General features: G+C 60.5%; 49 protein-coding genes, 1 tRNA gene and 4 pseudogenes (2 of these 54 cut by a window edge). 30 read left to right on the top strand and 24 right to left on the bottom strand.

Annotated elements, in window-relative coordinates:
* Nucleotides 1-705 carry the 5' portion of a factor-independent urate hydroxylase gene (gene pucL / locus QN084_RS06890; protein WP_021473435.1) on the bottom strand. The gene continues 210 nt to the left of window position 1, outside the view, so 705 of the gene's 915 nt are visible here — the first part of the coding sequence; its start codon is at nt 703-705; its stop codon lies beyond the left edge, outside the window.
* 369 nt (nt 706-1074) lie between these two features.
* Here pucL and QN084_RS06885 point away from each other — a divergent pair, with 369 nt between their 5' ends.
* Nucleotides 1075-1251: a hypothetical protein gene (locus tag QN084_RS06885; RefSeq protein WP_164888665.1), complete on the top strand. Its 177-nt coding sequence runs from the start codon at nt 1075-1077 to the stop codon at nt 1249-1251.
* A 340-nt stretch (nt 1252-1591) separates the two neighbouring features.
* Nucleotides 1592-2527 (top strand): type IV toxin-antitoxin system AbiEi family antitoxin domain-containing protein, encoded by a 936-nt coding sequence (locus QN084_RS06880; RefSeq protein ID WP_069696112.1) that lies wholly within the window; start codon nt 1592-1594, stop codon nt 2525-2527.
* A 92-nt stretch (nt 2528-2619) separates the two neighbouring features.
* Here QN084_RS06880 and QN084_RS06875 read toward each other — a convergent pair whose 3' ends face one another.
* The gene (locus tag QN084_RS06875) at nt 2620-3960 is read right to left on the bottom strand and encodes an 8-oxoguanine deaminase (protein WP_069696111.1); all 1341 of its coding nucleotides are present in this window, start codon (nt 3958-3960) and stop codon (nt 2620-2622) included.
* Nucleotides 3961-4369: 409 nt separating this feature from the next.
* On the opposite strand from QN084_RS06875, the gene QN084_RS06870 reads away from it, so the two are divergent.
* From QN084_RS06870 to QN084_RS06850, 5 genes are all read left to right on the top strand, one after another.
* A complete protein-coding gene (locus QN084_RS06870) occupies nt 4370-4864 on the top strand; it encodes a nucleoside deaminase (protein ID WP_021473431.1) in 495 nt (164 codons plus the stop codon).
* A 6-nt stretch (nt 4865-4870) separates the two neighbouring features.
* A complete protein-coding gene (locus tag QN084_RS06865; protein ID WP_069696110.1) occupies nt 4871-6463 on the top strand; it encodes an NCS2 family permease in 1593 nt (530 codons plus the stop codon).
* Nucleotides 6464-6820: 357 nt separating this feature from the next.
* The gene (locus tag QN084_RS06860; RefSeq protein WP_021473429.1) at nt 6821-8068 is read left to right on the top strand and encodes an XdhC family protein; all 1248 of its coding nucleotides are present in this window, start codon (nt 6821-6823) and stop codon (nt 8066-8068) included.
* Entirely contained in the window at nt 8059-8994 is a 936-nt protein-coding gene (locus QN084_RS06855; protein ID WP_069696109.1) for an FAD binding domain-containing protein, read from the top strand. Before QN084_RS06860 ends, QN084_RS06855 begins: the two co-directional genes overlap by 10 nt.
* A complete protein-coding gene (locus QN084_RS06850) occupies nt 8984-11833 on the top strand; it encodes a molybdopterin-dependent oxidoreductase (RefSeq protein ID WP_069696843.1) in 2850 nt (949 codons plus the stop codon). The genes QN084_RS06855 and QN084_RS06850 overlap by 11 nt, the downstream gene beginning before the upstream one ends.
* A gap of 133 nt (nt 11834-11966) precedes the next feature.
* Here QN084_RS06850 and nboR read toward each other — a convergent pair whose 3' ends face one another.
* Nucleotides 11967-12578 carry a nicotine blue oxidoreductase gene (nboR, locus tag QN084_RS06845; RefSeq protein ID WP_021473426.1) on the bottom strand — a complete coding sequence of 204 codons (612 nt, stop codon included), beginning with the start codon at nt 12576-12578 and terminating at the stop codon, nt 11967-11969.
* A 187-nt stretch (nt 12579-12765) separates the two neighbouring features.
* Here nboR and QN084_RS06840 point away from each other — a divergent pair, with 187 nt between their 5' ends.
* Complete coding sequence (locus QN084_RS06840; RefSeq protein WP_021473425.1) at nt 12766-12957, top strand: YegP family protein; 192 nt, start codon at nt 12766-12768, stop codon at nt 12955-12957.
* A gap of 72 nt (nt 12958-13029) precedes the next feature.
* Here QN084_RS06840 and aceE read toward each other — a convergent pair whose 3' ends face one another.
* Complete coding sequence (gene aceE, locus QN084_RS06835) at nt 13030-15801, bottom strand: pyruvate dehydrogenase (acetyl-transferring), homodimeric type (protein WP_182263998.1); 2772 nt, start codon at nt 15799-15801, stop codon at nt 13030-13032.
* A gap of 290 nt (nt 15802-16091) precedes the next feature.
* Between aceE and QN084_RS06830 the strand changes: the two genes are divergently transcribed.
* The 4 genes and pseudogenes from QN084_RS06830 (at nt 16092) to QN084_RS06815 (ending at nt 20673) form a co-directional block, all read left to right on the top strand.
* Nucleotides 16092-17660 (top strand): NCS1 family nucleobase:cation symporter-1, encoded by a 1569-nt coding sequence (locus QN084_RS06830; RefSeq protein WP_021473770.1) that lies wholly within the window; start codon nt 16092-16094, stop codon nt 17658-17660.
* A 90-nt stretch (nt 17661-17750) separates the two neighbouring features.
* Nucleotides 17751-18494 carry an aspartate/glutamate racemase family protein gene (locus QN084_RS06825; protein ID WP_021473771.1) on the top strand — a complete coding sequence of 248 codons (744 nt, stop codon included), beginning with the start codon at nt 17751-17753 and terminating at the stop codon, nt 18492-18494.
* A gap of 23 nt (nt 18495-18517) precedes the next feature.
* Nucleotides 18518-19285: an SDR family oxidoreductase gene (locus QN084_RS06820; RefSeq protein ID WP_069696540.1), complete on the top strand. Its 768-nt coding sequence runs from the start codon at nt 18518-18520 to the stop codon at nt 19283-19285.
* Between the two features lie 267 nt (nt 19286-19552).
* Nucleotides 19553-20673 (top strand): annotated as a pseudogene (locus QN084_RS06815) (cation:dicarboxylate symporter family transporter).
* A gap of 77 nt (nt 20674-20750) precedes the next feature.
* Here QN084_RS06815 and QN084_RS06810 read toward each other — a convergent pair.
* Both QN084_RS06810 and QN084_RS06805 read right to left on the bottom strand, forming a co-directional pair.
* Nucleotides 20751-21149 carry a sterol carrier family protein gene (locus QN084_RS06810; RefSeq protein WP_021473775.1) on the bottom strand — a complete coding sequence of 133 codons (399 nt, stop codon included), beginning with the start codon at nt 21147-21149 and terminating at the stop codon, nt 20751-20753.
* A 28-nt stretch (nt 21150-21177) separates the two neighbouring features.
* Entirely contained in the window at nt 21178-22194 is a 1017-nt protein-coding gene (locus tag QN084_RS06805) for an asparaginase (RefSeq protein ID WP_021473776.1), read from the bottom strand.
* Between the two features lie 125 nt (nt 22195-22319).
* Here QN084_RS06805 and QN084_RS06800 point away from each other — a divergent pair, with 125 nt between their 5' ends.
* From QN084_RS06800 to QN084_RS06790, 3 genes are all read left to right on the top strand, one after another.
* A complete protein-coding gene (locus tag QN084_RS06800) occupies nt 22320-23321 on the top strand; it encodes an IS481 family transposase (RefSeq protein ID WP_069696677.1) in 1002 nt (333 codons plus the stop codon).
* A gap of 155 nt (nt 23322-23476) precedes the next feature.
* Nucleotides 23477-24787: a phosphoribosylamine--glycine ligase gene (purD, locus tag QN084_RS06795; RefSeq protein ID WP_069696413.1), complete on the top strand. Its 1311-nt coding sequence runs from the start codon at nt 23477-23479 to the stop codon at nt 24785-24787.
* 3 nt (nt 24788-24790) lie between these two features.
* Nucleotides 24791-25729 carry a phosphoribosylaminoimidazolesuccinocarboxamide synthase gene (locus QN084_RS06790; protein WP_069696412.1) on the top strand — a complete coding sequence of 313 codons (939 nt, stop codon included), beginning with the start codon at nt 24791-24793 and terminating at the stop codon, nt 25727-25729.
* 73 nt (nt 25730-25802) lie between these two features.
* Here QN084_RS06790 and QN084_RS06785 read toward each other — a convergent pair whose 3' ends face one another.
* Nucleotides 25803-27071, bottom strand: a complete 1269-nt coding sequence (locus QN084_RS06785; protein ID WP_069696414.1) for a helix-turn-helix domain-containing protein — start codon at nt 27069-27071, stop codon at nt 25803-25805.
* Between the two features lie 124 nt (nt 27072-27195).
* On the opposite strand from QN084_RS06785, the gene QN084_RS06780 reads away from it, so the two are divergent.
* Nucleotides 27196-27420 (top strand): hypothetical protein, encoded by a 225-nt coding sequence (locus tag QN084_RS06780; RefSeq protein WP_021473780.1) that lies wholly within the window; start codon nt 27196-27198, stop codon nt 27418-27420.
* Between the two features lie 182 nt (nt 27421-27602).
* Here the strand turns inward: QN084_RS06780 and QN084_RS06775 are convergent, their stop codons facing one another.
* From QN084_RS06775 to QN084_RS06755, 5 genes are all read right to left on the bottom strand, one after another.
* Nucleotides 27603-27869, bottom strand: a complete 267-nt coding sequence (locus QN084_RS06775) for a hypothetical protein (RefSeq protein WP_139126899.1) — start codon at nt 27867-27869, stop codon at nt 27603-27605.
* A 152-nt stretch (nt 27870-28021) separates the two neighbouring features.
* Nucleotides 28022-28471 carry a hypothetical protein gene (locus QN084_RS06770; RefSeq protein ID WP_139126898.1) on the bottom strand — a complete coding sequence of 150 codons (450 nt, stop codon included), beginning with the start codon at nt 28469-28471 and terminating at the stop codon, nt 28022-28024.
* A gap of 77 nt (nt 28472-28548) precedes the next feature.
* Nucleotides 28549-28908: an NAD(P)H-dependent oxidoreductase gene (locus QN084_RS24015; RefSeq protein WP_352231364.1), complete on the bottom strand. Its 360-nt coding sequence runs from the start codon at nt 28906-28908 to the stop codon at nt 28549-28551.
* A 57-nt stretch (nt 28909-28965) separates the two neighbouring features.
* A protein-coding gene (locus QN084_RS06760; protein WP_139126917.1) for an IS3 family transposase occupies nt 28966-30113 on the bottom strand; the annotation gives its coding sequence in 2 pieces (ribosomal slippage) (nt 28966-29840 and nt 29840-30113; 1149 coding nt in all).
* Between the two features lie 319 nt (nt 30114-30432).
* On the bottom strand, nt 30433-30900 hold the full coding sequence (locus tag QN084_RS06755; protein ID WP_069696526.1) for a MerR family transcriptional regulator: 468 nt from the start codon (nt 30898-30900) through the stop codon (nt 30433-30435).
* A 275-nt stretch (nt 30901-31175) separates the two neighbouring features.
* Between QN084_RS06755 and QN084_RS06750 the strand changes: the two genes are divergently transcribed.
* Nucleotides 31176-31622, top strand: a complete 447-nt coding sequence (locus QN084_RS06750; protein WP_069696527.1) for a helix-turn-helix domain-containing protein — start codon at nt 31176-31178, stop codon at nt 31620-31622.
* A gap of 56 nt (nt 31623-31678) precedes the next feature.
* On the opposite strand, the gene QN084_RS06745 is transcribed toward QN084_RS06750, so the two are convergent.
* The 9 genes and pseudogenes from QN084_RS06745 to QN084_RS06705 all read right to left on the bottom strand — a co-directional run bounded on the left by QN084_RS06745 (nt 31679) and on the right by QN084_RS06705 (nt 47029).
* Complete coding sequence (locus tag QN084_RS06745; RefSeq protein ID WP_084033137.1) at nt 31679-36082, bottom strand: NACHT domain-containing protein; 4404 nt, start codon at nt 36080-36082, stop codon at nt 31679-31681.
* A gap of 105 nt (nt 36083-36187) precedes the next feature.
* Nucleotides 36188-38815: a TrlF family AAA-like ATPase gene (locus tag QN084_RS06740; RefSeq protein ID WP_069696528.1), complete on the bottom strand. Its 2628-nt coding sequence runs from the start codon at nt 38813-38815 to the stop codon at nt 36188-36190.
* A gap of 68 nt (nt 38816-38883) precedes the next feature.
* Nucleotides 38884-41928: a type I restriction endonuclease subunit R gene (locus tag QN084_RS06735; protein WP_069696529.1), complete on the bottom strand. Its 3045-nt coding sequence runs from the start codon at nt 41926-41928 to the stop codon at nt 38884-38886.
* On the bottom strand, nt 41925-43172 hold the full coding sequence (locus tag QN084_RS06730; RefSeq protein ID WP_083261910.1) for a restriction endonuclease subunit S: 1248 nt from the start codon (nt 43170-43172) through the stop codon (nt 41925-41927). Before QN084_RS06730 ends, QN084_RS06735 begins: the two co-directional genes overlap by 4 nt.
* Nucleotides 43169-44296 (bottom strand): annotated as a pseudogene (locus tag QN084_RS06725) (type I restriction-modification system subunit M); the annotation flags it as partial. The gene QN084_RS06730 and the pseudogene QN084_RS06725, both read right to left, overlap by 4 nt.
* A gap of 41 nt (nt 44297-44337) precedes the next feature.
* Nucleotides 44338-45192, bottom strand: a pseudogene (locus tag QN084_RS06720) (IS3 family transposase); the annotation flags it as partial.
* A 35-nt stretch (nt 45193-45227) separates the two neighbouring features.
* Complete coding sequence (locus QN084_RS06715; RefSeq protein WP_062098648.1) at nt 45228-45518, bottom strand: transposase; 291 nt, start codon at nt 45516-45518, stop codon at nt 45228-45230.
* The gene (locus QN084_RS06710) at nt 45407-46012 is read right to left on the bottom strand and encodes a type I restriction-modification system subunit M N-terminal domain-containing protein (RefSeq protein WP_441339071.1); all 606 of its coding nucleotides are present in this window, start codon (nt 46010-46012) and stop codon (nt 45407-45409) included. Before QN084_RS06710 ends, QN084_RS06715 begins: the two co-directional genes overlap by 112 nt.
* 228 nt (nt 46013-46240) lie before the next feature.
* Nucleotides 46241-47029, bottom strand: coding sequence for a hypothetical protein (locus QN084_RS06705; RefSeq protein ID WP_069695950.1), 789 nt, complete (start codon nt 47027-47029; stop codon nt 46241-46243).
* A 146-nt stretch (nt 47030-47175) separates the two neighbouring features.
* Between QN084_RS06705 and QN084_RS06700 the strand changes: the two genes are divergently transcribed.
* The 13 genes and pseudogenes from QN084_RS06700 to QN084_RS24010 all read left to right on the top strand — a co-directional run.
* Nucleotides 47176-47484: a hypothetical protein gene (locus QN084_RS06700; protein WP_069695949.1), complete on the top strand. Its 309-nt coding sequence runs from the start codon at nt 47176-47178 to the stop codon at nt 47482-47484.
* A gap of 258 nt (nt 47485-47742) precedes the next feature.
* On the top strand, nt 47743-47946 hold the full coding sequence (locus QN084_RS06695; RefSeq protein WP_139126855.1) for a hypothetical protein: 204 nt from the start codon (nt 47743-47745) through the stop codon (nt 47944-47946).
* A gap of 62 nt (nt 47947-48008) precedes the next feature.
* The gene (locus QN084_RS06690; protein WP_069695947.1) at nt 48009-48536 is read left to right on the top strand and encodes a hypothetical protein; all 528 of its coding nucleotides are present in this window, start codon (nt 48009-48011) and stop codon (nt 48534-48536) included.
* Nucleotides 48533-48733: a hypothetical protein gene (locus QN084_RS06685; RefSeq protein ID WP_069695946.1), complete on the top strand. Its 201-nt coding sequence runs from the start codon at nt 48533-48535 to the stop codon at nt 48731-48733. Before QN084_RS06690 ends, QN084_RS06685 begins: the two co-directional genes overlap by 4 nt.
* Before the next feature lie 165 nt (nt 48734-48898).
* Complete coding sequence (locus QN084_RS06680; RefSeq protein ID WP_069695945.1) at nt 48899-49114, top strand: hypothetical protein; 216 nt, start codon at nt 48899-48901, stop codon at nt 49112-49114.
* Nucleotides 49107-51278 (top strand): type IV secretory system conjugative DNA transfer family protein, encoded by a 2172-nt coding sequence (locus QN084_RS06675; protein ID WP_069695944.1) that lies wholly within the window; start codon nt 49107-49109, stop codon nt 51276-51278. Before QN084_RS06680 ends, QN084_RS06675 begins: the two co-directional genes overlap by 8 nt.
* Nucleotides 51275-52249, top strand: coding sequence for a replication-relaxation family protein (locus QN084_RS06670; protein WP_069695943.1), 975 nt, complete (start codon nt 51275-51277; stop codon nt 52247-52249). The genes QN084_RS06675 and QN084_RS06670 overlap by 4 nt, the downstream gene beginning before the upstream one ends.
* Entirely contained in the window at nt 52242-53246 is a 1005-nt protein-coding gene (locus QN084_RS06665; RefSeq protein ID WP_069695942.1) for a DNA-methyltransferase, read from the top strand. Before QN084_RS06670 ends, QN084_RS06665 begins: the two co-directional genes overlap by 8 nt.
* An 87-nt stretch (nt 53247-53333) precedes the next feature.
* Nucleotides 53334-53648, top strand: coding sequence for a YlcI/YnfO family protein (locus QN084_RS06660; RefSeq protein WP_069695941.1), 315 nt, complete (start codon nt 53334-53336; stop codon nt 53646-53648).
* A gap of 169 nt (nt 53649-53817) precedes the next feature.
* Entirely contained in the window at nt 53818-54324 is a 507-nt protein-coding gene (locus tag QN084_RS06655) for an antirestriction protein ArdA (RefSeq protein ID WP_206599698.1), read from the top strand.
* A gap of 107 nt (nt 54325-54431) precedes the next feature.
* The gene (locus QN084_RS06650) at nt 54432-54830 is read left to right on the top strand and encodes a helix-turn-helix domain-containing protein (protein WP_206599697.1); all 399 of its coding nucleotides are present in this window, start codon (nt 54432-54434) and stop codon (nt 54828-54830) included.
* A gap of 28 nt (nt 54831-54858) precedes the next feature.
* Nucleotides 54859-55506 (top strand): ImmA/IrrE family metallo-endopeptidase, encoded by a 648-nt coding sequence (locus tag QN084_RS06645; protein ID WP_069695938.1) that lies wholly within the window; start codon nt 54859-54861, stop codon nt 55504-55506.
* Nucleotides 55461-56318, top strand: a pseudogene (locus tag QN084_RS24010) (recombinase family protein); the annotation flags it as partial. The gene QN084_RS06645 and the pseudogene QN084_RS24010, both read left to right, overlap by 46 nt.
* Nucleotides 56319-56669: 351 nt before the next feature.
* Here QN084_RS24010 and QN084_RS06635 read toward each other — a convergent pair.
* The 3 genes from QN084_RS06635 to QN084_RS06625 all read right to left on the bottom strand — a co-directional run.
* The gene (locus QN084_RS06635) at nt 56670-57125 is read right to left on the bottom strand and encodes a hypothetical protein (protein ID WP_139126854.1); all 456 of its coding nucleotides are present in this window, start codon (nt 57123-57125) and stop codon (nt 56670-56672) included.
* 139 nt (nt 57126-57264) lie between these two features.
* Nucleotides 57265-57341, bottom strand: a tRNA-Pro gene (locus QN084_RS06630).
* 108 nt (nt 57342-57449) lie between these two features.
* Nucleotides 57450-57671, bottom strand: partial view of an ABC transporter ATP-binding protein gene (locus QN084_RS06625; protein ID WP_285751386.1) — the 3' end only. Its footprint extends 1611 nt past the window's final position; only the last 222 of its 1833 coding nucleotides appear in the window; its start codon lies beyond the right edge, outside the window; it ends in the stop codon at nt 57450-57452.

The raw sequence follows: 57671 nt of genomic DNA, 5'->3' as shown, positions 1-57671 counted from the left end.
GACCTTCTTGCCCATGTCGAAGAGGGTCTGCTGCAGTGCGTGCGAGTAGTTCTCGGTGAAGCCTTCCAGGAGGAGGGCCTTGATGTCCTCGTAGCTCTTGTTGAAGTCGGTTGCTCCGGCGTCGAGGTTGGTGTTGTAGCGCCAGCGGGCCGATACATCCGTTGCGAGGATGCGGTCCGTGGTTTCGGGGAGGGTGGTGTACTTGTCGCGCGGGTAGCCGACGAAGCCGGACTGCGTGGTCTTCAGGACGGTCAGGTCCTTGAGGCCGGAAATAATGTGCGTGGTTGCGCCATCGCGGACGACGACGGCGGTACGCACCTCTTGTCCGTTGCGGACGAAGCTGTGGTCGTGTCCCTGGCCGTGGGCCTGGATGCGCTCCCATGCGTAGGACTCAGCTTCCCAGCGGCCACCCGTAACCCAGGAGAACTCGCCGGTGAAGTGGTCGGCAAGACGCAGCAGGAACGCTTCCGGAGAGCCGATGCCGTCACGGGCGAAGGCGTACACGGTGTTCTTCTGGGTGTCGGTTGCCACCACATGGCCGTTGTCGCCTTCGAGGTGGGCTGCCTGGAAATCACCGCGGAGCTGCGAGGTGACGTTCAGGTCTTCGATCTGGTGGCGGTCGGTATCCCGGGTGACCTTGACGACGCGGACTTCTGCTTTGCCGTACTGGTTTTCGCCGAGGACGATGTTGTTGCTCATGGTCATATCCCAACTTCTGTGAGGTGGAACGTACGTTCCATCAATGAAATTAAGTGAGTGTTTCCACTCCGTTTCCGGTGGAGCCGACCCAACAAAAAAGAGCCGGCATCCATGGATGCCAGCTCATTACGACCCTGCCTGCTGCTCTCAGGTTACGTGACCTACGCCACGAACTCATTCGAGAGTAGCCCATGGTCTGCCCGCTGTACATGGGTTCCGGGGGATCGTTGTGAATCTTCCGAATGTGACCGGAGCAACTTTCCGTGATCACTGGAGGGGTCTTGACGGGTGTTCTCCGGATTCCCTAGACTTTCCACATATCAATAAAAAGTTTCCAAAATACGGAAACCTTGGATGCTGAAAGAGGAGGATCAGATGGACTCGAAGGATACGGGCAAGGTCGTAGAATTTCCGGCACCGGGTCAGGAGCTGTACCTGCCCTTCGGCGCCACGGATCCGGATTTCTACATTCCGGCCGACTGTGACCGCAAGAGCGGCGGGTTCTCCCGTTGGCTCAGGGCGCTCCCTGTCTTCGGCCGGCAGCGTCCCTGATTTTCTCCGTCCTCAGCGACACGGTTACCTTTCCTCGCCAGCATGGACGGGGAGTCCTGCCGCTGCGGGATTGTCAGGGGTGGACTCTGCGCAACAGAGCCAACGGAGCGGGCGGTACCTGGGGAGGTGCCGCCCGCTTTGTCATGCCTGCCCCACCCCCGCCCGGGTTCCCTCCCGCTCGCCCCGCCCTCCTTCGCCCCCGCCCCTCGCCCGTTTCGACGACTCGCTGCGTATTAGACGACTCCTGCCGTCTAATACGCGGGTAGTCGTCGAAGCCGGGATTTCCACATAGGGCACGTTGAGCCTTCGCTGCTGGAGCGGACTCCAAGACGCTTGTGGAATGACTGGAAAGAAGCAGCGGGAGCTCCCTGCGGGCATGAACCTATGGCGGACCAATGAGCTGGAAGGTGCAGGGTTCAGCGCCCGAACTATTGCCGCCCTGGTCCGGTCCGGTGAGCTGGTCAGGCTCAGGCGCGGTTGCTATATCCGGGGAAGCACTTGGGTGGCGCAAAAGCCGGTTGTCAGAAGCCGTCAACTGATTGCTGCCCATGCCCATGGGACACTTTCGACGTCGGAGGGCAGGATGGTTTACAGCCACACCTCCGCTGCACGCCTGCATCGGCTCTTTCTCTGGAATGTTGACGATCGAGTGCACATCACCCAGGCCAAGACGCCGTCCCGGGTTTCACACGGCAGGGACGTTGTGCCGCACACTGGGAGCCTTAAGGCGGATGAGTTGGTCACCATTGATGGACTTCCCTGTACATCTCTGGAGCGCACGGTAGTGGATTGCTGCCTGACGTTGAGCTATGGGCAAGCCCTGATCATCATGGACCATGCTCTTCGCTTAGGCGCAAGCACGGGCAAACTGTGGGAGATGTGCCGCTCATTGGCAGGACGAAAGGGTGTGCTGACTCTGCGGCGGGTGCTTGAGAATGCTGACGCGAAATCTGAGTCGCCCGGCGAAACCTTGACCCGGGACATCCTGCAAAGGCTCGGCATCGAAACGCCTGAGCTGCAGGTTGCAGTGGCTACCTCCGAAGGGCTGCATCGGATAGACCTCGCGTGGAGAAAGAAGATGGTTGCCCTGGAATTCGACGGCAAGGTTAAGTACTTCGACTATGCGCCAACCGACGAGGTCATATATAGGGAGAGGCAACGGGAGAAGGCCCTGATGGAGCAAGGCTGGCTGTTCATCCGCATCCAGTGGAGGGACTTGTTCAACGAGCAGGCCCTGAAGATGCGGGTACTCAAGGCCCTTGGTATCACCAGTTAGACGACTCGCTGCGTGTTAGACGGTAGGAAGCGTCTAACACGCAGCGAGTCGTCGAAACGGGCGTCGGGCCCGCACGACACGCGCAGCCGGACCTACCCCGCGATCAGCTTCCGGGCTGCGGCCGAGTGCTCCGCGATCAGCCCGGCCACATCCAGATCGGGAATCGCGCCGTCAACAACCCGCCAGGACCCGCCCACCATCACCCGGTCGGCCCGGTCCGCGCCGCAAAGGAGCAGTGCTGCCACAGGATCGTGGCTCCCGGAGAAGCGCAGGGAATCGAGCTTGAACATGGCGAGGTCGGCCTGCATTCCCGGAGCCAACTGCCCGATGTCCGAGCGGCCAAGAACGGCGGCGGATCCTCGGGTCGCCCAGCCGAGCGCGCGGGACACGGGGACCGAGGCGCCGTATCGGAGCCGCTGCAGGTACAGGGCCTGGCGCGCCTCGAGGATCATGTTCGACGCATCGTTGGAGGCAGAACCGTCAACCGCCAGGCCCACTGGAACCCCGGCCGCCTCAAGTTCCAGCACCCGCGCGGTGCCGGACGCCAGCCGCATGTTCGACGTCGGGCAATGCGCGACGGCGGTTCCGGCGGCTCCCAGCCGGGCGATCTCCTCGTCGTTGAAATGGATGCCGTGTCCCAGCCAGGTCCGTGATCCGAGCCAACCGACGGATTCCAGGTAATCAACGGTCCGGAGGCCGAACATGGAGCGGCAGAAGTCCTCCTCGTCGATGGTTTCGGCGAGGTGTGTGTGCAGCCGGACATCGTACTGTTCGGCCATGACCGCGGACTCGGCCATGATTTCCTTGGTCACGGAGAAGGGCGAGCAAGGGGCTAGGGCGATCTGCACGGATGCCCCGGCGCCGGTCTGGTGATACTCACGGATGAGTCGTTCGCTGTCCGCGAGGATCGCCTCCGGTGACTGGACGGTGGTTTGGGGCGGCAGGCCGCCGTCGTCCTCTCCCAAGGTCATGGACCCGCGGGTCAGGGTGGCCCGCATGCCCATGGACCGCACTGCGGAGACTTCAATGTCAATCGCGCCTTCCATGCCGTCCGGGAAGAGGTAGTGGTGGTCGGCGGCGGTGGTGCAGCCGGACAACAGCAGTTCGGCAAGTGCTACCTGCACGGCGAGTTCCAGGCTGCGCGGGGTGAGCCGTGCCCAGACGGGGTAGAGGTTTTGCAGCCACGGGAAAAGGGGAGCGTTGGCCACTGGTCCCCAGGCGCGGGTGAGCGTTTGGTAGAAGTGGTGGTGCGTGTTGATCAGGCCCGGCAGGACGACGTGCGCGGAGGCGTCGAACTCGGTGCAGGGAACCGAAGGGCGGCCTCCGGCGGGCACTAGTTCCACGATGGTGCCGGAATCGGAAACCACCAATCCGTTGCCGGCGTCGAGGTCGTTGGCGGTGAAGATTCCGAGTGGGTTTTTGATCCACAGCATGAAGGGTTCCTTGTCTGGTCGGCGTTTCTGCGTTCCAGCTCAGTTAGGCCCTGTCTGCTGATCCAGGTTCCGGGCGTCACGTCAGCTCCGGTCCCGCCAGAGTAAGATTTCCGACGGCGGCAGTCAACGTCCGTGGGAGCGTCGCCGGTCATATCCGGCGTCAACCGCACTCCAAAGGCAAATTTCACAAGACGAAAAACTTTTTTCAAAAAACGTATGGCGCGGCTCACAGCGTGGGTGTTACGCTCTATCTGCCAAAGGCGGGCACCCGGATCCCGGGAAGCTATCTACCAGGCGCAACTTAACCTTCATCGCACATGCTGAAGCCTGGTAACCAAGCACTGGAGCTCTCTTTTCCGGCGCGCCCCCGACAGGTCACCCGGCTTCCCAGCACTAAGGAAGTCGCAACATGAGTACAACCGTCACGGCCGAACAATTCCTGGCCACATCCATTGAGCTGGCAACGGCCAATGTCCTCAACAGTGGAGGCCCTTTCGGCGCCGTCATTGTTACCGCGGACGGACAAGCCTTCCATGGCGTCAACCGCGTGACCGCCTCGAACGATCCCACCGCCCACGCAGAAGTAACGGCCATCCGCAACGCCTGCAGCGAACTGGGAACCTTCGACCTGAGCGGAGCAACCCTCTACACCAGCTGCGAGCCGTGCCCCATGTGCCTGGCATCCGCACTCTGGGCCCGCATTGACCGCGTGTTCTTCGCGGCCGACCGCCATGACGCCGCGTCCGTCGGCTTCGATGACGCGGTCTTCTACGAGTACTTCGAGAATGACAACCGGGACGAGCTGATGCCGGTATCCAAGTTGGAACTGGGCGACCCCCAGGCTCCGGCGGTCCTCCAGCCGTTCACCACATGGAACACCCTCGATTCCAGGATTGACTACTAGGGCCCGGTGGCTGACATGGAAATCCTGGATACCGCAGACATGCAAAATACCGCTGAAAAGCAGACCGCCGCTGAGAAGCAGGCTGCGCTCCTCCCCAACGGGGACAAGGGCGCAGGGCACGCAGCGGCACACGCAACCACCGCACCCGGAGCAGGCAACGGCAAGAAGCCGCCGAACTTCCTGGACAAGTTCTTCGAGATCTCCAAGCGCGGATCCACGCTCGCCCGGGAATTCCGCGGCGGCCTGGTCACCTTCTTCACCATGGCGTACATCGTCATCCTCAACCCCCTCATCCTGGGCGGCTTCACCGCCGACAACGCTCCCACGGATGTTGCCGGCGGCTGGCTGTCGGCAGCGCAAGTAGGTGCTGTCACGGGCCTCACGGCCGGCGTCATGACCATCGTCTTCGGCCTCGTAGCCAACCTGCCCTTCGGTCTCGCAGCGGGCCTTGGCATCAACTCCTTCCTGGCCGTCGCCGTCATCCAGGAGGTGACGTGGCCCGAAGCCATGGGCCTGGTGGTCATCAACGGCGTCCTGATTGTCCTCTTCGGCGCCACGGGCGCACGGACGGCGATCTTCAAGGCAGTACCCAAGGAACTCAAGGCCGCCATCACCGTTGGCATCGGCCTGTTCATCGCCTTCATCGGCTTCGTCGACTCCGGCTTTGTCCGTCCCACGAAGGGCGGCCCGCCGGTCCAGCTCGGCAACGATGGGTCCATCACGTCCATCCCCACCCTCGTTTTCATCGTCGGATTGCTGGTCATGGGTATCCTCGTGGCACGCAAGATCCAGGGCGGCCTGCTGATCGGCATCGTCGCAACAACCGTCCTCGCCGCTGTTGCCGAGGCCGTGTTCCGGATCGGTCCCGGCAGCGCTGACAACCCCGGCGGCTGGCACCTCAACACCCCGGTGCTCTCCGGCCAGCTGGTGTCAGTCCCGGACCTGAGCCTCGTGGGCCAGTTCGATCTCTTCGGTTCGTTCGCACGGATCGGCGGCCTGGCTGCCACCATGCTGGTCTTCACCCTGGTGTTCACCAACTTCTTCGACGCCATGGGCACCATGACCGGCCTGGCCAAGAGCGCCGGCGTGGCACACAAGGACGGAACGTTCCCCAAGCTGAAGTCCGCCTTCATTGTTGAAGGCATGGGCGCAGTGGTGGGCGGCGCAACGTCCGGTTCGTCCAACACGGTCTACATCGACTCCGCAGCGGGCATCGGCGAAGGCGCCCGCACCGGCCTGGCTTCCGTGGTCACCGGCGCGTTGTTCCTGGGATCGATGTTCTTCACCCCGCTCACCTCGGTGGTTCCGCTGGAAGTTGCAGCTGCTGCCCTGGTGGTTGTGGGCGCGATGATGATGGCCCAGATCCGTGAAATCAAGTTCACCAAGTTCGCCATTGCACTCCCGGCGTTCCTGACAATCGTCACCATGCCACTGACCTACTCGATCGCCAACGGCATCGGCGTCGGATTCATCTCCTTCGCAGTGGTCAACGCGGCGTCCGGCAAAGCCAAGAAAGTGCATCCACTCATGTGGGTGGTCACGGCCGGCTTCGTCATCTACTTCGCCCGCGGCCCGATCAATGCGCTGATGGGCATCTGACCGGGGCGGCAAACCCCGTGCCGGCGGGCAAACCGGCACCCGAAACGGCGTTGAATCCGCTCCCACCGCACGAATAGGCGTCAGCCGTCCTCCCTTATGAGGGAAGGTCCCTTCCACAGCAGGGCACCTGATTAAGGGACGACGGCGGGCGGCGGCCGGGAGCCGATGCTCCGCCATGGAGCGCGCAGCTCCATCGAGTGGGGCAGGGAGATGAAGCCCTGCCCCACTCCACCAAAACCATTGAACTTAGTCAGCGCGACTATCCTCAGCCACCATCCCGAATGAGAATTGAGGCAAGATCGCGCACTGCCCCGGCCGGGCCACCCTGCCGGGACACCTGGAAAAGGACGTGTAGCCATGCTGGATCTGATGCCTTCACTGGGCAGCTGGCGGCCGGCGGTCTCCGGCCAACGGTGCGCTGTGGCAACGATTGTTGGAACCGGCGGCTCGGTTCCGCGGCCCTTGGGGACGTCCATGATGGTCTCGGAAACCGGCGAGATCCTGGGCAGCCTGTCCGGCGGATGCGTGGAAGGGGCCGTGGTTGAAGCGGCGTTGGAAGCAATGCGCGACGGCGGCCCGCGCCTTGAGTCGTTCGGCTACAGTGCGGAGGACGCTTTCGAGGTGGGGCTTACCTGTGGAGGGGAACTGGAAGTCCATATCCAACCCCTCGCGGACGGGCTCTCATCGCTGGCGGACGAATCCACCGCAGCCCGCAACGGCCAGGCCCCAAGCCCCTTGGCACTCATCCGCAGGCTGGACGGCGCAGGGGGAGTCGTCGTCGTGCATGATCCTGTGCGCTTCCGCGCGATGGAGTCCACTGAACTCGCCAAGCTGGTGGGGGACCACCCCGCAACGCTCTTCGCAGCGGCTGCCCAGGTGGAGCCACTGCTTCAAGGCGGCCGCGCCGGTTTGGTGCGGCTGGCCCCGCCCGAGGGTTGCATCGACGGTTGGGTCACGCTGGACCGCTGGGAGGCTCCCCGTGATGAACCGGAACCCCAACCCATCACGCTGTTTGTTGAAAGCCGACTGCCGGCGGCCCGCATGCTGGTGTTCGGAGCCAACGACTTTGGTGCCGCGCTGCTGCCGGCCGGGCAACTCCTGGGCTACGAGGTCACCTTGTGCGACGCACGCCCCGCCTTCGCGCAGCAAAGCCGCTTCGCCGGGGCGGACCAGGTGATCACGGAATGGCCCCACCGCTACCTGGAGAACGAAGCAGAAGCCGGACGCATCGACGCCCGCACCGTGGTCTGCATCCTGACCCACGACCCCAAATTTGATCTTCCCCTGCTGGAAACAGCGCTCAGCCTGAACCTCGCCTACGTGGGGGCCATGGGTTCGCGGCGAAGCCACCGGCAGCGCACTGATGCGCTGCTGGAGAGGGGCACGCCCGCCGGGACCTTGGAACGGCTGCATTCGCCCATCGGGCTGGAGTTGGGCGCCGTCACGCCTGCCGAGGTGGCCGTATCCATCACTGCGGAAATCGTCGCATCGCGGGGAAGCCTGCACGGGGTTGGAGCTTTCCGCTCTCTCAAAGACACTTCCGGTCCAATTCATGCCGGGACCGGCACCCAAGACTCTCTGACCGAGGAGGACTCATGGACATGAACACCATAGAGGCCGTGGTACCCACCACGGATCCGGCCCAGTGGCGGGAAGGGGATGCCTGGCTGGCCGGCGGGACGGTCCTCTTCTCCTACGGAAGCACCGTCCTGCAGCGGCTCCTCGACCTCGGCAATGCCGGCTGGCCCGCCATCACCGTCACCGATGAAGGCATTGAACTCGCCGCCACCTGCACGGTGGCTGAACTGTACGCCTTGCCGGAGTCGGATCAAGCGGCCCACCGCGAATGGCCCGGCCTGGCCCTGGTGCGTCCCAGCTGCGACTCGTTCGTGGCGTCCTTCAAGATCTGGAACATGTCCACCGTGGGCGGCAACCTTTGCACCTCCCTGCCCGCCGGTCCCATGATCTCGCTGTGCGCCGGCCTGGACGGCATGGCCACCATCCTCAGCCCCGACGGCACCAGCCGCAACGTTCCAGTTGCCGATTTCGTCACGGGGGAGATGGAGAACGTCCTGGCCCCGGGTGAGCTGCTGCGGAGCATCCACCTTCCTGCCGAGGCGCTCTCGGCGCGGGTGGCGTTCCGTCGTCTTTCCCTGAGCAACCTCGGCCGTTCCGGGGTGCTGCTGATCGGCCGGCTGGATCCCGTCTTTGGCCTCGTCATCACCGTCACGGCGTCCACCAAGCGGCCCGTGCAGCTGCGGTTCCCCGCCGATCAGGTTCCCGACGCCGCGGCCCTGGCTGCCGCCGTCGAGCATTCCATCCCCCTCGACCTGTACCACGACGACATCCACGGGCTCCCCGCATGGCGGCGTGACATGACCTTCCGGCTCGCAGAGGAAATCCGGGCCGAGTTGCTGGACGAATCCATGACCGTGTCCGGCGACTTCTGGCCCCCGCACGCCACCTCGCCGCAGCCGTCCACGCAACCCGAAACGTCAGGCACCCAGAAGGAGGCCTCCCATGGCAATTGAGATCAACGGCGCTGCCTCGCAGGCCACACCCCGCCCCGGCCAGTGCCTCCGCACCTTCCTCCGCGAGCAAGGCAACTTCGGCGTCAAGAAGGGTTGCGACGGCGGTGACTGCGGGGCCTGCACCGTCCACGTCGACGGCACGCCCGTCCACAGTTGCATCTACCCGGCCGTCCGTGCCGAAGGAAAAGCCGTCACCACCATCGAAGGTCTCGCCACGGCCGACGGACTTCACCCCGTGCAGGAACAGTTCCTCGAGGCGCAAGGCTTCCAGTGCGGCTTCTGCACCGCCGGGATGATGATGACCGCTGCAACCTTCGACGACGAACAGCGCGCCAACCTGCCGCGGAACCTCAAGGGCAACCTCTGCCGGTGCACCGGGTACCGCTCCATTGCGGACGCGGTCTGCGGCCACGGTCCAGACGCGCACGGTCCGGACGCGCACGGTCCAGACGCGCACGGTCCGGACGCGCACGACGCCGGAGCTGACGTTTCCGGCGCACAGTCACCCGCCGCCGTCGAACCTAAGAGCGGTCAGCTGGGCGACAACGTGCCCGCACCCGCCGGCCCGGCCGTGGTCACCGGAACCGCGAGGTATGCCCTTGATGTTCCAGCGGACCAGCTGCCCGGCCTGCTCCATCTCAAGCTGGTCCGTTCACCGCACCCGCACGCACGCATCGTGTCCATCAACAAGGCGCCTGCGCTCGCCGTGCCGGGGGTCGTGGCCGTGTTCACTCATGAAGACGCCCCGCAGCAACTCTTCTCCACCGCCCAGCACGAGCACTACACGGACGATCCCGACGACACCCGCGTCCTGGATAACGTGGTGCGCTTCATCGGGCAGCGGGTTGCCGCCGTCGTAGCGGAATCGGTGGGCGCAGCCGAGGCAGGTGCCCGTGCGCTGGAAGTGGAATACGAGCTCCTGGACGCGGTGTTCACGCCCCTGGAAGCCATCCTTCCCGGTGCTCCCGTCATCCATGGTGACAAAGACGCGGTGGCTACGCGGATCGCCCGGCCCCTGGACAACGTAGTGGCTGAAGTCCACGCGGAGCTCGGCAGCGTGGAGGAGGGTTTTGCGGCCGCTGACTTCGTCCATGAACACACCTACCGGACGCAGCGTGTTCAGCACGTTGCCATGGAAACCCACTCGGCCATCGCGTGGCTTGACGAGGACGGCCGGCTGATGGTCCGCTCCTCCAGCCAGGTTCCGTTCCTGGTCAAGCGAACCCTGGTCCGGCTGTTCGACCTTCCGGAGGAGTCGGTCCGCGTGGTGGCAGGACGCGTCGGCGGCGGCTTCGGGGGCAAGCAGGAAGTGTTGACCGAGGACCTCGTGGCACTTGCGGCGCTGGCCCTCAAACGCCCGGTGCAGTTGGAATTCACCCGGACCGAGCAGTTCATGGCCACCACTACCCGGCACCCCTTCACCATCAAGCTCAAGGCGGGAGCCAACCGCGACGGTTACCTCACGGCCTTGCAGCTGGATGTCATCACCAACACCGGCGCCTACGGAAACCACGCTCCGGGGGTCATGTTCCACGGCTGCGGCGAATCCCTGGCCGTGTACAAGTGCGTCAACAAGAAGGTCGATGCGCAGGCGGTGTATACCAACACGGTTCCTGCAGGTGCCTTCCGCGGCTATGGCCTCAGCCAGATGATCTTCGCGATCGAGTCCGCCATTGATGAGCTTGCAGTCGGAATCGGCATGGACCCGCTGGATTTCCGGCTCAAGAACATGCTCCGGCCCGGCGACCACATGCTCTCCACCACCCCCGAACCCGAAGAAGATGTGCATTACGGCAGCTACGGCCTGGACCAATGCGTGTCACTTGTCCGGGACGCCCTTGACCGCGGCAAGGAACGTTACCGCGCCGCGGGCCTGGATGACCTCGGCCCGGAATGGGTCACCGGCGAAGGCGCGGCACTGTCCATGATCGACACCGTCCCGCCGTGCGGCCACTTCGCCCACACCCGGGTGAGCCTCGAAGCGGACGGCAGGTTCGCCGTCGACGTCGGAACTGCGGAATTCGGGAACGGCACCACAACCGTGCATGCGCAGCTGGCTGCCACCGCGTTGGGGACCTCCGCCTACGCCATTCAGGTGCGGCAGTCGGACACGGACCTGGTGGAGCACGACACCGGCGCCTTCGGTTCGGCAGGGACAGTGGTGGCCGGAAAGGCGACCCTCGCGGCCGCGCTCGAACTCGCCACCCGGATCCAGACCGTCGCCGCATCGCTCACGGGCGTGCCGTTGGCGGATTGCCGCCTGGTGGACGGAGCCGTGGAGTGCGGCGACCGTTCGGTGCCGATGAAGGAAATTTACGACGCCGCCCGCCTCCAAGGCGTCCGCCTCGCCACCGACGGCAACTGGGGAGGCACGCCGCGTTCGGTTGCCTTCAACGTCCACGGATTCAGGGTTGCCGTGAACACCGGAACGGGAGAGCTGCGGATCCTGCAGAGCGTCCAGGCCGCCGACGCCGGCGTCGTGGTCAACCCGCGCCAATGCCGGGGGCAGATCGAGGGCGGTATTGCGCAGGCCTTGGGTGCCACGCTGTATGAAGAGGTCAAAGTTGACGACTCCGGGCACGTGACCACGGACATCCTGCGGCAGTACCACATCCCGTCCTTCGCGGACGTGCCCCGGAGCGAGGTCTACTTCGCCAAGACCAATGACTCCACGGGGCCGCTCGGCGCCAAGTCCATGAGCGAGAGTCCGTTCAACCCCGTGGCACCGGCGTTGGCCAACGCGATCCGGAACGCGACCGGGGTGCGCTTCGGCGAACTCCCCATCGCGCGGGACAAGATCTACCTCGCCCTCCGCGACCGCACCCTGGTACCCAACTAACCAACCCCACCCCGCCCCGCCCAGCACCCAACTAGGTCGCAGTAGTGCGCGTTTAGACCCGTCAAAACGCGCACTATTGCGACCTACTTGGGTTAAAACGGGGGAGCGGGTGCGGGCTAAAGAGGGGTGCGGATCAGGCTTCGAGCAGGTGCAGCTGGTCCTTGGTATCCAGGTCCTCGCCGGAGCAGAGGTCGCTGCAATCCACCAGGTCCACCAGACCCGGGTGCGCCTTGAGGAAGGACCGCGCCCCCGTGTCACCTTTCGCCGCTTCCGCGGCTTGCTCGCGGAGCCCGACGTCGATGATCAGCGGGTGCCGACGCTTCAGGTGGCCCGCATCATCGGGGTAGGCCGCCGCAGTGATCCGGCCGGGACGGTGGGCGCCCAGTAACCTGCTGACCGCCGTCGGGGTCAGTCCGGGCTGGTCCACCAGAGCCACCAGGATGCTGTTGTTGGGGTTGGCGGCCTCGATGCCGGTGCGGAACGAGCCCGCCATTCCCTTGGCCCAATCGGCGTTTTCCACCACCGTGTAGCGATCCAGGTCGGTGTTCTTCCGGATGTTGGCCGCCTCGGCACCGAGCACCACCACCACCTCGCGGCACCCGCCGTCATACAGGGTTTCGGCCAGCACTTCCACCAGGGTGCGCCCCCGGAAGGGGAGCAGTGCTTTGGGGCCGCGGCCCAGACGGGTGCCTGCCCCGGCCGCCAACAGGACGCCGGTGATCTGTGATGAGCCGGAGTGAGTCATATCCTCACCATACGCGCGGCATTCGACGGGGTCTCTAGGTCCATGCAGGCTTTTGAGGGTTATCTACCGGAATTGGTTGAAAAACTACTGGCGGGTAGGGCTTTTGGCGCCTTCGCGGGCCTATTAGGGTCTGAAGGGAATTGTTCAAATCAGCTCTGATGCAATGACGCGTGGAGGACAAACAAAGATGGCGGGCAGTTTCGAAATTCTCAAGGCCGGACCCAGCACCTTCCGGTTCCGGCTCACGGCCGACGACGGCACCGTTGTGGCAGTGTCGCCACAGTTTCCCAACCTGAAGGCGGTTGTAGCCGGGATCAATGCAGTCCGCGAAAATGCGGCCACCGGGTTTGTGGTGGATCGGCGCAGCTTGCGAACGTAGGTCCTGTTGGAACAAAAAAGCGGCGGCAGTGTTCATGAAGAACACTGCCGCCGCTTTTTGTTGATGCAAGGTTTAGGCGTCGCCGCCTGCGCCTCCGGTGGTGCCGGCGTTGACGTCGAGCAGTTTGTAGCGGTCAATCGCGTACGACGGCGCGCCCTCCTCAACCTCGCCCCTCGCCGCCAGCATCTGCAGGGTTTTGGTGACGATGGAGTGGGTGTCGTTTTTGAAGTAGCGGCGGGCGGCTTGGCGGGTGTCGGAGAAGCCGAAGCCGTCTGCTCCGAGGGAGGCGAAGTCGTTGGGGATGTATTGGCGGATTTGGTCGGGGATGGCTTTCATGTAGTCGGACACGGCGATGACGGGTCCGTTGTGGCCGTGGAGTTGTTTGGTGATGAAGGGGGTGGGTGTTTCCTGGCCGGGGTTGAGGAAGGCGTGTTCTTCGGCGGCGAGTCCGTCGCGTCGGAGTTCGTTCCAGGAGGTTACTGACCAGACGGCCGCGGCGACGCCCCAGTCTTCGTTGAGGATGCGGGCGGCTTCCAGGGCCCAGGGCACGGAGACGCCGGAGGCGAGGATTTGTGCGGTGGGCCGGTTGGTGTCCCCTTCGGGTGCGGGGGCGAGTTGGTAGATGCCTTTGAGGAGTCCGTTGATGTCCAGGTCGGCGGGTTCGGCCGGTTGGGTGATGGGCTCGTTGTAGACGGTGAGGTAGTACATGACGTTTTGATCTGACGCAGTTTTTATTCCTTGCGTGCTGTCATCGCCGTACATTTGTTCGAGTCCGTGGCGGATGATGTGGCCGATTTCGTAGCCGTAGGCGGGGTCGTAGGTGCGCACGGCGGGGTTGGTGGAGGCGAGCAGGGGGGAGTGTCCGTCGGCGTGTTGGAGTCCTTCGCCGGTGAGGGTGGTTCGTCCTGCGGTGGCGCCGATGATGAAGCCGCGGGTCATTTGGTCTGCTGCGGCCCAGAAGGAGTCTCCGGTGCGTTGGAAGCCGAACATGGAGTAGAAGACGTAGATCGGGACCAGGGGTTCGCCGTGGGTGGCGTAGGAGGTTCCGGCGGCGGTGAATGCTGCGACGGCTCCGGCTTCGTTGATGCCGGGGTGGATCAGTTGTCCGGCGGGGGATTCTTTGTAGGCCAGGACGAGGTCGCGGTCCACGGAGAGGTAGTTCTGGCCTTTGGGGTTGTAGATTTTCGCGGTCGGGAAGAACGCGTCCATGCCGAAGGTGCGTGATTCGTCCGGGACGACCGGGACGAGGCGGTGGCCGAAGTTTTTATCGCGCATGAGGTCTTTGAGCAGGCGCACGAAGGCCATGGTGGTCGCGGCTTGTTGTTTCCCGGATCCGCGTTTGGCGATGTCGTAGGATTTGGCTTCGGGCAGGGTCACGGGGGTGTGGCCGGGGCGGCGTTCGGGCAGGAATCCGCCCAGTGCTTTGCGGCGTTCCATGAGGTACTGGATTTCCGGGGCGTCCATGCCGGGGTGGTAGTACGGGGGCCGGTAGAGGTCCGCGTCGAGTTGTTCGTCGCTGATCGGGATGCGCAGGTGGTCACGGAAGGCTTTGAGGTCTTCCATGGTCAGTTTCTTCATTTGGTGGGTCGCGTTGCGGCCCTCGAAGTGCGGGCCCAGGCCGTAGCCCTTGACGGTTTTGGCCAGGATGACGGTGGGTTTGCCCTTGAACTCGGTCGCTGCCTTGTACGCGGCGTAGACCTTGCGGTAGTCATGGCCGCCGCGTTTGAGGTTCCAGATCTGTTCATCGCTCAGGTCCGCGACCATGTCCTTGGTCTGCGGGGTGCGGCCGAAGAAGTGTTCGCGGACGAACCCGCCGGATTCGGCCTTGTAGGTCTGGTAGTCCCCGTCGGCGGTTTCGTTCATGAGTTTGACCAGCGCACCGTCGTGGTCCGCTTCCAGGAGGGAGTCCCATTCCCGGCCCCAGACGACCTTGATCACGTTCCAGCCCGCGCCGCGGAAGAACGCTTCGAGTTCCTGCATGATCTTGCCGTTGCCGCGCACCGGCCCGTCCAGGCGCTGGAGGTTGCAGTTGATCACGAAGTTCAGGTTGTCCAGGTTCTCGTTCGCTGCCAGCTGCAGCAAACCCCGCGATTCGGGCTCGTCCATTTCCCCGTCACCAAGGAACGCCCAGACCTGCTGGTCGGAGGTGTCCTTGATCCCGCGGTTATGCAGGTACCGGTTGGACTGGGCCTGGTAGATCGCGTTCATCGGGCCGATACCCATCGACACGGTCGGGAATTCCCAGAACCCCGGCATCAGGCGCGGGTGCGGGTAGGAAGACAGGGCATGGCCTTCCTTGGACTTCTCCTGCCGGAACCCGTCCAGATCCTCCTCGCTCAACCGCCCTTCCATGAACGCACGCGCGTACATGCCCGGGGACGCGTGGCCCTGGAAGAACACCTGGTCCCCGCCCGAAGGATGGTCCTTGCCGCGGAAGAAGTGATTGAAACCCACCTCATACAACGTCGCCGCGCCCGCGTACGTGGAAATATGCCCGCCCACCCCGATATCGGAGCGCTGCGCCCGGTGAACCATCACCGCCGCGTTCCACCGCATATACGCCCGGTACCGGCGCTCGAACTCCTCATTACCCGGGAACTCAGCCTCCTGATCCACCGGAATCGTGTTCACGTAATCAGTAGTGGTCACCATCGGAACACCCACGCTCCGGGCACCGGCACGCTGGAGCAACGAACGCATAATGAACTGCGCACGCTCAGTACCCTGCTCAGCGATCAACGCATCAAGGGACTCAATCCACTCCGCAGTCTCTTCCGGATCACGATCAGGCAGCTGGGCAGTCAACCCGCTGAGGATGTGTGAGGTCTCTTCTCCTGCAGCCACGTCCAACCTCTCTTCATTGAATGTCTGGGCGCTTGCTCTGTGGGGGCGCTCAAGGAATTTCGTATTGTGAGAATAAAATTCTGCAATTCGAGATTACGCACGCGTGGTGGGCGGCGTCAATACGGATTGCTGGACCGATACAGTCAACTCCTCCGCCCCCGGCCAATCAACAGAATGTGACCCGACAGACAGTCGACCCCTTGACCGCGCGTGATGTAGGTCATAAAGTGTTTTCACTATTCAATAACTAGTTTCCACCTGACGGAAACAGTACGAAGTGGAGATCCACGATGCAGACGACTTCATCAGTCGGCGTCACTGGAGCTCCGGAAGAAGACGCACATAAAGGTGGAGGACACCTTCCTTCCGTTGGAAATACGGAACTCTGCGCCATAGCTTCCGAAGCATCAGGCCGTACCATCAGCCCCAGCCTCTACAACATCGACCTCGCACCCACCAAGGTGGAGGGCCGTAAGTGGACCAGCTACAGCATCTTTACCCTCTGGGCCAACGACGTCCACAGCCTGGGTAATTACGCCTTCGCCATTGGCCTCTTCTCCTTGGGCCTTGGCGGCTGGCAAATCCTCGTTGCGCTGGGAATCGGGGCAGTGCTGCTCTTTGCCCTGCTCAACTTCTCCGGCTTCATGGGGCAGAAAACCGGTGTTCCTTTCCCGGTCATGAGCCGTATCAGCTTTGGCATTCGGGGAGCCCAGCTCGCCAGCCTGGTCCGTGGCGCCGTTGCTGTCGCCTGGTTCGGCATCCAGACGTACCTCGCTTCAGTGGTCCTGCGCGTCCTGCTGGTAGCTGTGGCACCCGGGCTCAAGGACCTGGACAGCAATTCCATCCTCGGCCTCTCCACCTTGGGCTGGCTCTCCTTCGTTGCACTGTGGATCGTCCAGCTGGTCATCGTGAGCTTTGGCATGGAAATGATCCGCAAGTACGAGGCCTTCGCCGGGCCCATCATCCTGGTCACCATGGCCGCCATCGCCGTGTGGGTCTTTGTCGAGGCCGGCGGTGCCATCCAGTGGTCCGGCATCAAGGGCCTTGAAGGTACGGAGATGTGGCTGACCATCTTCGCCGGCGGTGCCCTCTGGGTGTCCATCTACGGCACGTTCGTCCTGAACTTCTGCGACTTCACGAGGTCTTCCACGTCCAAGAAGTCGATCGTCAAGGGCAACTTCTGGGGCATTCCCATCAACATGCTGGTCTTCGGCGCAATCGTCGTGGTCATGGCCGGCGGACAGTACAAGATCAACGGAACGGTGATCGAAAGCCCCTCGGACATCGTCCAGAGCATCCCGAACACGCTCCTCCTGGTCCTGGCTTGCCTTGCACTGCTGATCCTGACCATCGCAGTGAACCTGATGGCAAACTTCGTGGCTCCGGTCTACGCACTGACCAACCTGTTCCCGCGGCACCTGAACTTCCGCAAGGCGGCCTGGGTCAGCGGCACCATCGGCCTGGTCATCCTTCCGTGGAACCTGTACAACAACCCGATCGTCATCGTGTACTTCCTCGGTGGCCTTGGCGCCCTGCTCGGTCCGTTGTTCGGCGTCGTGATGGCCGACTACTGGCTGGTCCGCCGCGGCAAGGTCAACGTCCCCGAGCTTTACACCGAAGACCCGAAGGGTGCGTACTTCTACAAGCGCGGCGTCAACCCCCGGGCCATCATCGCCATGATCCCGGCCGCAGGGCTGGCCATCGCCATCGCTTTCATTCCGGGCCTGGCCGCGGCCGCGCCGTTTGCCTGGTTCATCGGAGCGGGCGTCGGAGCGCTGACGTACTTCGCTGTGGCTGACAAGAAACAGGCACACCTTGACGTCTCCGGCGAGCCGATCGCCGTCGCAAGCACCCACTAGAAGCAAAACCAAGGCGCTGCCCGTCCTCCCGGTTCCGGACCACGGTCCCACCGGTCGCAGGGCGGGCGCTGCCCGTTGAGAGGAAAAACCATGCGCATTCTTGTTGCGAACGTGAACACCACGCAGTCCATGACCGATTCCATCGCCGCCCAGGCCCGCGCTGCTGCCGCGCCGGGTACGGAGATCGTCGGGATCACCCCGCGGTTCGGCGCCGATTCCTGCGAGGGCAACTTCGAGAGCTACCTTGCCGCGATCGCCGTCATGGATGCAGTGGTCAACTACCCCGAGCCTTTCGATGCCGTGATCCAGGCAGGCTACGGTGAACACGGGCGCGAGGGCCTGCAGGAACTCCTCGATGTCCCCGTAGTGGACATCACCGAGGCAGCAGCCAGCACGGCCATGTTCCTCGGTCACAAGTACTCGGTGGTCACTACCCTGGACAGGGCGGTTCCGCTGATTGAGGACCGTCTCAAACTGGCCGGCCTGGACGCCCGCTGTGCTTCCGTCCGTGCCAGCGGTATGGCGGTCCTGGAGTTGGAGGCGTACCCGGAGCGCGCCGTCGAGGCGATCGTAGGGCAGGCTGAAGAAGCCGTGGGCAAGGATCACGCCGAGGTGATCGTCCTGGGCTGCGGCGGAATGGCAGGCCTTGACGAGCAGATCCGCCAGCGCACCGGCGTTCCCGTGGTGGACGGGGTAGCCTCCGCCGTCACTATCGCCGAGTCCCTGGTCCGCTTGGGCCTGACCACTTCCAAGGTGCGCACCTTCGCCACGCCGCGTCCCAAGACTGTCATAGGCTGGCCCATAACCCAGGCAGCCCGGACTGCTGCACGCTAGGCGACCACCCGAAAGGCATCCATATGACTGACCCAAGCCTGCCCGCAGACCCGAGGGTCGCCGTCGTCACCGGGGCCGGTTCCGGTATTGGCCGCGCAGTTGCCCGGCTCATGCTGTCCGAGGGTTACCGGGTGGCGCTGGCAGGGCGGCGCGAGGCTCAGCTGCTGGAAACAGCGGACGGCCACCCGGACGCGCTGGCGGTCCCGTGCGACGTTACAGTGCCCGACGACGTTGCGCGCCTTTTCGAACAGGTGCGGCAACGCTGGGGACGGGTTGATGTGCTGTTCAACAATGCCGGCATCTTCGGGCCGGCAGGCGACGTGGGGGACCTGGACATCGCGGAGTGGGAGGCCACGCTGCGGGTCAACGTGACTGGCTCCATGCTGTGTGCCGCCGAGGCCGTCCGGACCATGAAGGCACAGGAGCCACAGGGCGGCCGGATCATCAACAACGGATCCATCTCCGCGCATTCACCCAGGCCCAGGTCTGTTGCGTATACCGTCACCAAGCACGCGATGACCGGCCTGACCAAGAGCATCGAGCTGGACGGCCGCGACTTTGGCATCACCTGCGGACAGATAGACATCGGCAACACCCGCACGGAGATCATGGACACCATTGGCGTTGGTTCCGGTGCCCTCCAAGCCGATGGGTCCCGCAAAGTCGAGCCGATGTTTCCTGTGGATGATGCGGCCCGCGCCGTGCTGATGATGGCCAACATGCCGCCGTCGGCCAGTGTGGGATCCGTGGTGGTGACCGCCGCCGGCATGCCGTTCATCGGCCGCGGCTAGGAGTTTCCCGCCTGGCGCCCAAGGTGCGCGTACCGCCCCGACCAACATTGAGCCCAAGAAGCCCCCGACAAGCCGGAATTTCCGGCGTGTCGGGGGCTTCCTGCCGTCAAAGTGGGTCGTGGCCGCACGCCGCAATGGCATACCAAACTAGATGTTACTTCCGTATTATGGAAAATTAATTTCCCCTTGCGGAATGATGTGAGCAGGATTACATTGAAAACATCCCCCAAATGAGGGGCCTGTTCCCAAACTGATTGGTTCAGATCAATGAAGATCCCAGACTCTGCGGCGCTGAAGGCGAGTTCGGCTCCGCGGAAGAAGAAGCCCCTGTATAGGTCGCTCTTCTTCCAAATCCTGATCGCCGTCGTCGCAGGTGTACTCATCGGCCACTTTTGGCCGACCATCGGGTCCACCCTCCGGCCGTTGGGCGATGGTTTCATTCAACTCATCAAGATGATCATTGCCCCGCTGATCTTCCTCGTGATCGTCACGGGTGTCTCAGCGGTCGGCGACGTCAAGGCGGTCGGAAGGGTCGGGGTCAAAGCACTCCTGTACTTCACCGGCGCCACCCTTTTCGCCCTCGTCTTCGGACTCATCGTAGGTAACATCGTCCAGCCGGGTGCCGGCCTGAACATCGATCCCGCGACGCTGTCCCAGGACGCCCTCAACGCCGAGACAGGCAACGCGCCGCCCAAGGATGCCGCAGCCTGAAGTACACCCGCGAAGAATTCCTGCTGGCACTCGGAACCGCCTCCACGGAGGCCGTCATGCCGCGCATCATGACCAAGCTGACCAACGCCGGCTGCTCTCGGGCCACCACCGGCCTGGTGGTCCCCACGGGTTACTCCTTCAACCTTGACGGCGCCGCGATCTACCTTTCCATCTCACTGCTGTTCCTGGCGCAGGCGTTCGGGCACAACCTGGACCTCGGCCAGCAGCTCGCGGCGCTCGGTGTGCTGCTGCTGACCTCCAAGGGCATGGCAGGAGTTCCGGGTTCATCGTTCCTGGCCCTCTCGGCAACCGCCGCAGCCCTGGGCATCTTCCCGGTTGCCGGCGTCGCACTCCTCCTCGGTGCGGACCGCCTCATGGACTCCATGTGCGTTGTGGTGAACCTGCTCGGCAACTGCGTGGCGACCTTCGTGGTGGCCAAGTGGGAAGGTCAATTCGACCGCAGCGTCATGCTCCGTGCTTTCAAGGGCGAGATCACCAACGAGGATTCGGCCATCATGCTCGGCAAGGAAGACGTCTACGAGGAGCAGGAACTGCAGCGGATCACCGGCGGCCAGAACCCGTCGCCCAAATTCCGTGGCGGTCCCACCCCCGACAACATTCCACAGTTCGAAATGAGCAAGAAGGGCCAGTCCGAAACCCCGGTCTGTCCCGACTGACTCCAAACAGCCGCGCGATGCCCCCAAGACCCGGTCTTGGGGGCATCGCTTGTTTCCGCCGGCTATCGGGTTTGTGCCTAGAGCGGCAGGAGCGTTGAAAGGTCCGCGCGCAGGCCGGAAGCTGCCACACGCCCGGCGGCAACGGCCTCTCCCCACGTGGTCCGTCCGGTCACCAGTTCAAGCCAGGTGGCGCCGTCGGTCTCGATGACGTTCGGGGGAGTGCCCCGCGTGTGCCGCGGACCCTCCACGCACTGCGTCACGCCGAACGGCGGTACACGGACCTCCACCGAATTACCCGGCGCGCGTGCGGTGACTTCCTCCAGCGAGTAGCGGACCGCCATCGCTATGACGGAGCGCGACGGCGGGGTCCCGGCTCCGTCGCCGCCGGAACCTTCCCGGGGCCCGACGGCGGACTGCCAGGCTTCCAGCGCGGCGCGGCCCTCGTTGATGTCGACGCGGCGTCGTGCAACTGCCATGAACTTCTCCTAAACCTGCGTATCAGTCTTAGTCGAGCAACGCGGACACGGCATTGCCCAGCCGGATCCTGCCTACTTGCCGTCCGCCGCCGAGGACGGGTTCCACCACGCGCTCCAGCACGTTGGAGACCGCCGGGATGTCCACGGCGCCGCTCACGGCAAGGAGCGTCAGGCCTACCAGCGACGTGGCCCGAAGGTTCCCGTCCAGCACTTTGACGGCCACGGTCGCGCCGGTGTCCGTGGCGAGGACCAGCACGCCTTCCGCGCCGATCTTGGCCAGGACTCCCAGCTCTTCCATGACGGTGGTATTCGCTTCGCCCCGGCCTTGCACGGCCCACGGGTAGTCCAGCATGGACGTGGCGATGGTGGCGGCCCGGGCATTCGAAGCCGGGTTCCCGGGCGATTGGGCCAAGCGCGAGTAGGCCCGGGCCAAGCCGGTCAAGGAGATCGCCGCAACGGGTGCGCCGCAGCCGTCGATGCCCAGATGCGCAATCCGCTGGTCGGCGTACTCCTCGATCACGGCGCGCACTTGCTGCTGCAGGGGGTGGTTCGGCTCGAGGTAGCTGCGGAGGTCCCAGCCGTTTTCCACGCACGCCCAGAGGAAAGCTGCGTGCTTGCCCGAGCAGTTGAAGGCGAGCTTCGACTGGCCCCGCTCGGTCCGGACCAGCCAGTTCCTTGCGGTCTCGTCCTGGGGCCAGGCTGCGGGGCACTGGAGCTGGTCTTCCTTCAGCCCGGCCGCTTTCAGCATGCCTTCAACCACGTCCATGTGATCGAGGGAGCCGTTGTGGCTGGCGCAGGCGAGGGCCACCTGTGCACCGCGGAGCGGGACGCCGGACTGCATGGCGGCGAGGGCCTGGAACGGCTTGAGGGTTGAGCGGGCCATGACGGGGGCGTCGATGTCGCCGAGGCTCGTAACCACATTCCCGTCTCCGGACAGGACCACCGCGGAACCGATGTGCCGGGACTCGATGAAGCCGCTGCGTTCGATCACTGCAAGTTCGACGGCGGACTCAACGGTGAACGTTTCATGGGAACTCAGTGGCATGTGCCCAGTCTAGGTGTACTGTCCCGGCAGGTTGATGACACGGGGCTGGAATTGACGAAGTAAAGAGGACCTCCGGGTGTTATGTGGAGCTTGTCGAGAGCAAACACAGATACCAGGAGGTCCTCGTGTCCCACTCTAACGCGATCCTTGCCCCTGCCGGTCGGTTGAAGCTGGCCCGGTGTGTGGTCGATGGTCACTTGCCATTGCGTCTAGCCGCTGAGCGGTTCAATGTCTCTGTCCCGACCGCTGCCCGGTGGGCGAGACGTTACGTCGAATGCGGGGAAGCGGGCATGCTGGATCGTCCCAGCCGGCCCCTGAGCTGTCCGCACCGCAGTTCCGTGCGGACAGAACATCGGGTCGTGGGCCTTCGGACCTCCAGGCGGTGGGGGCCAGCACGGATCGCCTACCACCTGCATCTGAACATCTCCACAGTCCACCGGATCCTGCACCGCTATCACTGCCCTCCGCTTCGCTTCACGGACCGTTCCACGGGGATCAGGATCCGTCGCGAACACGCCCGCCGCTATGAGTACGCGTGGCCTGGAGAGATGATCCACGTTGATGTGAAGAAGCTCGGCCGGATCCCTGAGGGCGGAGGCCACCGGAGCGTGGGAAGACCGGCCGGTGAGGCGAACAAACGAACCCGGAACTCGGCCGAGGGCGTTTCCCGAGGACGCGGCCTGCTGCGCGGTTACACGTTCATCCATCACGCCGTCGATGACCACTCCCGGTACGTCTACTCCGAGATCCTTCCCGATGAGACCAAAGAGACCGCCGCGGCCTTCATGCGTAACGCGATCGCAGCGTTCGCCGCGCACGGCGTGAAGATCCAACGGGTCCTGACCGACAATGGCTCCTGCTACAGGTCCCGCCTCTTTGCCCAGACCCTGACGGATGCAGGCATCCGACACAAACGCACCAGGCCCTACCGGCCCCAGACCAACGGCAAAGTAGAACGCTTCAACCGCATCCTCTTGGAGGAATGGGCCTACGCCCGGCCCTACACCTCAGAAGCCGAACGCCAAGCCTGTTACCAGGACTTCATCGAGCACTACAATCGCAGCAGGCCACACACGGCACTCAAAGGCGCCTCCCCAGCCAGCCGTGTCACCAACCTACCGGGTTAGTACATCTAGGCGGCGCGGGACGCCGGGAGCGGGTCATCCCTGCCGGGTCCAACCTGCCGGGTCATGCACGCAGGGTCATCCTTGCCGGTCATCCTTGCCCAGGGGGCTGACACACCTTAGGACTCGCACGCCTTCACAAAGTACCCTTGAAGACTGTGAAGGTACTCGTCATTGGCCCAGGCGGCCGCGAACACGCCATTGTCCGCTCCCTGCTTGAAGATCCCAACGTCTCCGAGGTCCACGCGGCGCCCGGAAACGCAGGCATCAGCAAACTGGTTCCCACCCACGCGATCGACGGGAACAGCCCGGAAGCCGTGTCCGCCCTTGCCACCAAGCTCGGCGTGGACCTGGTAGTGGTTGGTCCGGAAGCTCCCCTCGCTGCCGGTGTTTCCGACGCCGTCCGTGAGGCAGGCATTCCCGTTTTCGGTCCTGGCAAGGAAGCCGCCCAGCTTGAGGCATCCAAGGCTTTTGCGAAGCAGATCATGGCCGAGGCCGGCGTGCCGACCGCCATGGCCCGGGTTGCCGAGAACGCCGAAGAAGCCGCCGACGCGCTGGACACCTTGGGTGCTCCCTACGTTGTGAAGGACGACGGACTGGCTGCCGGCAAGGGCGTTGTTGTCACCCGTGACCGCGACGAAGCCCTGGCCCACGCGCAGGCCTGCTTCGACGCCGGCGGAACCGTGGTGATCGAGGAGTTCCTCGACGGCCCCGAGGTATCCCTGTTTGTTCTTTGCGACGGCCGCAACACCGTCCCGTTGTCCCCGGCGCAGGACTTCAAGCGCATCTTCGACAACGACGAAGGCCCCAACACCGGCGGCATGGGCGCCTACACCCCGCTGGAGTGGGCACCGGAAGGCCTCGTCCAGGAAGTCATCGACCGCGTCGCCCAACCCACCGTGGACGAGATGGCCCGCCGTGGCACGCCTTTCATCGGGGTCCTGTACTGCGGCCTCGCGTTGACCTCCCGCGGCACCCGCGTCATCGAGTTCAACGTCCGCTTCGGCGATCCGGAGACCCAGGCCGTCCTTGCCCGCCTCAAGACGCCGCTCGGTGCGCTGCTGCTGGCAGCTGCCAAGGGCGAACTGGACACGGCAGAAGAGCTGCGCTGGTCCAAGGACACGGCGGTCGCCGTCGTCGTGGCCGCCGAGAACTACCCGGACACGCCCCGCACGGGCGACCGCATCCGCGGCCTCAAGAAGGTTGACGAGCTGGACGGCGTCCACGTCATCCACGCCGGCACCAAGCTGGACGACGACGGCAAGGTGGTCTCGGCCGGCGGCCGCGTCGTGGCCGTTGTTGCGCTCGGTTCCGACCTGGTGGACGCGCGCGAAAAAGCGTACGACGGCGTGGAGCTGATTCAGCTCGAAGGCGCACAGTTCCGTACGGATATTGCAGGCAAGGCCGCCCGCGGGGAAATCCACGTACCGTACGGCGCCACCGGAAGCATCCCGAAAGTGCAGGCCTGAGCCATGACTGATTCCCTTCCCACCGGCGGCCTTGAGACGGAGGCTTTGCAGCTTCCCGGCTGGACGCACGTGTACTCCGGCAAGGTCCGCGACCTCTACGTTCCCGCCGATGAGTCCATTAACGAGAAGTTCGGGCAGGAGTGCGTCCTGGTGGTGGCCAGCGACCGGATTAGCGCCTACGACCATGTGCTCAGCAGCGAGATCCCGGACAAGGGCCGCGTGCTGACGCAGTTGAGCCTGTGGTGGTTCGATCAGCTGGGTGTTGAGCACCATGTGCTTGCTTCCACCGTTGAAGGCGGTGTTCCGGCGGAGGTTGAGGGCCGGGCCATGATCTGCAAGAAGCTGGACATGTTCCCTGTGGAGTGCATCGCCCGCGGGTACCTGACCGGTTCCGGGCTGGCCGAGTACAAGGAATCGGGCACGGTGTGCGACATTCCGCTGCCCGAGGGCCTGGTTGACGGGTCCCGCCTGAAGAAAGCGCTGTTCACGCCGTCGGCCAAGGCCGAGGTGGGCGAGCATGACGAGAACATCACGTACGACGACGTTGTGGCCATGGTTGGCGACGACATCGCTGCACGCTTGAGCGAGCTCACCCTGAAGATCTACACCCGCGCCGAGGAGATCGCCCATGAGCGCGGCATCATCCTGGCGGACACCAAGGTGGAGTTCGGTATTGACGCTGCTACTGGGATCATCACCTTGGGCGACGAAGTCCTGACTCCGGATTCTTCACGGTTCTGGGACGCGTCCACGTACGCGCCGGGTAAGTCGCAGCCGTCCTATGACAAGCAGTACGTCCGCGACTGGCTGACCTCCGCGGAATCCGGGTGGGACAAGTCCTCGGACACCCCTCCGCCGGCACTGCCTGCCGAGGTTGTGGAGCGCACCCGCGCCCGCTACGTCGAAGCGTACGAGAAACTGACGGGCCGCACCTTCGCGTAACCCCGCCCAACTGACTGGCAGTAGGGGTTGTTCTGAGCGCTCAGAGCAACCCCTACTGCCAGTCAGTTGGCGCTTAAACGGCTTTCGGGTGTGTTGCGGCGGCGCGGCGTTCGGCCAAGCGGATTTCCAGGACCGCGTCCATGGCCTGCTGGACACGGTCTGAGGCACCCGCCGCGCTGAAGTCGTGCTGTGCTTCCTCCAGGAAGTGAAGCGCCTCGGCGGTTTCGCCCGCAGCCTTCAACGACTTGCCGAGCAGAAGTGAGACTTCGCCGGCAGTGTGCCGGGCCAGGACCTTGCGGTCCTCGTAAATCTCCCGCAGTTTGTCGACGGCGGCAGGAATATCACCGGTCAGGTACAGCCAGCGCGCACGGATGAAAGCGACTTCGAGCTGGTCGGTCTTGTTGCCGCCCACAATGGACAGGGCCAACTCGGCCCGCTCGATGGCGGACAACGTCTCCGGCTCAACGATTCCGGAGGACAGCCGGACTGCGGCGGAGGCCTTGTTGAAGCGCGCCCACAGTTCGATGTCGTTGGCGGGGGAGAGGAGCTTGGCGGCCCGTTCGTGGTGCTTGATGCCCTCTGCGTAATCGTGGCGCATGAAGGCGACGTTGCCCACCACCCAGGCCACCTCGCCGGCGAGCTGGGACATGGAGTGCTCATCCATGTGCTCGATCATCGCAAGGCAGTACTCCCACGCCTCATCCAGTTTTCCGCTCTCAGCCATTGCACCGATCAACGCCCGGTGGGCGCCGATGATCAGCGTGGATCCCTTGGGCAGCTGACTGGAGAGTTCAACTGCCTTCTTGGCATGCTCGACGGCGGTGGCTAGTTGGCCTTGACCGTGGCACACAGCAGCAAGCATCTGCCAGGCGCGCACTCCCAAGCCTGCGGACTCGGTGGCCATAGGGTGTTCCAGCAGGTGTTCGACAATCTGCTGGCATTCCTTCAGCAGGCCCTGCTTCATGACGCACTCGGCCTGCATGTAGGTCATGTTCCACCAAGCGCTGTTGTTCTTGGCTTCCAGGGCGATCTGCGCTGCCGTTGCTGCATGACTGGCGGCTAATTGGTAGTCGCGGAGGTCCCAGGCCTGCCGGGCGTAAAGACCGGCCAGGACGTACTCGGCGTCACTGACTGAAACGGGCTGGCTCCAGGCCTCCAAGGCCTTAGGTGCCAATTCCAAGCGCCGGGCGAGTTCCTCGATGACCTCTTGGGTGGGCTCGCGCCGTCCGGTTTCAAGCAGGGAGATGTAGCTCGGGGAGTACAGGTTCTTACCCAGCTCGGCCTGGGTCAGACCGCGTTCCAGCCGTTCGGCACGTAGTTTCTCGCCGAATCCGTTTCCCACGGGTTCCTCCCTCCGGTGTCTTTCGACCCAAACCTTGACAGTGTCTGTGGAAAACATTTTACAATGTATGTCAACAGGGACCGCGCAATTTCCGTAACGAATCCGACTCGCATTGGGGAACAATATGTTCAAGAAACTCGCCGCCTCGGTGGCACTGGCAGGCGCGCTTGCGTTCACGGTTGCGGCTCCCGCAGTCGTCTCCGCGGCTTCGACCGTTGAATCCGACACTTCGCTCAGTGCCATTGGCAACTGGCCTGATCCGATGCGCGCAAGCGTAGCGGCACCCACCAAGACAACGGAGACGACGTACACCACCTCGTCCATCGGCAACTGGCCGGATCCGATGTAATTAATCATTCGACTGGAACCCCGGAGCATCACGAGCAGCTCCGGGGTTTCTTTTTGCGTTTTATGCGTGGACAGCCCGGCGGCGCAACCGTGAGTCTCGTGCCTTGAGACAAGGCCCCGGGCTCAACTTAAAACAAAAAAGGCGCCGACTTCTCGACGCCATTTTCGTGTTTGGTCGAGATCCTAGGATGTTACTCGAACCGGGCCAGCTTCAAGATAGATCAGATGACGACCATCGCTGCTGCCATGAAAAGGATGGACTCGGGTCAGTCCAAGCCGCGCCCGCCACAGCCAGTCCGCAAGATCCAGCGATACCGGCTCACGGATCGCTTCACAGCTGACGAGCTCAATCGGCTGGTCGCTCGATACCAAGCCGGCGAAATGAGTACGGCTCTTGCTCGCGAACAGGGTATCGCCAAGTCGACCTTCTTGCGACTGCTCGCGGAGCATGGCGTCGGTACCAGACCTCGCGGCCTGACGCCAGCCAAAGAGAAAGAGATTCTTCGGCTCCGGAGGCAGGGGATGATCATCCGTGAGATCGCCAAGCGAGTCGGGTGCAGTTACGACACCGCCAGACTGTTTCTCTTGGCGAAGGGCTCGGACTAGCTTCTGCTCTTGTTGTCTTCGTCCTGCTCTTCGCGTGCCATCTCGACCAGGGCCTTGAGTAGCTTGTTCAGGTCTGGCTTTGGTCGGACGACGCCGTAGACAACGACCGGGCCGCCACGTCGAGCTGGCACCTTATTCTGCTTTCGTCCTTCGGCGGATGCCTGTTGTTTCGTTTGTCGCTGTGTATGCTGAGCGACGGCATGTTCGATCCGCCGATACAGCTTGCCGCTGACGTGGCGAAGTTGTGGATGATCGCGCTGGATTATGTGGAGGTGATTGCGGAACTGCTTGAGCGTCAGTTCTTCACTTGGCCGGTAGAAGGTATGGATCTTCCACTGTTCGGTGGCTGACAGGACTGCCAAGCAGGTCTGTTTGCTTGGATCCGTCCAAGCCGTTCGTAAGAACAAGTGACGGTTGTACTGTTCGCGTTGGGTGACTCGTGGCATGGTGCCTCGCTTTCTCGCTCACTAAGGAGTGGGCGAGGGTGTCCGAGTCTCATCCAGCGCAGAGGCGAAGGGAAGCGCTAGATATTTTTCAGATGATCGACGTACCCGTCCAAAGCGTCCGCGATGTCGGCATCATCTTTGAATATGTCGTACACCCCGAAGTTCGGCAGGATATCGAAGCCCGTGAACTTGTAGTTCGAGGTGATGTGAAGCAGAAGGTCATCCGTACCTTTTCCTTCGAACAGGACGCCGTCCGCATTGTTGAAGGATTCCTTGGGTGCGTTCCAGGTGGCGGCTACCATGAACTTCTTGCCCTGCATGTGGCCGCCCGTTCCGTACTGGCGGCTCGGATCGCTGCGGGTGCGACCATCGTTGTCGAGCAGGGTCTTGGAGTGGAGGCCGTTATTGAAGACTTCATCGACATACTTCTTGTAGATCCATGGTGCTGAAAACCAGTTAATGGGTTGATTGGGCCCCCGTTAGCAGTCCAGCGTCTATGCGGTAGCTAATTGGTTTTCTTGCGTCCAGGTTTCCCAGTAGCGTTTCGGCGTCGTGCCGTCCAGGGATCCGTGGGGCCGTTCATGATTGTAGATAGTCTTCCATTCCTCGGCCAAATACTTCGCTTCGGCCATGGTGTCCATGATCTCTCCGGAGAGTTGTTCCCTTCTGAATTGGGCGTTGAAGGATTCGATGAAGCCGTTCTGCCAAGGTGAGCCCGGGTCGATGAAGGCGGTGTCGACTCCGGCGGTATCGCACCAGTCGATCAGTGCGGCGGCGGTGAATTCGGGGCCGTTGTCACACCTGAGGTATGTCGGTGCGGTGCCGGTTTCGGCGATGATGTTCTCCAGCACCGCGACCACGTCAGTGGCTTTGAACGACCTTCGCGGGATGACGGCCAGCGCCGTGCGGGTGTATTCATCGATGACGTTGAGGAACCGGATGTGCCGGCCGCAGGAGGTCACGTCGGATTGGAAGTCGAAGCTGACCACGTGCATCGGATACTGGGCTGTGAGGCGTTTCTGTTCCCCGGCGCCGGGCCCGGTGCGGCGCTTCTTCCGGGCTCTGGGTTTGCAGGTCAGGCCTTCGTCGCGCCAGAGCCTGCGGATGCGCTTCCTGTTCAGCGCTACCCCGTCCCACGCCGGCTGGGCCAGCAGGTGCCAGCGGGCCTTCCGCCAGCCCCACGCCGGGTGCTTCATTGCGATGGCACGCAGCTCCGAGCGGAGCTGCGCCTCTTCGAAGCCCATGTCGGGTTTCTTTTTGCGGAACGCGGACCGGTTCTGCCCCAAGACCTTGCAGGCGAAGCGTTCGGATGCCCCGAACTTCTCCGTCGCCATGCGCACGGCACGGCGACGTGGTTCGGGGCTCAGAATTTTCCCTTCGCCACCTCGTTCAGGATGTCGATCGCCAGTTCCTTCTCCGCCAGCAACCGCTTGAGCCGGGCGTTCTCCTTCTCCAGCTCCTTGGTCCGCTTGGACGCTTCGGCGTTCTTCTCAGACCCGTACTGGTTCAGCCAGCGGTACCAAGTCGCCTCGGTGACCTGGAGCTCCTTGACGACCTCGACCATCGGACGGCCATCGTTGAGCATCTTTTGGCCCTGCCGGACCTTGGCGATGACCTGCTCCGGGGTGTGTCTGCGTGCCATGATTCGTGAATTACCTCCTGTGTCCATTCTCGGACACGAAACTCACACAAACACTGGACTGCTCTCCGGGGACCCAACCAGGGTGTCTGGAGGATCACCAGATCGGCATCAACGTGCTTTTGCACTTCTTCTTGCGGGTCGTAGCCACGTTCGATATATGTCTCGGTGACGGTGTGTCCAGTATCGGTATAAAAAGACTTTGCGATGTCGGTCATGGTGCTATTGAGGGTGCCTTCTGACCATCCGGGATAGTTCAGATGAGCATCAATAAGTAGAACATTCATGTGTGATGAATTCCTTTCGAGTGTGGCAGGCCACGTTAGATAGTAGTTCGAGATTCTTTAACTTCTTTTGCTATAGCGATCGCCTTTTCGCTAACCTTGGCTGCCTGGTCCAGGTCTTTGTTCTGCACGGCTCGCCAGTAGTCGGCTTTGGTTTGCAGGTAGTGCCGGCGAAGCTTGAGGTTGCGCTCCTCTTCGGCCAGTCTGCGGTTCTGCTCATCGAGTAGCTTGATCTGGTCCGGTGCCGCACCTTCGCCGCGTTCGACGTTGCTAAGGTATTCCTTCATATCGTCAATCGACATGCCGGTGGCACTAAGGCAGGCAATAGACACAATGTAATTAATGTCATCTTCGCTATAGACACGGTATTTGCTGCTTGCATCTCTCGTGACGTGGGGGATCAATCCAATTGTCTCGTAGTAGCGCAGTGTACTGTCTGTTAGGCCACTTAATACCGCGGCTTCTTTGATCGTATAGCTTTGTTTTCGATCAATCTGAGTACTCATATATTTAGTTTAAAAGGTTCAAGTACTTCAAGGCAAGAGATTGCCAGCGGTGTAGCGTATCCCACAACACCTGCGGTACCTCCAACAGGGGGGAGGGTGTCGTGATGACTGCGTCGAAGGACCGTACCGGAGCCAAGGCACCTTAGAGGTCTCACTCGAACCAAATAACAGGGGTCGGTGACTGCCTGGCTATTGCTACGAAACCGTACCGCAGGCACGAAAAAGGTCGCTGAATTGCTTCAGCGACCTCTGTTTTCGATTGACAAATATTGAGAATGATTCTCAAATTGGTCGAGATCCTAGGACACTACTCGAACCGGGCCAGCTTCAAGATAGACAAGTTCAACATCATCCGCCACGCCCTGGATCGTATCGATGCAGCTGAGCTCCGTCGTCCTCCGGCCAAGAAGCCTCGTCCCACGCAGCGCTACCGTCTGGCGGATCGCTTTACGCCTGAAGAACTTAATCACCTCGTTACTCGCTACCAAGCAGGCGAACCAAGTACGGCACTGGCTCGTGAGAGCGGTATCGCTAAGTCAACCTTCCTACGCCTCCTCGCCGAGCGTGGCGTTGACACCAGGCCGCGCGGCCTCACCCCAGCCAAAGAGAAGGAGATCCTTCGGCTGCGCAAGCATGGGATGGTTATTCGAGATATCGCCAAGCGCGTTGGCTGTAGCTACGACACTGCCCGCCTGTTTCTATTAGCCAGTGACAGGACTTGAGTTTGCCCTAGGTACATGATTAGTCAGTGCGCATGGGGTGAGGCTGCTAGTTGGTGTCATCGCTCGGCATTCAGCGCCTCAGCTATTCCGTAAGCATTGACCTCTGATAACTGGTCAATGATGTCAAGGCAGCGTCCTCGCCGCTCCGCGTCACCTTGCCGGTATACGCGCAAGACACTAACGACGATGGGCTGCGCGAGCGCGCTGTGAGAGGTACGGATATCCCCAACTTCTGCGCCAGCGATCTTAAGAGCGCGCTCGCAAGCAAGCAGGACAAGTTCCGGGTCGATTGTCTCGACGGGCTCAAGTTCCATGATCAGATCGTCGAAGTGCGCTTCGAAAGCCTCGCTTGATACAAAGCCTTTAACGAGTTTTGATACGGTCGATGGCCGCTGAGTCGCGAGATAGCGTATCGTGCTGGAGGATTGCTCCCGGACTAACTTGTCTGGATCATTGAAAAGCGAAATCAGGAGGTCGGCCGACTCTTCTGGGTTGGCTGCGAATCTTTCAGCTGCGCCGCGACGAGCATCGACTGGTAGTTCACCGACCTCTTGGGGTACACCCGTAGGCAGCGAGTCGCGGTACGAAAGTAGTGCCCAGAGGCGGCCAGCCCTCAACGCCACATGACCAGGCCCTTCAAGGCCTCGCGTGAGGAACTGCCCGAAGCGCTCGGGTTCTCGGACTAATAGGTACGACATGAGTCGTTCGACGTTGCGGGTGTCGTACAGTTCGATGTCTGCGTCGAGCAGCGCTTCACCCAGGTCATAGGCGCGCTCCGGTTCATGGTTCATAAGTGCCAGCACGGCTTCGGCTGTTTGCGATCGCACACCTAAGTTGGAATCAACCGCGAGTGTCTCTACGACGGGCCGGAGTATGTTGAGATAGTCGGCTGACTGGAAGAGTATCGCCGCCGCGGCGCGAGCCACATGGCCCCTTGTGCTGTTCAGGCCAGCCATATCAATGTCGCCACCGAAGTAGTTATCGCCAGTGCCTGTTTCGGTTCTTGCCCATTCACGATCAGGGTCAGGGTCGTCGATGTACATAGTGAGGAGTGTCACCATGCGCTCGGAGACTGGTTTTCCCTGTTGCGCGGCCGTACATATTGCCTGGCCAACATGCGAGGCGTAGGTGCGTTGAGCATGCTCGCAGAGGTCCGCCAAAAGGTCGGTTTCAATCTTCGGGGCCACGGCGCGAATTACGGCATCCATTGCATGAGGACTTACGCTGTCATCAAAACCGAGCGCGAGCTTAGCGAATCGCTCGGGTTCTCGCTCCGCTTGTTGTCCTAGCGTCTGCGCAAGCTGGTGCGCGCCTCCAACTGGTTGGTCGCCGCGCCAGTCGGTCTTGTCCGAGGTGTACTTCTGCAGCGCGCTCATCCATTGTTTGTCTGACATTACCTGAGCTGCAGCGTCTGGGATTGGCGAGGCGACAGCGCCTCCTGTTACGCCTCTCGGGGCGACTGACGGCTGAATCGCTGGGAAGCGTCGCTGCAGTTCGAGCAGTTGCTGTCGACCGGCCTCTGACATGCGGGAAGAGTCGAGAGCGGAGAGTAGTCGCAGCCGAGTGCCTGCTATATATCCTGGCCTCTCTGGCTCTGGCGCGTGTGTCAGGACGAGGACCTCCAGGCGAGAGAACAGTTCTTCGCTGCATTCGCCGGACCAGCGGTTGATGAGCGATCGGCTAGCCCAGCTGGTGTTATCCACGTAGCCAAGTTCGAAGTTCCGCGTATCACTTGTGAGCCAATCGATCGCCTTGTCGGCTGGACCTCGCTCTGTCAGTGCGATGCACGCGAGGAAGCGCAGTTCCTCGCTTTCGAAGCTGCTTAGCCGTTCGATATAGTCGTCGCAAAGATCCGGCGCCGTCTTCGCTAGCGCAATGAGGGCCGTCCGAACACCGTCGAAGATCTTGTCATCGACGGTATAGGCAGAGCCGCGGTTCCGGAAGGCCCAGCGAGAACCCATGGGAAGGTAACCTTTGACTTGTCGCTGGTTTGCTAGTGCCACCACCTCTACGAAGCTCAGCACATTAGCTAGATAGTCTTGGGGCGCTTTAGTACTGATTTGCGCGATAACTTGATCACTCGGGGAATGCTCTGGTAGCTGACCCGTTTCAAACGGGTCGTCAGATCCTTCGGCCTGGGCTCGGGTAAGGCCTCGGTTGAGGTATGCACCGATGAATCGGGCTGCAGCGGAGAGGTCATCTCGAGCGAGTCCGAAGACTATGGACCAAAAGTCACTATTCACGGCGATAGGCCCCCTTGCATCATCAAGGTCGCCTCGCTCTAGTAGCTCGATAGCCAGTTCGACTGACTCAGGTTTCAAGGACCACTCGACCATAGACTTGAGCCGCAAACGCCACTCGTCACTCGCACCCATGTACGGACGCACAAGCTCAACGACACGCGCAGGATGGTCGCGGGCAATGAAGCGAAGGTGGCTGAAAGCTCTGTCGGTTTTCGACGGGTCGTTGAGCCATTCAGACCATTTTCCGAGAGCGTCTGCTGCTGCGAACCATGAGGGCCGGTTCAGGATGCCAAGAATTCTCCATGCGATTCTGCTATCGCTCCACGCTAGTTCGTCAAGAGCGAGCCAGTCATCGGTAGTACCTTCTACTTGCTCGAGGACGTCAACGACGACCTCCTTCAGGTGTGAGCGAACTTTGGTGGACCCGAGCAATTGCTGCACCGTGTGACGGAACTTTTCTTTGTCGGTTGCAGCAAAGTGTTCCAAAATCTGCCGAACCTGCGCGCGTCGAAACAGATGCTGCCCAGATCCAACCACGAAATCGAGAAGGCTCTCATCGGCTGCTACGAACCTTCGAGCGAACAGATAGTCGAAATATGACTCATGGAAGAATGAGAGGATGCCTTGATCGTTGATAGAGAGGACATCAGCGGACTCAAGGGCATGGACCTCGTCGCGGGGGAACAAGTCCAGGATGGGGGCTGGTGCCGACAGACGCTCATTCTCGTTCATGTATCTAACGAGCGTGTCCATAATCGCCGCCCACTGCAGGTGGCCGACGGACAGCTCGATCGACTGGCGGACCTCATCTGTATACCGATCATAAAGGCGTTGCAGGCTTGGATAGACCTCTTGCCGCGCAGCTGCTGACAATCGCAGGAAGATGCTGAGATGTAGAGGAGTTCGGAGGAGTTCGATTGTCACATCAGACCCAGGGACCGGGATGTTGCACTCGGTCAGCTTTGCCTTTACGTCATCGGCGCTTAGTTTGTCGACGTGGATGCGGTTCGCGGTTGTGGCGTCACAAAACCGTGCGAAGCGCGGATCGGATTCGAGATCAACAGTACGCACGACGAGGAGCACCTTGATATTAGGCGCGGACGCAACTTCATCTAGTACCTCAGCGATGGCGTCGTAAACTTCTGTGATTCGTCCGCTGTACGTTCCGACTGCATCGAGCTGATCAATAATTAGGAGTCCCGGACTTCCGTCGGCAACGCCAGCTAAGACAATGCCAGGGGAGTTATCTCCTAGGCCAAGCTGATCTCCAAGTTTGGTGGAGGTTGCTGCGGATGGCTTGACTACGCTCATGTTAGCCGCGGCCACCCACCAGCCGGACGTTTGCAGCTCAGCAGCGATTGCTGCTGCGATGGTTGATTTGCCATATCCTGCGCTGCCGTCCAGAACGACTAGCTGCTTGCCAGCCTTGTCAGTGAGGCAGTCGCGCAGTTTATCGAGGTGCGCCGATTGCACAAGGCCGATGCTCGGCCGGCTGGCATTAACATGACGAGCATGGCGTTCGACTGTCTTGCGGAGATTGTTGATAAAAGAGGCATCTCCCGCCAAGTGGCGACGGTGGAACCCTTTCGACTCGAGGTGTGTCCAGATTTGGGGAGCCGTGAGCTGCTCGTGCATATGGTCGTCGCAGAAGTTTCGGACTTCGCCAAGGACAACCTCCGGGGCGTCCGAGAACAGGATTCGGAATTCCAACGCCACAAGCTGGCGTAGGTTTTCAAATGGATACGGCTCGACGTAGATCGACCGTAGAGCAACATATGCTTCGTCGGGTGTGATCCCCCAAATTGTGGCGAGCTTCAAGAAATCAGCGTCATCGGCGCTGCTTAGGGCGGTTCTAAACTCAACTGAACTATCACAGTCCCGGCTGCGCTGAGCCAATGTATCGAAGGGCATGGATTCGGTTGAGACGATGAGTTTGAATCGCCGACCTGCCTGGACCTGTGTGAGTGCACCCGCTAGGACGCCCTCGCTTTTGAGCTTGTTGATCGTCCAATTTCCTGCGCGAAGCTTGACCTGCTCGCCCCACGTGACGCCCGCGCGATCGACTTCAAATTCGATTCCTTCGCCACCGACACCGGGCGGCTCCAGTCGCAGTCGGCTCGCGCTACCAGTAAGGAGGTCGGCTACTACTCGAGCCGTCCACCAGTGTTCATACCGGTTACCTTCTTTGTCGGCAGCTCCGCCTGGTAGCGCTGTCATAATCCCGTCATTTCTCCTTTAGGCAGGATGAAGTTAATCGCGAAAGATTCGCACTGCCCGGCTATACCTGAAGAGTCATGCCGAGGAGCATTGTGACCGGAGCAGCTAAAAACCATAAAGGTGATGCCTTGCACCGAACGCGGCCGATCCGCCTTCGAGGAGGTCCTCTGCGAGCTGGCGGATGGTGGGGTTATCCAGAGAGCCAATTCCGTTAGTTACCGGCTGACCTTTCCGACCACTCCCTTCGAGGGCGATCACGAGCTCAGCATCCCCAAGCACAGGGATGTTTGCGTTGTGTGTGCTCAGAATGATTTGCCGCTGACCCTTAAGGCCGCGAAGCCGCTTCACAACGCCGCTGAAGACAAAGCGGTTGTCTAGGTCATCCTCAGGCTGATCGATAACGAGAGGGGCAGAACTGGCGCCCAGCAGCAACAACAGCAGTGCGGTTGCTCTCTGCCCTTTAGACAAGTCTTCCAGCTTTCGGTATTCGCGCGGATCACCCTCATTCGAGACGTCGAGGAATACGTCCGCGGCAAGGCCGACGGTTGTCTCCTCAAGTTGGCGGAACAGGGATTCACCAGCCGCAATCAGGTTTGTGGCCTGCGCTCCCCGAATGCCGAACTTCTCTTCGAGCGACTCTCGACCCAGTCGTGCGGAATCGGCGAGGGCCGAGGGCGCGAACCCGTCAGAGTCGATCGCCGACATAATTGTTGTTCGACCACCACTCACGTGAGAAGAAATTAGCTGTTTGATGTGATCACGGTGTGGTGACTCAACTGGCCTCACGTTGACCGTGCCATCCGTAGCAGCATTGGCCTCCCTTATGGCTTGACGCAAGCGTTGCGCCTTCGCACGTTGGGCAATCTGGAGTTCGCCGAGAATTTCCGTGCGCTCTTGCTTGAGGGTACGAATCTTGCCTTGATGGGTAGTCCGAGCGGGTGCCTTTTGTCTTAGCGTATGAAGTGCTCTTGAGGTTGCAACAAACTCCCCAGGATCGTTGCCGTCATCCTTTAGCTTTCGCAGGGTCTCCGCAGTAGATTCTCGGACTCCGTCGGTCTCAGTTGTCCATGTGGCCTGTATTCTGCTTGCTTCCAGTCGTGCCGCTTCGACAGCCTGGCCAATGGATGCAAGGGACGCTTCAACAGTTTTAGCTGCAGCTTCCAGTGCAGTTGAAAGTTCGGCGAGGGTTTCCGCTCTCGGCGACTCTTTGAGGCCTTCCAGCTCAGCCCGGAGATCGCCCGGGATGTCCTCGTTGGTAATCGTCTGCAGTGACGCAGCCAAGTTGTCGATACGCAGTGTGGTTGCTGCGATGATGGCTTCATCTTTCTGAAGTAACTGTTGATCAGTCAGCTTCTCGCCCAGCGCAGATTCGGTGAAGATCCGCATCTGTTCTTCGAGACGAGGCAGATCGGCTAGTTCGCCATCAAGCCGGGCCAAGTCCGCCTCTGCTGTGGCCAGCTGGGTGCGGTTCTGTTCCAGCCGAAGTTGTACATCCGATTCGTCTTCATTCTGAGTGTCCGGCCCTGCGAACCGCTGCACCATCGCGGCAACGTTATCTTTGTCGTGGGCCAGTTCCGCCAATTCATGCTGGCCGAATACTTCGATTGCACCAATAACGTCCTTGGCGCTCAACTGAGAGACTGCTCCAGCTGAATCTCGGACGATTGGAGCCTGATCGACTGTTCGCGTTACCTCATATGTTTCGAGGGAAGGCCCAACGCCGTTAACGGTCACGGCGACAGTTGCGCCGGGTCCAAGTACATTCCTCACCATTGACTGGTGGTCTTTCTTCGCCTCGGGCCCTAGCGGGTCCAGATCGAGAACGAAGCGAATACTTTCAATCACAGTGGACTTTCCAGTCCCACGTCCTCCGATCAATGTCGTCAACTCGTCTGACAGATCCAGAGATACGCCGTCCAGGAAGCCGCCCTCCCAGGAAATTTTTCCGAGGACAGTACGGGGTGCCGTGGATGGGTCCACGAGGCTGATGCGGGTTCCCGGCGTACGGACTGCGAGTTTGAGGCTGGCCAGTTCGCAGGCGCTGAGCTTGAACCAGCTGCTCGCTCCTGTTGTCGCGAGTGTATCTGGGTGACAAATGTCGTCTGCGTGAATTTTTGCGAGTTCGTGAGGGCGGGCGTAGGGGGTGGTGCCGGCAAAAATAGCTTCTTGATCTATCCCATCAGCCACGTCAGGTGTGATGCCAATGGCGTGAAGGCAGGGGTGTTGAATCATCTTGACCAGTGGATTCCCGGAACGACCGGTGAGCATACCGCTATTCGCGACGTTGGCGTGGGCTGGAATGACCAAGGCACCAGCTTCAGTCATGGACTGCATAATCTCGGCGTAGGGCCGCCCAGTAGTCCCGTTGGGGCACGAGGGCGCCACTCCACACTGTCCGATGGCAGCATTGATTGTTGAGGGTGGGGTATTCCGCTCAAATAAGACGAGGAGGTGGATACCTTCCGATGAATTAGCCTCGAATCCGGGAAGGACGGCGATGCCAGCAGCCTCCGCATCGCGCGCGAGCCCAAGTGCCGAGTCCACGCACCAATGATCAGTGATAGCAATCATGCTTATGCTGAGGTCTTGCAGTGTCTGGATCAGTGCAGCATTGTAGCTTTGCTCGTCTGAGAATTTGGTCGAAGGTGAGTTCCGTCCGTGGTAGCTATACGGATTGACCTGCAGTGCTGCACGTATCCATTTTGCGGACTCGATAGGGCCAGTTTCTGTCATTATTCCCCCAAATTTCCTTGTTTACGTTGTTATCAGCCCGACCAGTGGGTCTCCGGGTTGGCTGCGATCTAGTTGCTTCCACTTGAAGACAGGCCAAAGAACCGCTCGAAGAAAGCACCTAGCTTGTCAAGCACACGTTGCTTCTTCTCGCCATGGCCGCCTTTAGCTGAGAACCGGGAGACCGGAGGCAGGACTTTTGTGATAGCCGTGCCTGTGGTCTGGATGCTGCCGTCACGGAAGGCGGTTTCGACAAATACCCGCGTTTCCTCTGGCCGAAGGCCCTCCGATTCGATGATTGCCTCGAGTTCAGCTTCTTTACGACCCGCAATGAAGGCCCGCCACTCCTCATCAACCTCGCCTTTCGCGGAGACTGAGTCAACGAAGGCCTCGATGAGATCCTTCTTGTTGCGCAGACTTGGGCTGGCATCAACGGCGCGGGAAATTTCAGCACGAATTTCTTTGTCGTCGCCGTCGCCGCGCTCGTTGCGATACTTCTGCACGAGCATGAGGATGTAGTCAACGTTGATTTCGACCTGCTTGATGAGTTCAATCTCGAAGACAACATCGTCCTTGATCGACTCCTTGTCTGCATCCTTGTCGCGGCGGAACTCGGCGTAGAGGTCGAGATAGACGCTGCGGTAGTCCTGGCCTTGTCGGTCCGTCAGGATCTCTTGTCCAGTGAAATCATCAAAGGAGGTGAGGATGTTCTGAAGGCGAAGAATTGAGCCAAAGAGGGCAATGAAAGCCTTCTGCGCTGCTTCGCCAACGATTGGCGTACCGAGCGGGAAGTCCTCCAGGAGCTCGCTGACCTTCTCTCCATATTCGGCGTAGTACTCGCCGTATGGCTTGAGGAGAACGATGCCCCTCGCGTCCTTGTTGCCGAATAGGGCAATAGCGTCATTGGTCTCTTCCTCAAGATCCCGGAAGCTGACGATGTTGCCGTATGTCTTCACTGAGTTGAGGATGCGGTTGGTGCGTGAGTAGGCCTGGATGAGGCCGTGAGCGCGAAGATTCTTGTCGACGAACAACGTGTTCATGGTCGTCGCATCGAATCCCGTGAGGAACATATTGACGACAATGACGACGTCGATCTCGCGCTGCTTCAGGCGCTGCGAGAGGTCCTTGTAGTAGTTCTGGAACTTATCGGCGGACGTGTCGAAGCTGGTTCCAAACATGCCGTTGTAGTCCTGGATCGCATTTTCCAGGAAGTCGCGGGACGAGCTGTCGAGGGCACCTGTTTCGAATCCTTCCTCGTCCAGAGCTCCATCTTCGACAGCTTCGTTGGCTGCGTAGGAGTAGATCAGACCGACCTTGAGGCGACGATCGGGCGTCAAATCCTGCTGCTGTAGCGCGAACTGCTGGTAATACCGTTTGGCAGCGTCAATAGATGCTGTGGCAAACAAAGCATTGAAGCCATGGAGGCGCTTGCCAGCGAGGGAGTAGCGTTCCGCTCGCTTGGTTTTTTGATCGAAGTGTTCCAGCACGTAGGCCGTGACCTGCCGCAGACGCTCGGGAGCAAGCAATGCCTGCTCCGTATCGATAGCGGATACTTGTTTGTCCGTGATGCCCTCAGGCAGCTTGATCGTGTTGACGTAGTCGATACGGAACGGAAGGACATTCTTGTCGGTGATGGCGTCGACGATCGTGTAGGTGTGAAGCTTATCGCCAAATGCCTGCTCGGTGGTCTTCAAATGCGGATTCCCGCCGCTACCTGAGTTGGCAGCAAAAATCGGCGTACCTGTGAACCCGAAGAGGTTGTAGCGCTTGAACGCCTTGGTGATTGCGGTGTGCATGTCGCCGAACTGTGAACGGTGGCATTCGTCAAAGATGATCACGATATGGCCGGAGTAGATCTCGTGACCGGCGTTGGACTTGATGAATGTGGCGAGTTTTTGGATGGTCGTGATGATGATCCGCGCTTGCGGGTCTTCGAGCTGTTTCTTTAGAACTGACGTCGAGGTGTTCGAGTTGGCAGCGCCCTTCTCGAAGCGGTCGTACTCACGCATGGTCTGGTAGTCGAGGTCCTTGCGGTCGACCACGAACAGTACCTTGTTGACACTCGGCAGTTTTGAGGCCAGTTGCGCCGTTTTGAAACTCGTGAGGGTCTTACCCGACCCGGTGGTGTGCCAGACATAACCGCCAGCAGCCACAGAACCGAGTTGTTTGTAATTGGTGGAGATGTCGATCTTCTGAAGGATCCGCTCGGTAGCCACGATCTGGTACGGCCGCATGACGAGCAGCATGCCGTCAGCGGTCAGAACGCAGTACTTCGTCAGGATGTTGAGGAGCGCATGCTTAGCAAAGAATGTTTTTGCGAATGCTGTCAGGTCCTGGATGGGCTTATTCTGAGCGTCAGCCCACCATGAAGTGAACTCGAATGAGTTCGATGTCTTGCGTGCCTTCTTCAAGCCGGCGGCGTCGGCAAGGTGCTGTCGTCGCGTGGTGTTGGAGTAGTACTTCGTCAGGGTCCCGTTGCTGATTACGAACAGCTGGACGTACTCAAACAGGCCCGAGCCAGCCCAGAAGCTGTCGCGCTGGTAGCGGTCGATCTGATTGAAAGCCTCGCGGATATCAACCCCGCGGCGCTTCAGCTCAATATGTACCATCGGGAGACCGTTAACGAGAACGGTGACGTCATAGCGTGTGGCGTGAGAAGCGCCTCCTTCGCCATTTCCGATCTCATATTGGTTGATGACCTGTAGCCGGTTGTTGTGGATGTTGGCTTTATCGATGAGGAGGATGTTTTTCGTTGAGCCATCATCGCGCCGGAGAAGCTGAACGTGGTCTTCCTGAATGCGTAGGGTCTTTTCGGCGATGCCGTCGTTTGCTCCTACGATCCGCTCCGTAAAGAATCGGTTCCATTCGGCATCACTAAACTTAATGGAGTTGAGTACCTCGATTTGCACTCGGAGATTCGCAATTAACTCTGGCTCGCTCGTGACAGACAAGTACTCATACGCCTGCGACTGCAAAAGCTTAACGAGTTCGCGCTCTAGGTCGGCTTCAGATTGATATGTGCCTTCGCCCGGACCATCGGGTACGTATTCAGCGACCACCGTGCTTTCGCTACTGACTGCAATCGGGTCATACTTTCTAGCCGTAGCTTCAGTCATGCCGCAATCTCCTTGAACGTAAGAACCCGCTCGCGGTAGTACTCATACTGCTTTCGGCGCCCGGCTATTTCCGCTGGAAGGTTCGTACCGAGATCGTTCACTAACGAACTGAGCCTATCGAGGATCGATACGATTCGTTCTTGTTCACTGACCGGTGGGAGGGGGATTGCAATCTTTGCAAGGCTTTTCGCGGATACGTCGATCACCTTTGTGCCCGAAGCATATTTTCGTTTGGCGACTGCAAATTCAGCCGTCTGGAAGTAGTAGGCAAGGTACTTGGGATTTTGTTGGTGCTTGATAACAGTGGCATGGCCACCCGTGACAGCTTGCTCTTGTCCAAGCCAAGCAACAGCCTTGCTAACATCTTCGATATTTTCGCTTGTATTTGTGATTACAAGGTCGCCCGGCTCTACTTTGGCAAGCTTGGCCGCGCTTTCGGGAGACACAAAGGACATCGTCTCTGTAGCCGAGGTGCCGTAATAGGTGTAGATCTGCCCGTAGTGGATAGCCCTCACGCCTGAGTCGGTGAAATCCGTCTTCGGCATGCCGTTGCCACGGACAAGAGTAGCGAACTCGCCTAGTGGCAGCTTTGGCGTGTCCGAACCAGGAGACGCTATAAGAGTGTCGCGGTAGTGCGCATACTGTTTGCGGCGAGCTTCCAGTTCCGATTCGAGCTCCGATTCCAGTTCGGATTCAAGTGATGCAAATGCATCAAGGAGGCTCACAATTTCCTGTTGAACCGCAACCGGCGGAACGGGGAGCCGAAATGCGAAAAGTTTGGCACTTTCAATCGACGAGACTGATCCGCCAGTCTTGCGGGCAAACCGAAGGATTTCTTGTCCTCGTGAGCGTAACTGATGAAGGAGATACACCGGCAAAATGTCATCTCGGGGCACGACTGCCTTCATATCCTGATTGAGCGCGGCAGGAACGGGGACGAATGCCGTCGGTAGAATTCGATCCAGTATGCTAGAACGAACAACAATGGCGATTGAATTGGCCGGTACGAGTTTGGTTGCAGATCCCAGTACCGCAGCCTCGGTGATGTAGTCGACGGTTGAGTCAATGACTGACCTGCCGCTCATATCTTTCGGCGAGATCCAGGGTATGGTGCCGTTCTCCCAGTAGTCTGTTCGAGCTTTCGAAGGTGTGCCACCTCCAAACCATTCCCCAACACTTGATAGCGGCTCGTAGCGGACGCCTTCGGGGCAGAGCTCTTGGATAAGCTTGTCGATTCGATTCACAGAGAGCCCTCCAGGTTGGCGATGATCTCATCTATGGCTGTTCGAAGCTCCTGCTGGCGTGCGACGCCCTGAACGATGCTCGCATTTAGTTCGGTGATGTTGGTTTCTTCACGCGTATCCAATTGCTCTACATAGGAGGTGACGGCGATATTGTAGCCATTCGCAGCAATCTCTTGGTTCGTGACAAGCTGCGTGAAATGTTCGATGTCTCCGCGTGCGACGAATCCTTCGAGAATTTTCTGTTGATTCTCTTCGGTTAGCTTATTCTTGTTTCCGCCTCGCACAAACTCTGCCGACGCATCGATAAAGAGGACTGCATTGTCCTTTTTAGATTTCTTCAGAACAATGATGCAAGTCGCAATTGTTGTGCCGAAGAATAGGTCAGGCGGGAGCTGAATCACGGCATCGACATAGTTGTTGTCGATGAGGTACTTGCGTATCTTCTGCTCCGCACCGGCTCTGTAAAGCACTCCAGGGAACTCGACGATCGCGGCAGTCCCGTTCACGGCGAGCCAAGACAAGATGTGCATTGTAAAGGCTAGGTCGGCTTTGGATTTGGGTGCTAGAACACCCGCAGGAGCGAAGCGAGGGTCGTTGATGAGAAGTGGGTTCGAATCGCCATCCCACCTAATCGAGTAGGGAGGATTGGAGACAATCGCTTCGAAAGGCTCGTCGCCCCAGTGCGCCGGATCGATCAGAGTATCGCCATGGGCTATGTCGAACTTTTCATAGTTGATGTCATGCAGGAACATGTTGATACGTGCAAGGTTGTAGGTAGTCAGGTTGATTTCTTGACCGTAAAACCCTTGGCGGACATTTTCTTTGCCCAGAACCTTAGCGAACTTAAGAAGTAGCGAGCCCGAGCCACAAGCTGGGTCATAGACCTTATTTACAGCGGTCTTGCCAATGACGGTCAGGCGGGCAAGTAGCTCAGATACCTCTTGAGGGGTGTAGTACTCACCACCAGATTTGCCGGCTGCAGACGCATACATCTGCATGAGGTACTCGTATGCATCACCGAAAGCGTCGATGGTGTGGTCGGCAAAGTTACCCAAGTTGAGGTCACCAATAGCATCAAGGAGCTTTGCGAGCTTTTCGTTTCGCTTTGCTACTGAATGTCTGAGGTGTGTCAAGGATGTGAGACAGCCGGGTAGTTTCTTTTCGGTCAGGCAGCAGCGGGCAGGGGCTGGCTGTTGGTTGTGAAGTTGGCCATTGCCGTCGCTGGCGGGAGACCCTTGTTGTTGGTGTGAGGCCTCCAGCGGTTGTAGAACACTTCGATATAGCGCATCGTGGCCCGTCTGGCGTCTTGGCGGGTCTCGAAGCTGTGGTGATGGTAGAACTCGTTTTTCAGCGATGAGAACAGCGATTCGGCTACGGCATTGTCCCAACACACCCCGGTAGCGCCCATCGATTGGCGTATCTTGTTTCCGGCGCACCAGGCGCCCATTTCGCGGGACGTGTACTGCGTGCCGCGATCGCTGTGAAAGATGGCGTTCGGGGTCAGGTGGCCGCGGTCTCTGGCCATCCTCAGGGCCCCGGTAACCAACGAGGCGCGCATGTGGTCCGCCATGGCCCAACCGACGACCATCCTGGTGCACAGGTCAATGACGGTGGCCAGATACAGCCAGCCCTCACCGGTCCGCAAGTAGGTAATATCGCCCACCAAACGGGTGCCCGGGGCATCTGCCGTGAAGTCCCGGCCGATGAGGTCCGCGAAGACCTTGTCCGGATCCGAGGCTATGGTGGTGCGCTTGAAGGCGCGCATCCGCTTTGCCGCCCATCCGTTCTCAGCCATGATCCCCGCCACGGTGCCCACCGACACCTCGATGCCGGCGGCAACAAGTTTGGTATGCACCATGCGGTGACCGAAGATCCCGTCAGAGGAATCGAAGACGGTCCTCACCTGGTCCGTCAGGTCCCGGTGACGGGCCGCGGTCGGTGTCTCCTCAGCGTCCCGCCACCGGTAGTACGAGGCCCGTGGAAGCCCCAACTGCCGGCACATCCATGCCACTGGAAAGTCGGCGTTCTCCTCCTGAACAACGCGGTAGAGATCTTCTACCGCTGTTCTTTGGCGAAGAACGCCGAAACTTTTTTCAGGAAATCATTCTCCCGCTCGAGCTCCCGCAGCCGGGCCTCCATGGCTTTGAATTTCACCGGATCTACCGGGTCATCGGGCTTGCCACCGCTTTCCTGATCAGCCTCACGGGCCAACCGAATCCACCGCTTCAGAGCAGTCAACGAGATCCCGAGATCAGCAGCAACGGCAGGCAACGGACGCCCCGAAGACGCCGCCAAAGCGACGGCATCGGCCTTGAACTCATCGGAATAGGTAGGTCGAGCAGACATGAGCACAATCCTTTCAAACTGTGTCTCACATCAGTAGTACACCTCAGTCCGAGCTTGCCTGAGTTGACGTCGAGATCGTCAAATAGACCCTTTAGGTCGTCTTCCGAGTCTGTCCCAACCGCTGAACTCTCAATGTGCTTGAAGACCCGTTCTAGTGTCTCGTTGAGGTTCTCGTCTTTGCTGGCACGCTTGCGCACGTTCTCAAAAAGTTCTGACGGGAGGATATAGACGCCTTTCTCGGCAACTGTCTCCTTCCGTCCGAACTCGGCATCAGTATCGGAAAGCTTCGCATAGTCGAAATTGACATCGCCAGCCTGGCGCTCGTTTTCATTGAGGTATGCCGTCAGGTTTTCGGAGATGTAGCGATAGAAAAGGATGCCAAGCACATAGCTCTTGAAGTCCCAGCCGTCAACGCTCCCGCGCAGGTCGTTAGCGATACGCCAGATGGTCTTGTGTAGCTCCGCGCGCTGCGCTTCCTTGGTGGTTCCGGCCATGGTTGTGTCTGTACTCCTTGCGCGTGTGCGCTTACGATCCCCTGAGGTTGAACTCTCAACTTAGCAGTGAGTACCGACAAATCTGGGTAGCGGTACGCCGTGTGCTGTTCAGGCGGAGCGTCGCGACCCGAGAGCTTTGCTCTCACAGGGGGCGACATCTGTTCTGATTTTAACCTGAATTGGCTTTTTCGTAAATCACTTGCATTAGTGGTGAAAGTTAATTGGACTTTATTCTTTATCGCCTATCGGCTTCCGATTTTTGGACACAAATTCGACTCGTCGGACATCTATCCGCGCTGAACTCTTGCGTTCAACACTCACGGTTGCAAATAGGTCAGGGTTTACGAAGTGGGCACCGAGCATCCAGCTCACCCATACGGGCATGATCCAATGAATGTCGATGCTTGCAATTGGCTCATCGTCTTCCGGTTGAGACAAGTCGAGCGGGACGTTGAGGGTCTCGTATGCCCGGAGCATGTCGCGGAGTTTCGATTCTCCAAGAGCGAAGGGAAGGTCCTGCATCTCACCGTCGACAAATACCTTTGGTCGGCGATATGACATACCCTCCGGTACTTCGATCGCGATGCCAACCGAAAATAGGCTCCGCGTCTCGTCCTCCACCTGGGCTGCATACACGTTCCCGAGCGGACGGTCGTATAGATACCCGTCGCGGATTATTTCGCTTAGCTGAATGGCACCCCTATCACTACGGCGGAGGATCGTCCGCTCCGTCACAAAGCGCTTTCGCGAGCATTCCACAAGTCGCTGATCGAGGTTATCTCCAGCGGTATTCATTCCGCTTGACTCGAAGAACGCACGGATCGTGCCGTCATCGCCATCATCGTGAACGGTTGCCAGGTTCATCAGGACATCGAACGCCTGCTCCATGCTGCCGTGCCCGACAAAGTCCATCAGCTGGTAGAGGCCAGACAGTCGCTGCTGGGTGAGCGGGCCTGGGCCACGCCGAAACGAACGCAGCTCCTTGTGGAGCTCCTCACGAAGCGGGTCATCGACCATCAGCTATTCCGTCTTCCGCCAAAGCACTGCCCGAGTTGGTGTCAGTTTAGTGTCAGTGACGTCGGCGCTGCGCGCCCTTCATGCTGGATGTACCGCTCCCGATCAAGGAGAGCGAACCCCGCATTTCTAACCAGGAAGGTAAACCAATGTCTGAGCTTATCCCTCGCCCCAGTGGCAAAATCTCACCCTTCAGCGCTCCCGAAGGCTTCTCTCGCTCCGAGGGTAAGTCGCTACTGCGGCGTCAGAACGCCGAGGTGGCCAACGGGCTCGTCACGGCGGCGCGCGTTCAGGCTGCCGGCTTTGTCGCCGCTACAGGTATGCATCTGACCAGCATGCTCAGCCGCGAGGCCGAGTTTCAGGCGAACGGCGACCCGCGGGCATCCGAGCGGCTGAACTACATTGCTGATTCCTTCGCCGAGTATGCGGCGTGGGAAGTGCGCCGGTTCCAGCGGTAGGGGTGCGGCCGTGAAGCACGAATTTGTAAGCCTCCTGAGGCCGATCGGGGCTCCGGAGCCTCAAGTTCTCCAGAACGAGGCTGCTGTCCGTCTGTTTATAGGACGAGTCGCGGCCCTGGTCGACGAACTGGACGGTGCGGCGAGAGGAGCGGCCTCATGCGCACCAGCGACAGCGCGGCATTTGCGGCTGGTGTCGCAGCAGATATCCGCCATGGCACTGACCGCGCTTGAGACGTGGCCGAAGCAGCCACAACGGCCATGACTCCGATCCTTTGGATTGCCATCCTGATCACCTGCGCGGCCTCAATTGGCGTTGCCTACCTCGTCGCAGCTGACTTCTGGCGTGACCGGTCTCCATCCTCGCGGGATCGCGTCGCCAACATCCACAGGGAAGCCCACGATGCCGCTGGGCGACTCACGGCGCTGTATCACCAAGCGCTCAAGGACATGCGCCGCCACTAGAGCGAGCGGCTCGTCCTAGCCTCATTTACTTTGAACATACCTCGAGGAAGGGGTTATCTGTCATGCCCGAAACCTTTAAGCCGTCTGAACTCGTGGATGCCCAGCGACGCCTGAGTGACTACGTTCTTGATCAGGCCCACCAGATTGAGCAGCGCCTGTTCTTCGGGTGGGAGCCGGCTTATGACGCTCCCGAGAAGTACAGGGAGCTGTGTGAGGCGTTCGCTGTTTCGCACAGGGAAGGCCGCCCGCTGCCCGTTTCCAACGAGAACAGCAGCAGCGTCGTGTTTGGCTCACCGGACGTCAATATGGCATACCGCTACGTCCACGACGTCGCCCACGTTGAGCAGGGGCTGAGCTTCTCCTCGCCGGATGAGTTCACACTGGCCCGCTGGCTGATGCGACGCTTTGAGCGCGCCGGATTTAGTCGTGACGATCTGGAATGGCACCTTTTTGAGGCAGATGCGGTCGGCCAGGTTGTGTTCTACGCCGTCACCAAGCAGTACGTGGGGGACCAGCTGCAGTTCGCGCTGGACTGTGTGCGCCATGGTCTGAACACCGGCATTTACCTCGAAATGGAGCGCCAGCAGTGAGCGTCGATCCGACCCCTCGGTCCTGGTTTGACCGGGCCATCGGAGCCTGTATGTCCGTGCTGTTGGCGGTGATTGCCCTGTACTGCGCCACGCAGGTGCTGCAGTCGATTCTGCCGTTCCTGGTTGTCTGCGTCGGTGTGGCGTCGATCATTTGGGCGGTCTGGGCAGTCATTCAGTACCGGCATAATCGGTACTAATTCCGTTGCCACTAATCCCTATTAGAGCTCTTCCAATCGGTGTTGTGGTTTGCGCTAAAATCGTTGAACGTTCAACTTATTGAACGCATACTAAACCTCAGACATCGTTCAATTTGTTGAACGGTGGCGGCAAACCACAACACCGCAGGAAGGAGGGGAACAACTATGTCCATGAAAAGTAAGCCAAGCCGGAGGCGCACGACGACGTCACATCGGGACGGCAAGATCATCGTTCGAGGCGTGCAACGTGATCGTCCTGATCTTCGGAAACTGAGCCGCGCTGTTATTGCCATGACTCAAGCCGAGTCTGAACGGGAAGCGCAGATCCAGCACGAGAAGGAAAGCGCCGAGCGTCGCCCGGAGGACACTGCTGATGAGTAGTCCTGAATCCGTCCTCAGACAGCTGGTGTGGCAGGAGATCCACTGGCCGCGTCCGCTTGAGGATGAGCAAGCTATCAACCTGCTGCGCCTATGGAGCGCGCAAAGTCACGCCCCGCAAATTATCTTGGAGGCCCGGGCTACCCGCCGTGGCATCCGTTACCTTGTTGGTTCTCAGCGTCGGCATGCCTCGGCTATCCGCCGCGACATCGAACGCCTTGTCGCTGGAACCATCGTGGTGGCCGATGATGGCGAACGGCTACCGGCGCAAGCTGTTCGTCGAGTGCGCGTCAACACGCCTGTCCAATCACTAGAGCCTCGATCTGCGGAGGGCTCGACACGCTCTCTCCTGGCGAGTCTGGCGGCCGTCCAAGGCGACGAGAGGTTGGTGATCCAGATTATCCTCGGGCCGAGGTACGCACCGCAGCTGACGCCTCGGACCATCCCGCAGGTCGACCAGGGCATCGCTTCCATGGTGCTTCGTGGCATCCAGCCGGAGCAGCGCCGCGGTGTTTCCCGTGGCGTTGAAAACAAGCAAGGTGAGCATGGCTTTGCGAGCTATGTCCGTATTGGCGTCAGCGCCAAAGAGGAGGACCGCCGCCGAACGCTTATTGGTGGCGTAGTCAGCGCTTTTCGCTCCATGGTGGCGCCAGGACTTCGTTTTCAGGTGGATTTTGACCATATCCAGAAGCTCAACCACCCGAGTTCTGAGTGGCCGCGCTTCGCCTTCGGGCAGCGCCTTTCAGCCGTCGAGGTCGGCATGCTTAGCGCCTGGCCAATTGGTGAGGGGCCCGTGGCTTATCCGGGTCAACCACCCGCACATCCGAGGCAGATTCGACCTTCCTTCGCGGCGTCATCAGTGGATCGCATTATCGCCTCGGCAACGGCGCCCGGCTCAACAGATGTCCGGCTAGGTTTATCGCCCGCCGATAGCTGCCACCATGTTTGGGCTATGGGACCGACTGGGGTGGGTAAGAGCTCAATGCTTTTATCGCTGATCGTCGATGACATGGCCGCGGGGCGCAGCTGCGTTGTGATCGAACCGAAGGATCTCATTCGCGACGTCCTCAAGCATGTACCTGCCGACCGTCAAGACGACGTTGTTGTGCTCGACCCGCTCGACAGTGAGCCGGTCGGCATCAATCCGCTTGACGGCCACGGCCGCAGCCCCGCGCTTGTCGCCGATCAACTGTTCGGCACCTTCCACGCGCTCTACGGTGATCAGCTCGGTCCGCGCAGCTCTGACATCCTGCGTCACTCACTCCTGGCGCTGGCTCAGCGCAAGGACGCAAGCCTAGCCATGTTGCCGATTTTGCTCAACAACAAGAAGTTCCGGCAGTCAGTCACGCAGCATATCGCTGGCGGCGACCCGTTCTCGGCCGGGCCATTTTGGCACTGGTATGAGCAGCTGTCGCCTGAGGCAAGTGGCCAGGTCACCGCGCCGCTCATGAACAAGCTGCGCCCGCTCTTAGACCCGCACCTGCGCCATGTCCTCGCACAGCCGACGCCCCGCTTTAACGTCCGTCAGGTACTGACCCAGCGGAAGATTCTGCTCGTGCCGCTTCAGAAAGGAGTGCTGGGGCCCGAATCTGCCCAGCTACTAGGGGCTATGGTGGTTGCTGAACTTTGGCAGGCCATACAGGAACGTGCCAGCCTTCCGACGAGCGATCGCCATCCAGTCATGGTCTACCTCGACGAGGTCCAGGAGTACCTTCGACTGCCGACTGACATCGGTGATGCGCTGGCCACCTCCCGGGGCCTTGGCGCTGCCTTCCACGTGGCGCACCAGTACTTAGATCAGCTGCCCTCAAGCATGCGCACCGCATTTGAAGCCAATTGCCGCTCTCGCGTTTTCTTCCAACTTGCCGCACGTGACGCCAAGGCTGCCGCTGCAATGGCTCCCGGACTAGAACCGGAAGATTTCATGGCGTTGCCGGCACGTCACATTTACGCTCAGCTCGTTCGTGGTGGCGCGGTGACTGACTGGGCGTCCGGAGCCACGCTCACCGTGCCGAAGCCCACGTCGTCTTCCGGCACGATCCGGGCGCGCAGTCGCAAGCAGTTCGGTCAGTCCACGGAGGCTATCGAGCAGGGGCTCCGGAGTGTCCTTAATCCATCAGCAGAGAACGAGGCGACCAGTGGACGGCGCAGAAGGAGCCAGCCATGACGTCAAAAGATGCACTACCGGTCGGCTACCCGTTCGCGTCACAGCCGGAAGAGGCATCGTCGCAGGTCGACGGCGACTCGCTGCCGTTAGTGGCGCCGAATAATGGTGCTTCCGCTAGCACCAAGTCGGATGCAGCCCCGCGTGCCACCCAGCGTCGTCTGCGTGCCATCGAAGCTCGACTCAGTGACCGCGACCATGCCGTTCTGGCGTCTGTCGAGCGCTTCCGGTTCCTGACTGCCGAACACATAGAAGCGTTGCATTTCAACGACCATGCTTCGGCAGAATCAGGCGGGCGAACCTGTCGCCGCGTCCTGGTCCGACTGCGCCGAGAACATGTTTTGGGTGTCCTCAATCGTCGAGTCGGGGGCGTTCGGGCTGGCTCCCAGGGGCTGGTGTACTTCGTCGACACAGCCGGGCAACGTCTCCAGCAGCAAGGGAGTTCCAGCCGTCGGGGCCGACGCTTCCCGGAACCATCGGCGCGCTTCTTGGATCACACGCTAGCAATTGCTGACGTGGCAGTCGGCATCAAAGCTGCGGCCGAGGCGTTAGGCGCGGAGGTAGTGCAGGTGGCACCGGAGAAGGAGGCTCGCCGCACCTTCATCGACCGTCTCGGCGGCACGCAGGTGCTGCGCCCCGACCTCTACGTTGAGCTGGCTGCCCGACCCGGCGACGAGGATGTCCAAGCCTTCTTCGTGGAAATCGACCTGGGTCATGAAAGCCTACCGACGGTGTTGCGGAAGTGTCAGCAGTACGAGGCGTATTACCAAACCGGTATCGAGCAGCGTGACTTCGGTGGCTTTCCCCGCGTGGTCTGGGTGATGGGCGCCTATCGTCCCGACATTGCCGAGCGACGTCGCCAAACACTGCAGGCCGCACTGACGCGAGGTGTCAGGCTCACGCCGGAGCTTTACCGCGTGACTGCAGCGGAGGAGGTGGCGGCGCAGCTGGTCCAGGAGGTTCGCCATGGGTGAATCGGTCAATGTTCTGCATGTCGGCGATGCCCTGGAGGAGCTGCGCAAGCTTCCGTCGGACTCAGTTGATATGTGTCTGACGAGTCCGCCGTACTTCCGGCTGCGTGATTACGGCGCGCGCGGACAACTTGGACTGGAGGCAAACGTCGATTCCTGGGCCGAGGCCATCCGGCTGATTGCTGGCGAGGTTCGCCGTGTGCTGGTGCCGACGGGCACGTTCTGGCTCAACCTCGGTGATACTTACGCCAACCACCCGCGCCAGGGGGCGCCATCGAAAAGTCTGCTGCTGGCTCCCGAGCGCGTCGCCCAGCTGTTGCAGCAGGACGGCTGGATAGTGCGGAATAAGATCATCTGGGCCAAGCCCAACCCTATGCCGAGCAGTGTGGGGGACCGGCTGACGGCCACTCATGAGGTCATCTACTTGTTTGCCAAGCAGGGGCGCTACCACTTCGATCTCGACGCCATTCGGAGACCACACCGTTCGCGTCCCGGTAAGCCACCTCGCCCGGCAACTCGTCGCCCGGGTAAAGAACGGTGGCGCGGGCCGAACGCCGACTCGATAACCGGCCTCGCAGCCATGAAAGCGCTGGGTAGCGTGGGGCATCCGCTTGGCAAGAATCCCGGTGACGTGTGGACGATCGCCACGGCCGCAGGTAAGGGAAGCCATCATGCCGCGTTTCCTGAGTCACTCGCTAAGCAGTGCATCCAGGCTGGCGCTCCTGAGGCTCGTTGTGCAACCTGCCGCGCCCCGTGGCGGCGCCCGATTCGCCGGCTTGGCGCAACAGCCACGCGGTTGGCTCTTCAGGCAACCTGTGGGCATGCTGGCGAACCTGAGCCCGGTATCGTCCTAGACCCATTCATGGGGAGTGGCTCGACGGCGGTCGTCGCCGAAGCTTTAGGGCGGCACTGGGTGGGGATTGAGCTCAACCCAACGTTTGCCCAGGAAGCGCGGGCTCGCATTGCCGCAGCGCGCCCACGATCACCGCCTCGGGTGTAGTTCGGTCGACACCTCATCGGTGCACCGCGGCTGGTGACGAGGATTCCAACCCGGAATCTCGCCGGTCGCGCACACCGAGGAGTTGTCATGACGACACCCATCACTGGCGGCGATCGCCAGAACCCGGCAGGAATCAAAACTCTTGCCATCCGGCTCGAACCGGACGTCCACACCCAACTGACGCTGATTGCTCAGTTGCGGAACAGCACGATCACTGACGAGATCAGAAAGGCCCTGATGGCACACATTGATGGCATCAAGGGCAGCGCCGATCTCGCGTCGCAGGCGGAATCCGCTATGGCGGAGATCGAGCGCGAAGCTGCTGCTCGCCGTGAAGCGATCGCGCAGTTGTTTGGTAGCGATCCGGAGGCGACCAAAACTCGCCCGGCTCGGGGACGGTAGTTCGAGACCATCGGCAGGGGCAGCGTGAGCCGCGCTCGAAGGAGCGCCTCCGCTGTCCTTGCCGGACATCCAACGGCTAATGAAAGGAGGAAATATGAATCACGAACCTCAACCTGAGTCCAGTCCGGAACGGGAGAAGCGCACGAGCCCGTCTATATACGTTGCATCGATGGCTGACTACAACAATGGGCGACTACTTGGCGCTTGGATAGACGCCACCATAGGTGCCGACGCCATTTATGAGCAGATCCAGGCCATGCTGGCGCGGTCGGGTGAACCCGCGCCGGAAGAATGGGCGATCCATGACTACGAAGGCTTCGGCAGTAAACAGCTCGGCGAATTCGAACGAATTGAAGAAGTCGCCGCGCTAGCCGAAGGCATCGCCAAGTACGGCCCTGCCTTCGCCGCGTGGGTGGACTACTCCGGTTTGGATGCCGAAGATTGGCACTATTTCGAGGCGGCCTACTTGGGTGAATATCCCACGCTCACGGCATACGCTGAACAGATCATCGATGACATGGGTTGGCAGCAAGAAGTTGATGCGCTCCTGCCTGAGTCACTGAAGCCGTACGCCAGGATTGACGCCGAAGCGATGGGGGAAGACTTGCGGCTCGGGGGCGAAATATACGTGCTCGAATCAGACTCTGGAGTCTACGTCTTCAATAGTCGCATTTGACCACCTGAATAATTAGGAAGTCCTTCCTTTCTTGACGAAATTTCTGTTGTGGAATTCGCTTAAATCGTTGAACGAATTGAACGGGCGATTCATAATACAAACAGAAATTGGAGATAGAAGAAATGCAGGAAAAAGATATACAAGGCTTGGCTGAAACCATCAGAACGCAGCGTCAGAAGCTCGGCCTTTCAGCCAGTGAGGTTGCCCGTCAGGCAGGCGTGGCCAAAGGGACTATCACGCGGCTGGAGCTCGGGCAGATTGCCAATCCTCGCATGGATAACCTGCGCGCCATCGCCGACGTTCTCCAGCTTCCGCTCACCGACATCCTGGCTGAGTCGAGTCTGCTGCGCGGCTCCGACCTACCGACGCTCAGTCCCTATCTCCGGACGAAGTTCAAAGATATGCCCGACAGTGCAGTTCGTGAAATTGAAGACCACTTCCGTGACGTTGCCGCCCGGCATGGCATCGATATAAATTCCGGCCCAGCCCCAGGCGAGGACGAATAACCAACGACTTCTCAGAAAGGAGAAAGCCATGACCAACGAACATATTTCTACATATATCGAGCGGAGCGTCCTGGCTACTCTCCGAGGCCTCATTCCTAACCGCGAGGTCCGTTCCCAGGAGGAGGCTAAGCGGGTCGCCGAACACCAAGCCATCCGACTCCTTGAGCTCCAGCGCATTGAGTCTGGTCCGGTGCCTGTTGAATTCATTGCTGATCTGCCAAAGATTGAAATCGAGATCGTAGACGCTCCCGTCTCAGGCGCCAGCTTCTGGAACGGCACCACCTGGATCATTCAGCTCAACAAGCATGAACCCTACTGCCGCCAGCGGTTCACCCTGGCTCACGAGTACAAGCACATCATCGACCACAACCGTGCCGACGCGCTGTACATCGGCAGTCGTGATGCCACCCCATCCGAACAGGCCGAGCAAGCTGCCGACTACTTTGCCGGCTGCCTGCTGGTTCCCAAGAAGCTACTGAAGCGCGCATACTACGGCGGTATGCAGCGTACGGCTGATCTCGCCGACTACTTCCAAGTTTCCGAGGCCGCGATGACCGTACGCCTGCGCCAGACGGGCATAGTTGAACCTGCGCCGCGCTGCACCCCACAAAGCACCCCATTCTCCCGTTCATGGCAGTACCGCATGAATCGCCGCACCCAAATACAAGGAGTTTGACGATGACGATTGAAGAAGTCGAAGCACTGAGACCGCGTAAGGCAGTTCTGTACCTGCGCGTCTCAAGTAAGAAGCAGACGCAGACTGCCAGTGATATCGATAAGGATGGCAATTCCATCGCCACGCAGCGTGACATCTGCGAACAGAAGGCCGAAGCCGTCAACGCGGACATCATCGAGGAGTTCGTCGAGCCGGGCGTTTCCGCTCAGACCATCGAGAAGCGCCCGGTGTTTCAGGCCCTTCTCCGGTTCCTGCAAAATAACCGCGACGTTGACTACGTGATCGTCTACGCCCGCTCGCGTGCCTTCCGTAATTTCACCGACGCAGCAATTACGCGGCGTCATCTCGATAAGCTCGGCGTGCGCCTACTGTCTGCTCGTGAGGACTTTGGCGAAGGTACCTACGCCGTCGCGATGGAAGCCGTCACCGACATCATGAACCAGGTACAGAACCAGCTGAGCGGTGAAGATATCAGTATCAAGATGCGCAACAAAGCGATCAATGGCGGCACGCTTGGTAAGGCTCGGCTCGGATACCTCAATATCCGCAAGGACATCGACGGGCGCATGATCAACAGTGTGGGGCTCGACGAGGTCAGGGCACCGCTCGTCCTTAAGGCCTTCGAGCTGTACGCCACCAACCTCTATTCAATCGAACAGCTGGAAGCGACCATGGCGGATCTCGGCCTAACCAATCGCCAGACCGCACGGTTCCCTGAAGGTCCTGTCTCGGCCAGCAAGCTGCATCAGATGCTGAAGGACCCGTATTACGTCGGGTACGTCGTCTACAAGGGCGACGCCTATCCCGGACGGCATGAGCCAATCATTGGCCAAGACTTGTTCGATCAAGTGCAAGATATTTTGAACTCCCGGAGTGGTGCCGGATCGCGTGACCGTATCCACAACCACTTCCTCAAGGGCATGCTCTACTGCGGCAAGTGCTTCAAGCTCGGCCGACAGAGCCGCGTCATCTACACGGAGGTAAAGGGGAGAGGCGGCACCCCTCACGAATACTTCTTTTGCCGAGCTCGTCAGGAGGGCGAGTGCGACCTTCCGTATCTGCCGGCCTACCTGGTCGAGGACAGTGTGGCCGACTCTTACGGCCGACTCGTTCTCGACGAGGACTTCAAGCGGGATGTGCGCAGGCGACTGAAAGAGGCTCTCCTAGGTGAGCAGAAGGACATCAAGGAGATGTATGCGCGCTACACCAATCAACTGAAGGAAATCGAAGCCAAGGAGAGTCGTCTCGTCGACGTTGCTGCTGACGGCATCCTGCCTGTATCGAAGGTTCGCGAGAAGATGCACGAGCTGCGTGTGCAACGTTCCCGTATTGAAGATAGTCTCGCCAATATCGGCGAAGAGATTGCCGTTGGTGGCCAGCTGCTGACCAATGCGCTCGATCAGCTTGCCGACCCGAAGGCGTACTACGAGAAGGCGACGGATAAGGTTCGGCGGCTCCTCAACGAATCCTTCTTCTTGCGATTCTTTGTCCATCACGACGGCGCAGTGGGAGCGGATCTCAACGAACCCTTTGACGACATCTTCGCCGCCCAGATCGCCTTTCGCGCGTCCAAAACGCCGCAGGCGGTATCTGGTCCAGGATCGTCCCGATCGTCCCAAATTGGGCCGTTTTTGGACGATTCAGGCGTACTTGCCGCACAATTCCGGGGAACCAAAAATGGCGCCGATTTCTCGACGCCATCTCTGTTGTTCAAACTAAAGTCGGTCTATTCAAACCATGGTTCGAATAAAGCGACTCTGGTCGGGATGACAGGATTTGAACCTGCGACCTCTTCGTCCCGAACGAAGCGCGCTACCAAGCTGCGCTACATCCCGATCCGCTGCGAAAGCAACTGTTAAAGAATAGCTGACTCGGTGCGGGATGCGAAATCGGGGGAGCGGTGTTGCTCGTCACAACAACACCGTGAGCCCCACCCCTTGACGCTAGACCAGGGAATCCCGCCAAGCCCCGTGCAGGCGGGCGAACCTGCCGCCGCCGGAGATCAATTCCGCGGGTGTCCCGTCCTCAACGATCCGTCCGTCGTGGACCACCAGCACACGTTCCGCAGTCTCCACGGTGGAAAGACGGTGGGCAATGATGATCGCAGTCCGTCCCGCGCTGCCCCCGGATACTCCTTCCAGCAGGTTGGCCAATCCCTGCTGGAC

It is taken from the genome of Paenarthrobacter sp. R1 (assembly GCF_030264015.1).
Classification (GTDB): Bacteria; Actinomycetota; Actinomycetes; order Actinomycetales; family Micrococcaceae; genus Arthrobacter; species Arthrobacter ureafaciens.
The sequence above is the reverse complement of the archived record's forward strand: the minus strand, read 5'-3'. Positions and strand labels throughout refer to the sequence as shown.

Excerpts from the sequence above, each read along its gene's own strand:
- QN084_RS06830 (WP_021473770.1), top strand. The coding sequence starts at position 16,092 with ATGCAGACGACTTCATCAGTCGGCGTCACTGGAGCTCCGGAAGAAGAC.
- QN084_RS06660 (WP_069695941.1), top strand. The coding sequence starts at position 53,334 with ATGACGACACCCATCACTGGCGGCGATCGCCAGAACCCGGCAGGAATC.
- QN084_RS06850 (WP_069696843.1), top strand. The coding sequence starts at position 8,984 with ATGGCAATTGAGATCAACGGCGCTGCCTCGCAGGCCACACCCCGCCCC.
- QN084_RS06775 (WP_139126899.1), bottom strand. The coding sequence starts at position 27,869 with ATGCTCCGCGAGCAGTCGCAAGAAGGTCGACTTGGCGATACCCTGTTC.
- QN084_RS06790 (WP_069696412.1), top strand. The coding sequence starts at position 24,791 with ATGACTGATTCCCTTCCCACCGGCGGCCTTGAGACGGAGGCTTTGCAG.
- QN084_RS06690 (WP_069695947.1), top strand. The coding sequence starts at position 48,009 with ATGCCCGAAACCTTTAAGCCGTCTGAACTCGTGGATGCCCAGCGACGC.
- QN084_RS06855 (WP_069696109.1), top strand. The coding sequence starts at position 8,059 with ATGGACATGAACACCATAGAGGCCGTGGTACCCACCACGGATCCGGCC.
- QN084_RS06665 (WP_069695942.1), top strand. The coding sequence starts at position 52,242 with ATGGGTGAATCGGTCAATGTTCTGCATGTCGGCGATGCCCTGGAGGAG.
- QN084_RS06670 (WP_069695943.1), top strand. The coding sequence starts at position 51,275 with ATGACGTCAAAAGATGCACTACCGGTCGGCTACCCGTTCGCGTCACAG.
- QN084_RS06655 (WP_206599698.1), top strand. The coding sequence starts at position 53,818 with ATGGCTGACTACAACAATGGGCGACTACTTGGCGCTTGGATAGACGCC.
- QN084_RS06705 (WP_069695950.1), bottom strand. The coding sequence starts at position 47,029 with ATGGTCGATGACCCGCTTCGTGAGGAGCTCCACAAGGAGCTGCGTTCG.
- QN084_RS06715 (WP_062098648.1), bottom strand. The coding sequence starts at position 45,518 with ATGTCTGCTCGACCTACCTATTCCGATGAGTTCAAGGCCGATGCCGTC.
- QN084_RS06755 (WP_069696526.1), bottom strand. The coding sequence starts at position 30,900 with ATGAGTACTCAGATTGATCGAAAACAAAGCTATACGATCAAAGAAGCC.
- QN084_RS06870 (WP_021473431.1), top strand. The coding sequence starts at position 4,370 with ATGAGTACAACCGTCACGGCCGAACAATTCCTGGCCACATCCATTGAG.
- QN084_RS06825 (WP_021473771.1), top strand. The coding sequence starts at position 17,751 with ATGCGCATTCTTGTTGCGAACGTGAACACCACGCAGTCCATGACCGAT.
- QN084_RS06695 (WP_139126855.1), top strand. The coding sequence starts at position 47,743 with ATGACTCCGATCCTTTGGATTGCCATCCTGATCACCTGCGCGGCCTCA.
- QN084_RS06840 (WP_021473425.1), top strand. The coding sequence starts at position 12,766 with ATGGCGGGCAGTTTCGAAATTCTCAAGGCCGGACCCAGCACCTTCCGG.
- QN084_RS06745 (WP_084033137.1), bottom strand. The coding sequence starts at position 36,082 with ATGACAGCGCTACCAGGCGGAGCTGCCGACAAAGAAGGTAACCGGTAT.
- QN084_RS06750 (WP_069696527.1), top strand. The coding sequence starts at position 31,176 with ATGATTCTCAAATTGGTCGAGATCCTAGGACACTACTCGAACCGGGCC.
- QN084_RS06880 (WP_069696112.1), top strand. The coding sequence starts at position 1,592 with ATGACTGGAAAGAAGCAGCGGGAGCTCCCTGCGGGCATGAACCTATGG.
- QN084_RS06645 (WP_069695938.1), top strand. The coding sequence starts at position 54,859 with ATGACCAACGAACATATTTCTACATATATCGAGCGGAGCGTCCTGGCT.
- QN084_RS06885 (WP_164888665.1), top strand. The coding sequence starts at position 1,075 with ATGGACTCGAAGGATACGGGCAAGGTCGTAGAATTTCCGGCACCGGGT.
- QN084_RS06700 (WP_069695949.1), top strand. The coding sequence starts at position 47,176 with ATGTCTGAGCTTATCCCTCGCCCCAGTGGCAAAATCTCACCCTTCAGC.
- QN084_RS06740 (WP_069696528.1), bottom strand. The coding sequence starts at position 38,815 with ATGACAGAAACTGGCCCTATCGAGTCCGCAAAATGGATACGTGCAGCA.
- nboR (WP_021473426.1), bottom strand. The coding sequence starts at position 12,578 with ATGACTCACTCCGGCTCATCACAGATCACCGGCGTCCTGTTGGCGGCC.
- QN084_RS06820 (WP_069696540.1), top strand. The coding sequence starts at position 18,518 with ATGACTGACCCAAGCCTGCCCGCAGACCCGAGGGTCGCCGTCGTCACC.
- QN084_RS06780 (WP_021473780.1), top strand. The coding sequence starts at position 27,196 with ATGTTCAAGAAACTCGCCGCCTCGGTGGCACTGGCAGGCGCGCTTGCG.
- QN084_RS06735 (WP_069696529.1), bottom strand. The coding sequence starts at position 41,928 with ATGACTGAAGCTACGGCTAGAAAGTATGACCCGATTGCAGTCAGTAGC.
- QN084_RS06680 (WP_069695945.1), top strand. The coding sequence starts at position 48,899 with ATGTCCATGAAAAGTAAGCCAAGCCGGAGGCGCACGACGACGTCACAT.
- QN084_RS06675 (WP_069695944.1), top strand. The coding sequence starts at position 49,107 with ATGAGTAGTCCTGAATCCGTCCTCAGACAGCTGGTGTGGCAGGAGATC.
- QN084_RS06875 (WP_069696111.1), bottom strand. The coding sequence starts at position 3,960 with ATGCTGTGGATCAAAAACCCACTCGGAATCTTCACCGCCAACGACCTC.
- QN084_RS06805 (WP_021473776.1), bottom strand. The coding sequence starts at position 22,194 with ATGCCACTGAGTTCCCATGAAACGTTCACCGTTGAGTCCGCCGTCGAA.
- QN084_RS06860 (WP_021473429.1), top strand. The coding sequence starts at position 6,821 with ATGCTGGATCTGATGCCTTCACTGGGCAGCTGGCGGCCGGCGGTCTCC.
- QN084_RS06710 (WP_441339071.1), bottom strand. The coding sequence starts at position 46,012 with ATGGCCGGAACCACCAAGGAAGCGCAGCGCGCGGAGCTACACAAGACC.
- QN084_RS06770 (WP_139126898.1), bottom strand. The coding sequence starts at position 28,471 with ATGCCACGAGTCACCCAACGCGAACAGTACAACCGTCACTTGTTCTTA.
- QN084_RS06810 (WP_021473775.1), bottom strand. The coding sequence starts at position 21,149 with ATGGCAGTTGCACGACGCCGCGTCGACATCAACGAGGGCCGCGCCGCG.